Source organism: Paenibacillus elgii NBRC 100335, assembly GCF_004000865.1.
GTDB lineage: Bacteria > Bacillota > Bacilli > Paenibacillales > NBRC-103111 > Paenibacillus_G > Paenibacillus_G elgii.
Genome location: NZ_BIMB01000052.1, coordinates 1 through 51,414 on the forward strand (window position 1 = coordinate 1; position 51,414 = coordinate 51,414).

A 51,414-nucleotide genomic window follows, 5' to 3' on the forward strand; every position below is an offset into this window, starting at 1 on the left:
CGCCATTAGCACAGGTGGTGGGAGTGTTCAAAGAGGAGTTGAGTTGAGTCGAACCAGACCTTTGGGCATCACCTTAAATGGGAGTTTTTATGTCTTTGGCTCTATTGTTTTGTTGTTATCGTTATTTGTGTATGAGTTGCCTTTCGAAAAGTATGGGATCGCAGCCAGATTCGGCTGGCCAAGTGTTCCGGAGCATCTTGCCCGATTTCTAGTAGGGGCTGCTTCGCTAGTCTTGGGTTACGGTTACTTGAAGCTCAAGCGTTGGGGATATTGGCTCATGGTTGCGTATTCCATTTATTTTTTGACCGTAAGCGGTTACTTGTTCGTTCTGTATAAGGATCAGCCTTTTTTAGGAAATATCATTTGGTCGCTGATTGTTATAGTCTATAGCTATTCTAAGCGAAATCATTTTGATAGGAAGCCTCAGCAAATTAGGGCAGGTGGATAACTCGATAGCCGAGCCTGACAGCGCGGCAGGTTTTTCACAGATGTATATACTGGACAGAGACAATAACGTCTCTTTCCACATAAAAAACTCCCCCGGATGATCCGAAAGAGTTTGATACATCGATTTTGCAATTCACGATGCTTACACTCCAAAATAAATCTTGGCAGCGGCGACGTCGGCATCATATTGAGCCGTAATCCGATCCAGTTCAAACTGATCGAAGGCATGATTCCAATCGTATGTCAGCAATTTGTCCAATTCCGCTTTGTACGAATCGAACGTTTTGTAATGTACCAGATTCAATCGCGGCTCGCCGTATCCCATACCTTTAAAATATACAGTCGCCGTTGCGATATCAGCGTAGTATTGTTTATAGTGTTCGTCGAGCTCCCATTGATCATAGGCGTGGTTTAAATCAATCGTCAGCTGCTTGTCCAACGCAGTTTTGTATGTTGCAAACGAATTATAGCTGTGCAAATTGACCAAAGGATGAGCAGAAGCGGCGGACGTAACGGCAACAAGAGACGCGGCAACAACAGTCGACAACAGCAGCGATTTAAAAGTTTTCACTAGGAATTCCCTCCATTAAATGTATATTTCTGCTACAATGCAATCATAAAGCACAGAGGAGGTTTATTACAATACATTTACCAAAAATTAACATTTTATGCAGCTTAGCAAAAGCTTGCTCGGAATGAGTGAATATTGGATCATTATGGAAAATAAAGCCTGTCTTCAAAAGACCGCCTCTTAAAAATAAGATTGTTCTCGGCATGTTATGCGGCATAGCCACATTATCCATGCTTTTGCCCAGCCCGATAAGCAATGACCTGGATGGCGATTTAAGAAATATTCCGTTAATTATTTCGTTATTCTACGCAAAACAACGGAACAGGACTCGGGTTAATGGTAACCTGTAAAATCATCAAAGCATTCGATGGGAAAATAGATTTTAAAAGTGAGAAAGGCAAAGGAACCGAGGTAAGTATCTTAATGCCGATGATTACGAATTGTTGAACGCTTCCCTGCAAGAATAGCCCGATTGAGTCATGTTCATAAAAAGACCAGTCAGTTATATTATAAAAAAGACATATGGGCAGCCGTTGAGGAACAAAAAGTTTCTTACCTAGACCTTGGTCCGGGAAAAATACAGTCTTCGGGCGAGTTTATTAATATACTTTCTCCTTTATCCTTTAATTAAGGAGGTAAATAGTAATAAATAAGCAACTAGAGAAAATTAAGGGAGAGAAGGAAATTGAAAAAAGTATGGCGTTTCATCGTGTATGTGTGCGTTTTCGTGCTGAGCGTGGGAGGAAGCGGAGCGGTTGGTTTCGCCTCTACGATGCAGGAGGCTATGTCGATTTACGATAAGCCGGTCCCTGCTTCTATACAAAGTCTCCAAGCTCCTGCCTATGATTCCAAAAAGCCGACTGTGGCCGTTATTTTGGCGAACGAAGTGACCGAGGTATTCGATTTTCTGGTTCCATATGAGATGTTCTCCATGACAGAATCGTACAATGTTTTTGCGGCAGCCCCCGACAAAAACATCAAGTCGTTAACGGGCGGCCTTGATGTTGTGCCGCACTATACTTTTGATGAGTTGGACCGCTTGACGGGGAAAGGCCCGGATATTATCGTGATTCCTTTCATGCCGATTCTGGATGAGGCGAAGTACAAGCCTGTCCGCGAATGGATAAGAAAACATTCAAGCACAGAAACGACCCTCTTGTCTATCTGCAATGGAGCGGAAAATTTGGCGGATACCGGCCTGCTGAACGGGAAATCTGCGGCAACGCATTGGGGAGATATCGACAGGTTGGAAAAGCAATATGCCGAGGTTCGTTGGAAAAGAGATCAGCGTTATGTGCCTGAAGGCAACCTGGTCTCCTCCGCCGGCCTGACTTCAGGGATGGATGCTACGCTATACGTCATATCCCGGCAGCTCGGGGAGCCGGCAGCGGCGAAAGTGGCGAAGAAAATGAAATACCCTTCCTACGATTTTGTGGGGCATCCGCAAATGGAGCCTTTCACGGCAGGACTTAGCGACATCGTCTATATTTTGAACAATGCGTTTCAATGGAGCAAGAAAAAGAACGGGGTCCTTCTGTATAACGGCGCTGACGAACTAGCGTTATCCTCGGCTTTTGACACGTATGGAGCTTCCGGTACGACGACGACGTTGACGATTTCAAGCAAACGCGAACCGGTTGTAACCCGGCACGGTCTGAATCTGATCGCCCGATATCAAATAGCGGATGCGCCGAAACTCGACAAAATGATTTTTGTAGGGTCGGACGTTAAAACGCGCGCTGCGGACGATATCCGAAACTGGAATGAGAATGGCGGCAAAGCTGCGCAGTTGTTCCTGCATAGCGATGCGCCGGAGCGGTTCGCGATGGAGCCTGCTTTTGAAGATTTGGCGAAGCAGGAGGATATCGGAACGGCGAAATTTGCTGCCAAGCGGCTGGAATATCGTGCCACAAGCGGGCTTAAGCTTGAAGGAGCGACATTTTCGTATGAAGCGTTCGGGATACCGGTCGGTGTCGGCTTGTTGTCTCTGATCGTGGCTTTCGCATTGGACCGGCGTTTCATAAGGAGAAAGACCAGTTCCGCTTTATAAGGAATGATATTATCCCCTTACGGCTGACAGTGAAAAAAGAGTTCATCTTATGATGGACTCAATACTGTGGGCTAAGGGGATTTTTTATGACACATATGCCATCGCATCAGCGGGGAACACAATGTTAATGCTTTGATTAGAAAAACCGATAAATATAACAAGTATGGAGCATTGCTTGGAGCTTAGGCGATCCGGTGCTGTATTATAACATGACTACGACCATTACCTAGATGAAGAGGCGAATATGCGAAATCATTTTTTGGCTGACACTCTATCTGCGCTCTTATCCCCATTCCGAAAAAAGAGCAACATCCCTCAGATTCCTTGCGTGGACGATCTGGAAGAGGTACAAACCTTTCATTTCTTCAAGCTCGTAAGTGTTTCTTTTGACGAGAATGATTTTACTGAAAAGTCCAGGGATGCTGGGAGCTTCTGGATCGACACGAAAGGCCGGTATCGTGCCGAATATACCGAAGGGCCAGAGCGAGGGAACATTTGGATCTGGGATGGGCATTTCCTGCAAAGGTACTATGGCAATAGCAATAAATTGTTTGTCGAGCATCATGATCCCGCTCCGACCCCATATGCGTTGCTCGATCGTAAATCGTTAGAATGGACCGTGCAGAATATACAGAACAATATCATGGCGCCGACCCATGAGCCAAGAACTTACGAATCGATCACAAAAAGCAGTTATGTGAAGGTTAGACTAAACGAAAGTCAAACGCTGATTGAATCCATGCGGCAATATAGCAAGGAGACATTAATCTCGGAATATGACGTGATAGAAGAGGAGCACGTTTTAAGACCCAATTCCGAGGTGTTTCAAATTCAATTATCCCGCAAGCCTAAAATTGTGTATGGCTAGAACCCGCCAAAAGCGCGCAAAAAGCAGCCCTTTTGGCGTTTTTTAATGCTCTTTATTCGGCATCAGCGGAATTACGCACGAGTTCGATTTCGACATTTTACGCACGAGATAAAGCGACTTTTTTGCAGGATAATCAAAATCGCCATTTCGCCCAGCTTATTATGATATATATAAAGCCGTACTATAAAAATTTACTTCAACCGGAGGTAGATTAAACGATGAAACGTTCTTCTCTTCTATTAAGCGCAATTATCGCAGGATCAGCCTTGTTCAGTGCCCAAGGGGCGGCAATCGCGTCAACAGAGGTTCCTACCAATGTTTCGCAGGAAAATATGGAAGTCATGGGGTGCAAACCGAAGAAAGTTGAAGTCAGAAAAACTTACAAGACCCAAACTGAAATTCCAATGCATTATGAGTATGATCGAGGCGGTTATTCGGGCACAATTGATCTTTTCGCAGTTATAAATAACGCGGATGGCACTTATACTGCTGTGTATATTGGAATGGTAATTTGTTAGCTGGATAATTTGCAAAGCAGTTGAGAAATAACTTCTCAGCTGCTTTATTTTTTTGCTTAAAGATTCGTTCAATTTATGTCCAGAAGTGTGTGTAAATTTACATTAAATAGAAAATGAGATTGTCCGATATAAATAGGATAAAGTTTTTTGGCAACTACCAGAGAGGAAGTAAGTTGACAATGAGAAAAAGAAGCTTGTTTATCGTGCCGTTGTTCATTGTACTGATATCAAGCGGATGTATGTCAAGTGCACCAAGTCATCCCGCTTCAACAGAAAACGCGAACCATACCGCAAAACCGGAACAACCGGCAGCCAAATTACCCGAGAAGGAAAAGTTGGACGAATTCGTTAAGAAAATTCAGCCGGAAGGTCTGCAATCAAACAAGATAATCCATGACGATATCGATGGCGATGGGAAGCAAGAATATATTATTACTTTCGGAGACTATGAGCGAATCTTGATTGCCAGATTTGACGGGGCGTTTCAATTATTAGGCGAACCCAAAGAATCGATAGGGATCGTCCATCACTATTCTGATGTTGAAATTATGAATCTGGAGCCCGATAAAAAATTCATTGTTCTGCATTCCGTCGGTGGGCATATGGATCAAGGGTCGGGCTTTTCTATTTTTCAAGTAAACGGGAATACCGTTAAAGAAATAATCAGCAACTTTCCTAATGCGACAGGACGCGGGACTCGGGAGCTGAAAGATTATGATGCCGATGGTATTTTCGAGAGTGTGAGCTATCATTACTTGAATGATGTGCAGAGGCATATCGTGGTTTCGTATACTAAATATGACGGATCCGGGGCGGAAAAACAAGATCTCAAGTATGGGAATGACAATAAGCGTTTTGTATATCCGAAACAACCGCAAGACGTGATCAAAAACTTCGTTGAAAACTTCTATTTTAAAGAGTGGTTAACCGAAGAATTGAAGCAACTTGTCGAAGACCAGACGCTCATTGATTTTAATATGAGAAATTACGTGAGCTTTTCGGGAATGGAGGATTATGGACTGGATCTCGACATCAAGGAGATTTCCTCCGATGAAGAGTCGGTTAAAACCTTTACGGTTCAATCGATGTACGAAAAGCCGACAAAGCCGAAATTGATCTTCACTCTAAATAAGGTTTCAAATCAATGGAAAATCAAAAAAGTTGAACAGGAACCGGCGATCGAACAATCCCAGATATGGATCAATGGCAAAAAAGTCGACGCCAAACCGATCCTAAAAGGTAAAAACATCTATATCCCTATGCAGACCACGTTCCCCGAACTGGGCCTCAATCCGCAATTGAATGCGGAGTATCAAGCATTAAGAGTGAACACGGCTACAAGTGTTGTTTTCTTTAAGGCGGACACGGAAGTTGTATCTAAAACAGATATGAACGTGGATAATTTTGAAGCGGATGATATCTACGAGAATCGAATGAGGAAGTTCAAGGAAAAAGCCGTGTGGATCAAGGACTATCCCATTCAAGTAAATGATAAGGTTTATATTTCCCTTTCATTCATGAAAAGCTTTAAATGTGAATGTTACTATCGATAAAGAAAACAACATCATACTAAGCTCTGAAAAATTTGACGAGGAACAAAATTTGCAGCAGTTATACGCAGCGTGGGAGGAGAAGTTCGGGAAAATAGGAAATTCCTACTCCAATACCTGGTACGTCTATAATTACAAAGATTTTTACGATAAATATTATAGCTTCAAGTTTTGGGATATACCTCAGAATTTATCGTATGCTCTTTTATATTACAAAGATGCGGAAATATCGCCATAGCTTGCTACTTGAGTTTTTGCATGACAAGCTTATCCACGGCATTGTAGAATTTTTCGGTAAAGAAATAGCCCAGACTGATGAGGTAAGTTATGTCCTGCACGACATTTGCCCTCCTTGTATGTTGATTATGGAAGTCCCCAAACTCCAGGATGTGGTATAATTCTACTACAAAAATAAATCCATAAAAAAGGAGTTTGTCGGTGAAATCGGAGGCCAAGATTCGACTGCTACTATTGGTTAGCATTTTACTCATTACCATTTTCCCGCTGATCGTGAATTCCGTGTACCTGTTCGCAGGCGCGAAAAGCGGCACGCATCCCAATTTTATTTATAGCATTCTATGGGAAGGGCTTTCACTGAGCTTGCTATATTTTGTCCTGCATCGGCAGGGACGCAGCTTGAAAGATATAGGTTTTGCATTTCGTAAAACGGATATCTTTCACGGGGTATTGCTTTATCTGGTTTTGTATTTTGTCGTTATTATCGCTGTAACGATTTCCCCTAGTTTTTCGCAGGCTCCCCAAAACGTCGATTTTCTACGAACGAAAATGACCTTAAGCTATTTTGCATTTATCGTTATCAATCCTTTTTTCGAAGAATTAATTGTTCGAGCTTATACGATGACTGAGCTGAGCTTCTTGATCAAAAAAGAAGAAATAACCGTTTTGGTCAGTACGATCATTCAGACTTCGTACCATCTGTACCAAGGCTTAATCCCCGCGCTGTATACCGGAATCGTATTTTTTGTGTTTTCAATTTATTTTGCGAAAACGAGGAAGGTCGTTCCTGTTATCATGGTACACTTGCTCTTGGATCTGACGGCAATCTCCCAACTGGGGAAATCGTAACACTGCGAGCATAAACGAAACTGAAAGAGAGAGCTAATTTCGGATGATTTATGAGGAGGAAGTTTGTTGATCAACTTAGATTCAGCGTCGGAGAATGTATCTAACGGATCGCCTCCAGCTCCAAGGCCATGGGTCCGGTTCTGGGCAAGAAGCTTCGATGTTTATACATTTAGCATTGCAGTCGGTATCCTATGGGGTCTTATTGATGCAGAAAGTCTGGATCATGTAAACAATACGTTGCTATCGGTACTGTTAACCTTTAGTTGGTTGTTTGTAGAAGGGGCCTGTGTAGCCATCTTTGGGACGACGTTGGGGAAATGGTTATTGAAGATTACCATTTTAAATCATCAAGGACAGAAATTAACGCCGGCTCAAGCGTTTCAGCGCAGCAGGTTGGTTTGGTGGAGAGGGACAGGGCTTGGTATAGGAATACCCAAATTAATAGCGTGCATTATTGGCCATTCTCGACTGGTAAGAGAAGGAATAACAACGTGGGATCGAGATATGGGCAATACGATCGTTCACGGCCAAATTAGCTGGTGGAGAGGCCTGATTGTCGGAATCGCGCTGATATTGACGTTTGCAATTAGCGTATATGGTTATTTCCTTTGAAAGAATAGAACAGGAGAAGAGAGAACATGAACAATGTGGAGATCCAAGATGAATTCTGGGGAATGATCGTCAAAGACCGGGATATTGATTTATATACATGCCGGAAGCTATTGAAAGGGGAGGAGATTGAGGTTGCCTTCATGCCGGATGAAGACGATCTGCATGAAGTCATAGAGTATGCAAAAGAGATTTTTGCTCATTTAGAAGAGAACGATATGGCGTTTCGAGAGTATGCCGCCGATGAAGTGCTAAATCATTGTCGTGAATACATAGTGGAAGGCGCAGTTATTACGAAGGAAGAGCTGGCGAATCGAATGTGGATCGAGTCTTTTTCCGTCGGTTCAGGGAAAAGCTTTGACTTGAGCTATAACGACGACGGTATTTGCGGCAATCATATTATCATGGTGTTTGTAGACGAGCAAGGCGAGCCTTGCGGTGTAGATATTGCAGGATAGAAGAGCGAGCCCCTTTCTTAAGGAATGGGGCTCAATCAATGAAAGTACCCGATGACCTGGCTCAAAAGCATATACTCAAGAAGAACAACAACGAGACACGATAAAATGTACATCCGCAATTTGAAGGTGCCCCATTTGTCCTGCCAGTACTTCCCCCTAAAAAATGAGATAAAATCAGGAGTAAACGAAAACTTGACCGACTCGTCAAAATCTTCCGGATCGGAAAAAATCAGTTTATAAATGAAACGATATACCGGGAAATTAATAATCACCAAAGCAATAATGAATATGCCATTCCAGTCCATACAACCCCTCCGTTCCTTACTGTTATATACGAGTAAAAGAAGGGGAGGGTTACGGTCTTCTCCGAGATGCCGTGTCTGGATTTCCGTAAAAAGGTGACAGGTTTCTACAAATTTCCAACGGGGTTTTAGGTATAATAGAATTGGTTACCAAAGATTTCGCTCGTCCTTAAATTCATTTATGGGGAGTGATACGGTTTGACGAATGCATTTTATCGGGATCAAGTTGCTGTTTTGATGTATCATCATGTTCATGCAACGGATGAGGGAGGAATTACGATTACCCCCCAATTATTCAAAGAGCAGATCAGTCATTTGCAGAAGCTAGGGTACCATTTTATTAGTCTGCATCAATTCAAACATTATTTGAACGGCAGCCATATTCCACACAATGCGGTACTGCTCACATTTGATGATGGCTATGAGAGCGTTTATGAGAACGTGTATCCATTTTTAAAGCAGCAGCATATTCCGATGGTGAACTTCATCATGACGGAAACCTTACCTGAAGTACCGCACCTGCCTCCGACGATGACCGCACAGCAATTATCCGTCATGAGCAAAGAAACGGATTTGGTTGAGAACCAGAGCCATACAGATGCCTTACATCACAAAACCAACAACGATGACCCTGATGGAGACGCGTACTTCACTTCCAAGCTTCCTGCTTCGAATGGAACGATCGAAACCGACGAACAATATCATATTCGCATTGTAGAAGACGCAAAAAGAAGCAAAGAGCAATTGCGTCCTGTGAACAAACATACGGTGGATGTCGTCGCCTACCCTTTTGGCATATATACCGATACAGCCATTCAATATTATCAAGAAGGCGGGTTTAAATACGGCTTTACTATCGTTGAGGCCATGGCGACTCGTCATGCCGATTCTATGAAAATCCCGCGCATTAACGCAGGCAGTCCTTGGATCACCCCGGGAGATTTGCATGACATCATTCAAAGTAAAATTGTTTCGTAAACGCCGAAAGTGCAAATTTAAACCGTAACCCGCACCAGATAGCGTTCAAACGTGACCGGTAAGCCCTCTTTTACGGCGTTGATTTCGAATATCCGCGTAACTTCGGTGAGGCATTGCTTCATCACCCATTCGTGAATGGAGGGTGCCTGACCGAAGCAGCGCATTCGGATCACATCAACAGGCTCATGGAAGTATTCCATACTTCTTATCGTTTCAATCTCGGCATGTCCCAGGCCGCCTTGTTCAAGGCGCTGCTTGAGATTCTCCAGAACGGGAGTCCCTGTCGAAATCGGTTCGAACAAGTTTGGGAACCATCCCGGGAGTTCCGCCGCTATACCGTCCCCTGGATGTAATCCGAGGATCTTTCCTCCTTTTTTCACCACTCTTCCGACGTCCAGATAAGAAGAGGTCGGCCCTCTGCGATTATACGCAGCATCAAATTCATCCGCCTCGAAGGGGAGTCCGTGTTTCGTATTTCCCGTAAGAAAGGTCACATTGGATAGATTCGCTTCATTCCCTGTTTGGATGAAGTCGTTCGTAATATCCAGACCAGTAATATGTTTCACGATGGGACTCCATTGGAGCGTGAATCCTCCGTGTCCGCATCCGATGTCCAATACTTTCTTGCCCTGAACCGCTTGCGATACTTCTTCTGCAAATAGGGCTTCGGCGTTAGGCTCGGCGATTGTGGAGTGCCACGAAAACGAATACTGCCCTTGTAATCTTCCGAGCTGCGCATACCATTCGATAGAATGAGGACGCAACCATTCTGGGTGATTTCTTGGGTCTACTAAGCTTTCGTTCATAAAGCACCTCCGAATTTTCGTGTGAATCGGTCAATTTAACGGATGAATTTGAAATATAATGAATTTAAAATTAAGATGTGAATAGTTGGAATATGATTGAAAATGGTATAAAATTCGTCGAAAGGGGTATTTCAGTGGACATCGACAGAAGACTGATTCCAAGGAATAAATTCGATTTTGAAACCGTAGAACTCTTGAAAAAGCAGCCACCGGAAAAATTAATACCAGCATTGCCCCAATTATTCGAATGGATTCAAGATATAAACTGGCCTATTGCCAGAGACATCGCGAAGATACTTGCGAGTTGTGGCCGCGATTCGTTAACTGAGATTAAGAAAATACTGCGAACAACAGACGAAGATTGGAAGTTATGGTGTTTAACAGACGTGGTCAGTGAACTGCCGAAGGACCTGATCGTTGATCTGCAGCCTGAGCTTGAAAAAATAGCTTACGCACCTACAAGGGGCGAGAAGGTAAACGAATTGGATGCGGAGGCGCGGCAGATTTTGTCTCTCTTTTCTAATTAAACCCTCTTGAAAAACGCAGCAGCTTAAGCGCCTGTCATTCCGACGGCAAAAACTTTAAAATTCCTATTTTCATAGTACGGCACCAGCTCTTCTTCACAAAAAAATTGCAGATGCAGGTTGTCTTTTTTACAATGCTCTGCGAGTAAACGGAAAATTTCGGACCCAATCCCGTTGCTTCTATAGTCCGTATGGACCCCCAGTCCGCATAAGTAAGCATTGATCATCCCATCGGAAACGATTCTGCCGGTACCAATTAAGCGATTGTCATGGTATGCATAGATGGCGTACCAGCTTTGTCTCATGGCCGTCAGCAGTTGTTCTTTATTTAGCTGCAAATATTGATTCCAATCCAGATTCTCGTATAGTTCGTATATACTGTCTTCTGTCGGTAATTCGGTATCATATCGTATTTCCATAAGATGGTCTCCTTCTTTTTTCAGCTATTTCCTGGCTGGGGTTACAAATCGACGGGATTGTTCATCCAATCTTCGATCGTATCCTTGATTTCATACCTGTTTTTAGAGCGTTTTTCGCGAATCACTTCCCAATGCTCATTGACTTGCACCAGTCTATATTGACCGGAGATTTGACCATCCGGATACCATCCGAGGTCAATGATGAGTTTCCCGCTGCTTGGTAAACCCCAAACCCCATCGACAAGCTGCATCCTTGCGATTTGTAAAATATCTTCGGTGAAATACTCCCAATTATCAATAAAACCGTCCCCACTCTTACAAGGGATTGGCTCAACATCTGAAAATTTATTAAAGCAAATAGCATAGCCCATAGGTATTCTTAATGGCATTAACGACATTTTGTAACCTCAATTCAGATTTGAGTTCGCATCAGGTCTTGATCACTATATACTGCTTATCTTTCAATTCAAACTCATCGCCAAGTTGAAAGGTCTTTAAATCAATGATTTTGTGCAATTTCTCATTTTTTCTTTGCTTTTCCTCACCGTCCCAGCAAGTGTATAATTCAAATTGTTCGTGGTCCGAACCGTATTCTATCATTAGATCAAATAGTTCGCGAATACATTTTACATGCGCTTTGTATTGTTCAGGGAAATTTTCTTTCAGGTTGGGATGTACAGAAAAACCTCCCCAATTCGCTGCAATTTGATACACAAAAGGATTTGTGAAATGCCCCCGTATTTCTCCACTCCATGGCCCTAAATCTTGAATATAAATTCCCGCGGCATCTTCCATCGAATCATATACTTCAATTTCATCTTCTTGGATATGAGAAAGATCGACGATTTGTTCAAGAGGCACGGCACCCTCGGGCAAATGGGAAGACCGGAAATGAATAGCTTTTGTTACTTTCCCGCTACTCTTATCCGCGGTGGACCTTCTTCTTCCTCTTTCCCCTAGAGGCAATTCTTTACTTGATCCGATATAATGATACAAACTCATACCAACAGCCTCATTTCTGCGCAATATGTCTTAGAATGCAAAATTCCGGTCAGCTATTTCCTGGCCGCTGCTGCTCTTTTTACGCTTTCTTTTGTCCAAGGAGGAGCTTTGGGATGATTCATGATTTCCTCGTAGGTCATCCAGTGTACGGCTTCAACCTCGTCGGGACTTTTGCGCTGCGCTGTGCCGCTATCATATTCGCATAGGAAGACCACATTGATCACGTTATACCCATCCTCTGTCACAAAGGATGAACTGTATACAAAAGTAACCGAGTCTTTTATCTCTATGCCAATCTCTTCGTAAAATTCCCGTTTTACCGTCCGTTCCAGGATGTCTAGCGTATTTCCTTCGACTTCGACTTTCCCGCCTACAAGAGATAGAGTACCGCCGGCATGTTCTTCCTTCATACTTCGTGTAATGACAAGCCATTGATCCTCCCTGCAGACCGCACCTTCAACGTTTACAATAAACATGACGTCACGTCCCTTAAAGATGGTATAGTGCTAATTTAGCATGATTTCCCTGACAATGGAACGTTGTTGCCGGAATGGTATAATGCTTCCATAGGCTGAGATACGGGATGGCGCAAAATAAGTTATAATGAACCCATGGAAAAGGGGGCTCTGTGATGACGATTAAATCCATTTTGCAAAAAATAGATGAAATTAGGGCGAAAAAAATAACGCTCCCACCCTCGCAAAACGCAATAGCTTTCAATCCCACGCTCAATGCCGATGAAATTGCTTTGTTCGAGAAAACATGGAAGATTGAACTTCCTGATGGCTTCAAATCTTTTTTATCCGAAATAGGGAACGGCGGGTTTGGTCCCGGCCATGGACTCATTCCGCTAGGCACGGAATCGATCCTAGACCCGAGGATCCCCGTAGGGGATCGTGACACGATGGATACTGAAAAAGATTTCGCGTATGGATCGGCCTGGAACTATGAGCCGTTAAGACGCGCAATGGAGGAGGGGGCTGCGGATCAAGACCAGTTGATGGAATACTACTTTTCGGTCGACCGGATATCCGGAGCGATCCGAGTGTGCGATTGGGGCGGCGGCGGTCTGGGACTACTTGTTGTAAAAGGCCGTGAGCATGGAAAAGTATGGTGCGACTACCGAGGTGACTTTGGTGGCATATTCCCTGAGACGTTCTCGGGCGAGGATTCCGGCCATATGTCCTTTTTGCAATGGTATGAGGCTTGGTTGGACGAAATCGTTTCGGAGGTGCCGCTGGAAGAGCGCCGGTTCTGGTAGGGGTAGGTCATGAATCTGCAATATCATACTATACGCTAATGAAAGGTAAGATGTATCATTCATGGGAACACGCCTTAGGAGGTCTTCTCATGAATATTACATCTTTTCTTATATATTGTGTTATTGTCACATTCACGCCCGGGCCTACGAATATTGCGATATTGTCTATGGCGCATCATGTTAAGATGAAAGAGGTTTTTCGATACGTTTGGGGAGTGACTGCCGTCTTCGGTGTGTTGCTTTCGGCTTCAGTGTTGTTAAACAGTGCGCTTGCAGCGGTGATGCCCCAAATTTTGGCTTTTATGCAGATTGTGGGCTGCATATATATGCTCTATCTTGCGTATCAAGTGTACAAAATGGATATATCGGGGGATTCCGCCCAACAAGCGGCTACCTTTTTGAACGGATTCCTCATGCAGTTTGTCAATCCTAAGGTCTGGCTGTTTACGATGACGGTCATTCCGAGCTATGTAATGCCCTATTACAAATCATCGTTCGTCTTATCGATATTCGTTCTGGTTATAACCATCGTTGCCTTTTTGGCATTAGCCACGTGGGCCATCTTCGGTATGGTTTTCAAGAGCTTTTTGCAGAAGCATCTCAAGGTGACCAACATCGTACTAGCGCTATTATTAGTTTATTCGGCTATCGAGGTATCGGGTATCGTGGAGTTCGTGAAGAGGTGAGTGGATATGGACAAATTTGTATATAAAAAATCAGCAGGAGTTACAGCATTATCCGCAAGTTTTAGCGATTTTGAATACAAAAAGCATAGCCATGAAGAATATGCTCTGGGAGTCACCTTGCGCGGGGTTCAGCAGTATAACCTGGATGGGAGCTTTCAGTCCTCCTATCGCAACGGGGTGATGCTTTTTAATCCGGAGCAGGTCCATGACGGAAGGGCGCAGGATAAGACGGGGATTGATTATGTCATCGTTTATATCCATCCCAAGCTTTTTTTGGAGATGCTGGAAAAAAAGGATGTCATGATGTTCTCTTCTCCCATCGTTTATAATCGCAGGCTTCAGCAAGGCATATTACATCTGGTTCATGCGATATTCAGCAATAAGGCCGAATCGCTGTGCAGCGAGCTGCTTCTGGCGCTTGCAGATAACTTTGCTCAAACGGAAATGAGCTATGTGTTCAAAAAAAATAATGCGCTTATGAAGAAAGCGAAGGAAATGATCTACTTCAGTCTGGACCATGTGCTGAGACTCGATGACATCTGCAAAGAGTTGGATATGTCCAAATTTCAGTTTATCCGGGCATTTAAAGCGGACTCCGGCATTTCCCCGTATCAATTTTTCTTAAACTGCAAAGTCGAGCATGCCAAGCAGCTCATCGAAAAAAACAAGGATATCTACGCGGCGGTAACGGAATGCGGATTTGTTGATTTATCGCATTTGAACAGGCATTTTAAAAGCGTATATGGAATAACGGCATTCGAGTATAGGTCAGGCATAAGCTGATTGTTCATGCGATGGAATACAAAAAAGAACCTCCTCATTCTATTAGGAAGTTCTTTATATAAATAATTTAGTTTATCACACTTTGGAAAATAAAGACATGATACGTCTTGCGGCTTCTTGGTACCCGCCGGCACTACGTAAGGAATCCCCGATCCGCTTAGCATGTTCTTTATAAGTAGATTCGTTCAACATTTGCAACAAACCGGACTTCAAAGCTGCAGGCGTAAGCTGACTCCGATCTAAAATAATGCCGCCCCCTAACTCTTCTACCCGCTTCGCAACAATAGGTTGATCCGAGCTTAGTGGAATCATGACAAGCGGTACATCATAGTATAAAGCTTCGCTTGTACTGTTCATCCCGGCATGGGTAATAAAAGCATCGGCTTGCTGGAGTACTTCCAATTGGGGAATATACGGCTCAATGATGAAATTAGGAGGAATGTCACCCAGCGAGTCCAGATTCGTGTCTTTGCCGCAAGATAACACGAATTGAGCCGGGACATCTCGAAAGGCTTCAAAGCACAGCTTGTAAAAATCCACATCTTTGGTCAAAATGCTGCCCATGGAAATGTATACGACTTCGTCATATTGAGATCGAAGCTGTTCGAGCGGAAAGGAAGGAGCGTCAAGCCGTGGTGTAATCGAAGGTCCGGTAAAGATATAGCTATCGTCAAGCTTATCGGCATCGGGCTGGAAATCGCGGCTTGTAAATACAACCTTTAACTGACCATACTGGTGGGTAATATCTTCAATGGCAGGTAAAGCTACGTTATATTCCCTAGCGATGCTTTCTGCAGTCTTCGTTACTCTTTCAGAAAGAGCTTCCACATCCAAATCTCCTGCATCAAACACTTCTACAATCTTGCTTAGCGGCTCAGTGAAGGCCAAGTTTGTCACGGAGCAGATCGTCGGGATCCCCAGTTTTTCCCCTAGAATAGCGCCTCCCCAACCGAACAAGGAATCAAAAATCAAATAGTCGAACGAATCGTTCTCGGTCTGCCTTAAAATTTCAGGAATGTGGAGTTCAATAATGCCGCGCAGCATAAAATCGGTGAATTGAAGCGGGTGCTTCACTTCGGTTGGATGAAAACCAAGCTCACGAAATAATTGTTCGTCCAGTTGATAGGCCCGGAATTGTGCGCCGGTCTGGGCAAGCCTAGTTCGATACGCTTCCGAGCACATATAGACGACTTCTTCGCCGTTGTCGACCAGCTGCTTCACCAATCCTAGGGTAGGATTAACGTGACCTTCCGCTGGAATCGTTACATACAGTACGCGTGCCACGCAGTACACCTCCAATATAATTCTAAATTAGGGATACAATACCATTTTATTATAGATGAGGGCAAACTCGGGAATCAAGCAACGTTGAAATTCTGTCAATTTTCCTTCGGAGTAGCGGTAACGTCTTGGTTTTGTTAACATTTTTCGCACCGATTTCTTTTTTTTGTCAAAGGATTAGGATAATAGCCTTTGTTCGGATCGAGGAAACGGAGGATTTGAGTGGTCATACATACAACCCAGGTGCTCAATGAAAAAGCGGTACTTGCCGCTTTAGAGCAATCGCTTGCGATGATTGAATTTAATGTTCAGGGAGAAGTACTGTGGGCAAATGAAAATTTTGCTCATGCCATGGAGTACTCTTTATCTGAATTAGTCGGGGTACACCATCGGCGATTTTGTACCGAATATTTTGCTAGTAGTCCCGATTATGCGTTATTGTGGAATAACTTTAGAAGCGGCAAGATCTTTCAGGAGAAAATCATACGGGTAACGAAGAACGGAAGAATGCTTAACCTTGAAGCAACGTATATGCCTATTTTAGATGAACATGGTCAAGTGGTAGCCGTCTTAAAGGTGGCAACCGACATAACTGAACGTGAAGTGGCCAAAGCCCAATTAACAAGCGAGCTGCAAAACATGTCCGAGGAATTGCTCGCCCGTACAGAGGGAGGCATAACACGCAATCAACAGGTGGCTTCGGCCATTACTCGCTTGATGGAAGAGAATGAGAAGAATCTGTCTTATCTCCATGATTTAGAACAGCAAAATACAGCCGTTCGCCACATTGTGCAGACAATTAGGGAATTTGCATCGCAAACGAATTTGCTCGCCTTAAATGCGGCTATCGAAGCGGCACATGCCGGGGAGTATGGGCGCGGCTTTAATGTTGTAGCTTCCGAAGTGCGAAAGTTAGCCAAGAGCGTACAAGAAGCCGCGCAAGAGATTCAAGCTACCGTTGAGGGGATTGCCAAGCATGTCGATCGAGTCAACGATGGAACGAAAGCCTCGCAAAAAACAATTGTCGATAGTCAACGTCAAATTCAGCAAGCCGTAGAAGAATTCGCAGGTATCGGCGAAGCCGTTGGCAAGCTGGATGTTCAAGCTAAAACGTTGAGGCAACTATCGTAACAGGGAATGACATTGTCCACTTCCATTAATGATATTCTTTACCTTGATATATGACGAATCCTACAGGCTTGTGGGTGAAATGAATAACAGGATATTTATCCCTGTTGTCTTCTGTGGGATAGGCATGATTATGATCGATGTATTCGCCTTGCAATTCAATCTCTTGTCCCTCCGTAATGCCAGTTATCGGCTCTGCTAATCCCAAATTATCGCCATAGCGGATAGCGACAAAAGTATCCGAGTTCTTATCAACTAGAGAAGCATCGGCCCCTTTAATGCTAATTAGCTCATTGATCTTTACATCAAAATGCTGGTGCATCGCTCCGCTTCGTTCCCGATCAGGATATACTTTTACAATTGTAGCCTTAACATGTACAACTGGAGCATGAAGGGACAATGGATGGAGTTGATGACCATACGAGTCATTGGTGATCGTATGGCCGAAATGAGGGTGCTTCAACAGGTTATTGTGATGACGATTGAGCAGATATTGACTTGACATATTTTGAACCTCCTTATAAATGGTTATGAAGGTATTTTAACCAAGTTTAACTTAATAATTCATATTAGCCGTAGACCCTAGAATGAGTATGCACACTCCACATCTGTCGAGATGTCAATAGAGTTGGAATCTCGGATACCAATAAAAGCAACAAGAATTCCAATGATGTATGTCCTGGTTATTTGTATGTTAATATTTGAGTATGACAGAATAGACAGGAGAGTATCATCGAATGAATGAGCAGCAGTTAAAAGAATATCTCATTACTTTGGCGCAGGAATACGGCTCGAAATGGAACGAATACGAGGACCGTGTTCGAGAACAAAGCGAGGCTGAAACAGCGGCTATGCCTAAGTTTGCCGATGCGGAAGAACAGTTTGCATGGTTCAAAGAGAACAAGCCGACGGATTGGCACGAAGAATTGAGTAAATGGGTGGGGCCCCTGTTTGATCGCTACTGTACGGACAAAAAAAGGGTGTACGGTGGAAAAAATGTTCGCAGCTTCGGGTTTCCCGCCAAGTTTAACGGTATTGGCAGCCCTGTCGAAACGAGTGTCGATTTAAAGAACCAAAACCGGGCCGAGGTTTATTTCAAAACGGAAACTTCCTTTCAGGACGAATATTTATTCGTATTGCTGCGCAAGGCTGGTCAGTGGAAGATTGACAGCTACAAAGGGCGCAGATTCGGCGATACGAAGTGGGATAACAGAATTCTTTGACGCCGTCATAAAGAGGGGAATTTTATGATATTAGTGAGTTCTTGTTTAGCAGGATTGGAAGTAAGGTATAACGGTACTCATTGTTTAAATGAAAAAATAAATAAATTAGTAGAGGAAAATAAGGCGGTAACGATTTGTCCCGAATTGCTTGGTGGCTTATCAACTCCGAGAGAACCTGCCGAAATAGTAGGGGGAGATGGAGATGATGTACTGGATGGAAACGCCAAAGTGATTGAGAAGTCTGGTAAAGATGTAACGGACTTTTATATTAAGGGAGCGTATGCTGCCTTAGAGAAAGCTAAAGAAATAAATGCGACAATAGTCGTTCTCAAAGAGAACAGTCCCTCTTGTGGTAGTTCTATGATTTACAATGGTCAATTTGTTGGTCATAAAGTGGTTGGTAATGGAGTAACTTCAGCTTTACTTAAACGAAACGGATTACAAGTAATTTCAGAGGAACAATTTATGGAGAGTATTTAATAACTTCCGAATAAAAAGGGAACCCAATGTTGTTCGATTCTGGGCTTCCCTTTTTTCTGTATAAAAATCAACAATGATGTTTAACGAAGCCGTGCTTGAAAATCTTGAGCATGCATTCTATCGGCGCTCTTTATACCGTTTAATTGACTGTATCTTTTTCAAGTCACAACGCACTCTATATGTCTCGAACCGTCAAGAGGGATGGCATCGCGGCTACGGCTCATTCCTCGATAATTTACTATTCCATATATCCAAAAGTGTATGAGAATTTACATTAAATAGAATATGAAGGTATCCGATATATATTAAGATAATCGGTTTATAGAAAGCCAGGAGTAGTTATCCCAAAATGGAGATATACCGTATGAGTATATTGTTGAGGGTTGATTGAGAATCCGGTGGTCAGCCGATTGAGCTTGGCGATGGAAAGATTACTGGCTTTAGCTACATAAACACAAGCCCGGCAGATTATTTTGCCAAATCCTATAATGTGGACCATTCGATTCAGATACGGGGTAAGATATATAACTATGACTTACATTTCCAATGGAATGATTTAATTGATCCTAATTTTATGTATACAACTGATCAAGTGAAAGCTGCTTTAGCTGAAAAAATTCCCTTCGCTGACCCTAAGCCATATATCATTCGCATAGATGGGATGTAAAAGGAACATATGAAAAAAATCCCCCTTCCGGTTGGAAATCGTGGCTCCCAAAAATAAGTTATTGGCCGTTTGATTAGTACTTCTGAAGAGAGTGGTGGAAAGATGCCTGGTAGATCATTAATTGCTGTCGTGCTATCGTTATGTGCAATTTGTTTCTTATCTTTAATCATAGGGTGTAGTCATCCTTCAAGTAATGTTCAAATCGCTGGCACCAAGACTTCTAGAGAGCCAAAAGATGAAGCAGTAACAAAACTAGCTGCAACTCTCGAACACCCTCTTGTATCACCTTCCGGAAAATATCAATTGGAAGTTTTGGAAGGATATAATGGTGTAGTGCATTTTTATAGATTCAATATTTCAAAAATTGGAGAGAATGGAACCGACCCTACGGTTATTTTTTGTTCTAAAGATACTTTTAGAAAGAGAGATAGAGTGTTCTTTCTATGGGATAATGAAGATAGAGATTGGGTGTATAGCGGAGATGTTGGAACCTACTATTGGACGAAAACAGATGATGAAACTTGGATTAAATCCAAGGATATCACCAAAAACAAAGTAGAAATGCCTGAAAACTTAAAAATTTTACTTAGCAGGTCGACAAGCCCAAGATAACTACTGCCCAAAAACGGTATGCTCTGTTTCCGATTCACGAGAAACTAGTTACGCGCCATTGTTAAAACTCTAGAATCTAAGGAATGTCTTTAATTTTGAAAGTATATTATCAGAATGAAAATCAGATTTTATTCGAATGAATGTTGAAATTGGAGGATTTATGGATTGTTTTCTCTGGATTATGCAAAGTTATTGTCTGCCAGATGGGCTGAATTGACCAATACAATAGATGAGTGTGATTTCTAATGTAACACGGATTTCATCGAGATGAGAAATTTAGTTTATTTTTTAACTTACGAGAGAAAAGCAAAAGAAATAGAGGTCCTTATGAGGAATTATTTATTAGTTAGTTTTGCTGTTTGTATTATTGTTGCCGGATGTCAAAGTATAAATGACAATAATATCACGGTTGAGAACAGCAATTCAAAAACCTCCATCCACAAAGCTACTACACCAACACCTCAAGAATCGATTGATAACAAACCATCGGAGAGCCTACTAACGAATCAAGAAAACAAATCTGTCGATTCGCTAGATCAGAAAACTGAGCGGCGGAATGTTCAAAATCCTTCAGATGTAAAACATAAAGCTGATATGAATCAAGAAAAACAGGTGGTCACAAAGCTAACTCCATATCAAGTTTTAACGAAAATTCGTGAAATTGAGAAATTTTCAGGAGGTACTTTCCAAGGGAATGGGAAGGAAAATATCTATTCATTTTTAATACCAGACCCAAATAAAGAGGATGAAAATATAATCTATAATAGGCTATATGATATTTCGAATGGGAATGTATCCATTTATGGTAAGAAAGATTTTGAAGTATACTACAATCTCTTTGACGAATCTACTTATACACATCTGAAAGTGAATCCAGTTATCATTCAAGTCGATAAGAATCATCAAAATGAAATGAATAAAATCGAGCAAAAACTGTATTCTTCTGATGATTCAAATAACGCCAAGTGGTCGCCAAATTATCAATATGTTGCCTATTATTTAGGGAACTCTGATGGAGGAGAGGCTTACTTATGGAAAGTAGGAGATAACACCCCTACTAAAATAAACAAAACAGAACGTGATAGATATTTTTTTAAATGGTCGCCTGATTCTCGCTATCTTGTTCTTGATACCGGTACAAGTCGACACCGTGGAGGTCAAATCTACAATGTCTCTACGCGTAAAATAAGTGATAGTTTTGGGTATATTCACAAAGTATATTTTTCTGAAAACTCTAGCTGGATTGCCTACTCGAATTCAAGCGAATTTAGATCCAAAGAAAAAGCTGGATATGAAGATGATCAAACAGAAGAGATATGGTTGATGGATTTGAATAATTTTGAGGAGCGGTTTCTTATTAGAACAGACGATCACACGGATTATTCTCCAGCGAAGTGGACGAATGATTCGGAACTAATTTATTTAAAGCGTGATTATAGGACGGGCACAAAAGAGGAGCTTGAAATAACTATTCCATAATTACAGTAACGTCTTGGTTTGTTTTTCTTTTTGCTATTGCTTTGCACAATCAATTATTGATATCTCATAAATTCCTTGTTAGTCCTTAAGGCATTTTGAAATTACCGGGAGGATTCGGAGCCATGGAGCAGTGGGAGTATAGAACTCTTAAGTTTTTCACAAAAGGTTTCTTTACTGGGGGCACATTGGATATAAAAGAATTTGATAAGGAACTTAATGTTATGGGATCAAATGGATGGGAACTTATATCTTGCTTTGATACAAATCAGCATCAAGGATCTTCAAAAGAAGTCATTTGTGTATTCAAAAGAAAGAAATAGGCGAGTAATAAGCATTTTGAAATAATCTACTTTATTCGAGCCGCGATAAGGAGCATTTAAGTTGAACACAACAAATAAATTTATCGACGGCGCAATAATTCTTATAATTATGTCCGTACTACACCCAATTAATAAATATCTCTTACCAATAATATAATTACTCCGAAACAACCCAATTCTCTATTTAGGAATCTCAATTTTGCATGAATTTTAGTTTCAAAAAAAAATACTATTTTATGATGAGGAACGCAGTCGGATATAAAGTACATAATCACTCGATCCTGTACGATTTTGAGATAGAGCAAACAGCCTATGTACTTGAGCATTATCAATGGGATTAAAAGATAAAAAATTGGGGTGAGTGTCATGAGTAAGGATAAAAAATAAAGTGGTTTAAGGTATATCAAAATCTGGGAGGGTGCGAGTACAATGAACAATGCTCTTAAGTATGTACTGGCGGTGTCAGTATTGTTTAGTGGGTTGAGCTTTATAAGCTTGAAAGCAACGGCGAAAATCGACTTGATGTCAAATAGGCAATTGGTTGTCCTGGCGGAGACAAAATTGCTGGATGATTATAAAAATCCGAGTTCAGTGGTCGGCTCAATTTCCGGTATGCAGATGCTGGAAATTGCCTGTGGTACAAATGATTCAACTTGTGTAGCAAACGCAGGAGGCAGAGAATATATACTTGTTAAAACCCGGATGGGGAACAAATGGATCGACGATGACGATAAAATTACGGCCGGCGATTATCGGGAAACGGAACGGGACATTACCATTATTGAAGAAATGAAGTTATATGACCAACCCAATGTCGGCGTTTATTCCAATGCCGAACCACCTCAAGAAATGCTTTCGCCGCAAAAAGTCCATGTAACCGCAATGTATCGTTATTTATACAAAGGGGGTCATACCGGAAGGGCAATGCTTGAGGCACCGATATGGTTTCGAATTTCTACAAAGCAGGGGCAGAAATGGATTGTTGACCCGTTTATTCCAGAAGACGTGAAGAATAATGAGAGGGCAAGTGACAGGATCATTAAACTGACTGGGAACGAACTGCTTTACGATTATCCCTACGAAGTAGCAGGAAAAGGAGTAAGAGCGAATCCAGGTATAGTTCAAGTGGTTGCGCAGTCTTCTTTCGTTATAAAAGTTCAAGGTTATGAATGGTTCAAGATTCAACTACAGGATGGCACGTTCAAATGGGTTAAAACCTATCCGCGATCAGAGAATGAAAGTGGGCCGTTGAAGGAGTTCGACTTATCCAACGAAAAGATCACGCTGAGAACCGCCACGCGTTATTTCGACATCGATGGTGACGCAAGCCTTAGTCTGCAAAACTGGCTGCAGCCGGGAACCTATGTAGCTGATAAAGTAAACAACGGCTTGGCACGTATACTAACCCCATTCGGCTGGAAAGTCGTCAACCTTGATAGAGCACCGCTTGAACGGCCTAAGGGCATTACTGAAACACAAGAAACCGTAAAGTTAACCCCAGATACAAAAACTTACTATTTTCCGTTGACAGGAGAAATCTGCCATAAGGTAGGTACTTTTAAAGATCAGCAAGCTCTATCTTTTGAAAAGTGGGTTTCCCCTGAGGGGGTCAATTGGTACCATATTTCAACTTTCAGCGGCATCGTGTGGGTGCCGGAAAAACCTTTATCGGAATGAACATAATGAAGCATTGAAAAGAAAATCGAGCCGCCTCATCAAAATTTGGGCATCACGCTACGGAGTATTGTGGATTTACTAAGCCACGGTTTGCTACGGCTTCAGTAGAAGATACTGAAGTCGTAGATCCAGACACATTTGAAAAGCTGTAAAAATATCGTTTTCATAGGGGAATAATGAATCATTTAAATAGGCATATTTGGATAGAAGCAGAGCAATGGGCGATTAGTGAGTGGAATGAACAAGATTGCAAGTGATGTAATCGTTGTATTTCAGGATCGGAGTAAGTGGATTGCAAGTTTTTTTACATACAAGAACATTCAAACGTTACGGGAAAAAAATATGTCAACTGGTGAATGCATAAATGGTGCCTACTATTGGTCAAGTGATATGGTACTGATTGATTTCATTAGCCGAAAAAGAGTAGAAGAAGAAGTAGAGTATCTTCTTAAAGAAGATAAGATTGCAAGAGAGATTGCTCAGATACTTATTAAGTGTAATGAAGAAACTTTACCTCATATCCGTGAAATTCTTTTAGGCGATGCCTATGATTGGAAGTATTCTTGTCTAGCTTTTGTTGTAGAAGCTTTGCCTAAAGAAACGGATATTGAGAGATTGGCATTTAATCCATCTCAAGATGAAGAAGCTTTATTTGAAATAAATAATGAAGCAAGAAACATATTAAATAGTATCGAATATAATTTTCTAAACTAAGGTAGAATTCGAAATAAGGAGTAATACAATGAGCATAGAAGAAGATCTTAAGCAAGTGAAGAGTAAAAGTGATTTCGTGGAATTCATTTATCAAATGCTAAACGAGCTAAAGCATAATCCAAATGAATGGGAAAATATCACTTTAGAAAATTTTCTAGATGCTATTGCAAGATATATTGAGGACACCAACGATGACTCATCAGCTGTAGGTGAAGATAGCGAGCAACTTTGGGCTACAATCGCATTTCTAAATTATGTTGGCAGTAGATACGAATAAGCATTAATGCTGTTAAAAGGATGACTAAAAATTGAATAATTATAATGGTAATCCAATAGTTCTGGCTAAGGTGAAGTGGTTTCCTCCTGACATTAAAAATAGGGCTTGCTGCCCGAGAGGAAGAACCTGCAAACCACGACAATTGTGAAGTGATTGTTCAAATTAAATTTCTTATCGATGATGCGCCGCATCATGTTTTTTACTATCTGGAAATAAATTTGTTTTCTTTGATAAGTCAGCTGAGGGGGAGTACTTACTCCTGATGAAATGTGACTTTTAGAGGGACATTTCGTTGATCATTTGTTAATAAAAGTAATTTCACCTCTATATCCACATCCTATGAAATCTCAATTTTATTCACATTCATTCTCCCTATCCGCCAATGTTCTAACATCCAAAGGCTCTGAGGGGCGTTTACTACAGTATATACAACTCACATCACCACAAGGTGCTTTCAACCATGTATTACAATAAGCACAAAAATCATGATCATACTCATCATAGTAAATAATTGCATTACCACAAGTATCACAGTGTCTATTCGGAATAATGATTCCACCAATATGAAAAAAATCATTTATTATTACTTGGCGATTCTTTTTGTTCACTCTTATTTTCATCCGTTTACCACACTCTTTTCCGATAAAACTTCGATTTTGTTTGTACTTCATTATTTTTGTATGTATTTAACCGGATACACCAGCTACCAGATTATTATACAAGGCTTGATAGGCTCTGACTGCCATATTTGCTTCATCGGCCATGATTGTAATGGAATCATCGGGATACGTAATGATAATTCGGATGATAAATTCATAATAATTCTCGTCCAAGTAGTAGATTTGGTAAATCACTTTTTCTTTACTGTAGTGCTCATTAATCACTTGTGCATCTTTAAATTCCGCATTAATAATATCAGGTACAGGTACAAAAGAACGAGAGTAAGGAGTTTTCTTGAAACCATATAAAATTAAAATATTCTCCATTTAGTTCCCTCCAAGATGTTTGTTGTCCTTTATATATTAAAACGAATACATACTCCTTTTGCCCGATAAAAGATTCATTTCATTCAAAATAATAACTACTAAAATTATCATCAAAACATTTTTCAGTTTCACATTTAATATTGTACCAAGTGCCGCCAATACTTTGATTTTCTTCTACGAGCAATCTGGTGCGACAGCGGATGCAGTTACTCGTAACATTTCTATCAAATAGATACCCTTTAAGAAACGCTTCTGCATGTTCTATTTCCTTGATTTCCAGATCAAGTGCGTTGTCACTAATATCAAACTCTTTCATATCACCTCTGCTGGCGGATATTGATCGCGGAAATGCGCCAAAACCTCCGACCAACTCATGATGATGGATACTAATTTGTCCCCCTCCTCGTTCGAATAGTTTTATAATAGGTTCGTATATATCATGATATTTAATAGCAATCGCGTTGCCTTTATCAATTAGACAGCACCACTCAAGATAGTTGAAGCATATTACTTTAAAAATCGTCAAGTTAATTTCCTTGAGATTTGGACAAATTGTAAGCAAATTATCATAATCAAGAAAAGGTTCCTTATGAATTAATCTCGACATTCCCATTAAAATACTAACGCCCTCTATGTTTACAAATTGCAACAAAACTCCAACTCTACGATAATATTCAGCGATGAGTGTAGCATCAGCCGTATACTCGCCTTTAGATCTAATATCTCTGTATCTCTTATGTGATATATTTAAATAATGTTTTGTATCAATACTATTTATTCGTTTTACGGCTCTTGAATAAGAGTTTTTCATATTAAATCCCCTGACTCCGTTTAACAAATATTTTCCCATGATTTCGTTTCTTAAAGAATTGTTACAGTAGCAATATCTCTTCCTGCCCAAAGCTTAAAACTGAATCCTGTTTCAAGTAAGTGCCATGGTGCTTCATCTACAATAAAAGCTACATCAGCCTCTGTATTCCATGTGTCATCAATTAATTTATTTACTTTTACCAAAACAGTCCATGTTTCTCCATAAAATTTATTATTCCCAACTTTTCCAAAATTGACAACTATGTCTCTTAGCCACTCGTTCACTGGGAAGCAACTGGGATCTTTATCCCATTCAATAATGGCTTTACAAGATTGTCTCTCCATTGAGTACCTCCTACATCAGTTCTTCATGGATAGCCAATGAAAGACTCGGTTTATTCCCTTTTGCCTTTAATCATTATCGTAAACAATTTGTGTTCGATAATCTGCCGTGCAAAATGATGATATAATTTTAGTTTTGAGTAGTTTCTTTTATAAGGAATTTCATAGTCATCTAGTAATCGATAATAACTTCTTTATTAACGTATGAAGTGTTTACGTAAACAAATAGTTCTTCGAATGTACAACTCTCCAATGTTTCAATATGTTGCTTCAAAATATAAATACTCTTTTTGAAACTCATCTTGCGTTTCTTCCTCAATCATAAAAATATCCCCCTCTGTCGAATGAAAGAATTGTTTTATTAAGAACTTATCTTTTGCAATGTAATGAACAGAATAAAATCACCTTACAATCTCCAAGGTGCTATAAAGTTGTTGTAATCTTGGAACTACAACATCATGAAAATGATTGACTTCTTTAGTACTTATATAAAGCACCATACCGTCACACTCATCCTCATGTTCTTCGGTATAATCTAAAAAGTAAGTAAATTCCTCAAACTTGCTATTCGGATTGACTATGACACACTTGAACCACCAATTAGTGTCAGTTAAGGCTTTTATAATCTCTTCCTTTGATAAAACTTTATACCACAATATTCTTTTTAGAGAAACTGGCTTCTCATGTGGGAAAAGCCATGCTAAATTTTCATGCTTTAGTCTTTCCTGAATGAAAAGTTGTGTACTTAATTCTTCATCTTTTAAACCGTATTTCATGTAATAGTCATAAAGGAATTCCTTTAACTGTTCCTTTAATTCAAGATTTAACATATTAATGTCACTGTTTCTGAATGTCGTTAGCAATTGGTCCTTCAGATTATCAATATCAATACATTCCTGCACCTGATCCCTTTTATAATAAAAATTAAATAATATCTCTTTAACTTTTCTTTGTACTTCCCCATCTTTATCATAAAGGAAGTCATTATAAAATCCCGTTATAAATTCCTCGGAAAATTCATTCTTAAGCGGCTCTTTGTCTTTATCATAGTCAAAATAAGCAAAAAGCACTTCTTTGTCAGAATCAGTAAATGCTTGAATTATTTCTGCCAAGGAATCAAAACAACTAGGACCAAAACCTAGTTCATATGCATGTTCGAACCTAAAAGGATAAGTGTTAAGTAGTAGTTTCAATATTTCATCGCTCCTCAACCCATTGTGTTCGGCCAGATTCAATTCGTCCGTAATTTAATGACGAGTAATAAGTGCATCAAATAATCATTATAATAATCGAAAAACAGCCGCAACCATAATTTATACGAACCTTACATTGATTCCACCAACAACCGCCCTTCTCATAACAGCAATACGCCCTTAAAATATTTGTTTTATCTCCATACTATTTTGATATATATCTTGCCAACATAACTTTCATATCGTCATCCAACTCATTTACTAATACATTATAAAGATCGTCATCAATTGCATACTTTTTCCTGTATTTAATCATTACACGTTGGATCTCTTTCTCATCTAGCGCAGAAAGATTGCCGCCCCTCACTTTTTTCCAACCATGTTCCTTCATAAAGCGAATAGTCACTTCAGTTTCTAACGCCTCAGCTTCTTTTGACGTGCATAACCCCGCATCAAATTTATCAATTAAAAATTCATATTTATGTATTTTTGTCCATTCTGCTGCTTTTCTTCTCTTATGCTCATCTATTCTTCTTGTTAAATATGGTGTTTGACCAATATAAAAATATCCATCTTCCAATTGAAGTAATAAATGTATCTTTGACCTACTTCTTCAGGATGCATACGATACCTCTAAATGAAAGAATTTAATGTCCTTATAAAATTGTTGTTTTATTTTGCACGCAAGTTAATAAGGAGCTGATTTAAAAATATCATCTCCTCATCATCGATAAAATTTAGTTTTTTATTACTTTCTCTCCGATTTTTCAAGTGCTTCTTGTGGAGAAGCTCCAGCATATACAATGGCCGCGATCCCTTGAAAATACTCATCTAAACAGAGATAGTTTCTAATCAAATGGTGCTTAATTGTATCCTCTGAAGGAGCAAATTCTTCAATCCAGATGAGCGAAGTCCTGCTTCGCACCTCTCCTCTTTCCCAGTGCAATTCGAATGTAACAGCAGACAGCCCATAGTTAGCCAGATGGAGAAATTGACTTATTGCTTCCTTCTTTTCTTCAGGTATCGCAATTGGTACTTTGAAATAAAAATCAATCCGCTGTGGGTGTCGAAGATCAAAAAATCCTTCATATGTTCCATGTGTACAGCTAATCGGCTGAGCAGCTAGAAGAGTCCCATTTCTATGTTCGTTATATTTCCAATTATCAGCAACTAGATATTTTTTTAATTCATCACTTAAAACTGACAATACGATCATCTCCCTTATGAATCCATTTTTATGATCAATCACACGATAATGTAGAATCCTTGGTGAATTTTAACTATATCATAACAAACTAAAATAATAGTGGCTACTAATCCCAAGCATACACAATATCGATAGGTGACAAAGCTTGAGTATAATAATAGCCGTTAATGTTCGTATTAGTTATACAAAAAAAGAACCTCCTCTTCAGGAAGTTCTCCATATAAATAATTCAGTTTATTAACTTCAATCCTCCCAATGCATCCTTATCACGCACTCCACATGTCTCGATCTTTCAAGAGGGATGGCATCGCGGCAGCCACTCATTCCTCGAAAATTTGCTGTTCCGATATATCCAAAAGTATGTGATATCGCAGCTCCTCGGCTTCCACATGATTGCTTACGTCCTTTATTAAAAAGTCAGGCATTCATTTAATGAAGCGTGAGTAATCCCTATCATATGCTAATTTTGTCTCTTCGTATGTCGGAATATCTAATAGTTCCACTTTTTCAATATTCGTGTGCAAAAAATCGTGAGCAAGTATCTTTACGCTTTTCTCAATCTCTTGTATATCCCAAGCTTTGGATAACTTTGACCACATATAAATGTAAACGGGTTTGTGACCTTTAGCGTTTATTGGAGCAAAATGACCAACTTGACGAGTAAGATCCTCTTTATCCCTGGGATATATGTAACTATAACCGATCTTTTTAGTTCCTTTTAAGAATTCTTCAATTTCATCATAGAATTCTTTATCTTCAATTTTATCAAGTTCGTTGTTTAATGAATATAGGAGACAAGGTTCTGTCATAAGATCAAAATATCCTAAAAAATTATTTCTTTCTTTATCCGAATACAGTGATATTTCATCATTACAGCTTTTATTACATAATCCGTAAACTCCATACCAAAATAACCAATGCCGAACATGGACATATATCGTATTCATAATATCCATCAACCTTTCTATTGCAAAAAATAAACTCCGTTAAACTACTGCCTCATGTTTATTCAAGTCCAGTATCCCATATAACATTTCGTAAAAACAATCTTGAGAATTAAATTTCACATGCGACTTCTTTAGCCGCGTTGGACAATACGTGGAGAACAGGAACAGTTTATCATTCCTCGAAAATTTGCTATTCCCATATATCCAAAAGTGTGTGAGAATTTACATTAAATAGAATATGGTAGCGTCCGATATATATTAAGATAAGGAATCGGTTATAGAAAGCCAGGAGTAGTTATCCAAAAGGGAGATATGCAGTATGAGTATATTGTTGAGGATAGAACGAGAATCCGGTGCCCGGCCGATTGAGCTTGGCGATGGACAGATTACTGGCTATAGCTATATTAACACAAGCCCGGCAGATTTTTTTGCCAAAGCCTATAACGCGGACCACTCGATTCAGATACGGGGTGAGATCCCACTTCGACTGCTTCCTCCTGTGGAACAAGATGCGGATAACTCCAATACGCTTTATACATGGGCGCTTACCGAGTATAGGCCGGACAATGATTATTATCGAAGCGTTACCGTACAAATCGTGAGACACGAAAAGACGATTCGAGAGGTCAAATTTACACACGCATACGTTCACGTTTATCAAGAACAGGTTAATGGCTTAAAAGGGGTATTAGAGTTTGAACTTGTCGTAAGACAGAGACGGGATCAATTGGATAACATTCAGTTTGGTTTTACAGAAAAGAAGCAGCTTAGTTTTACAAAAGAAAAAGGAAAACCTGTAACAATCTTGTCTAGGGCACCGAAGCCTAGTGATTTTGCAATTAGAAGAGACTTAAACCAAATCGCTTGGTATGAAAAGATAATAGCCGATGGGAGCTTAGGAGACCAGCAATGGGCACAAAGTATGCTGGATTCAGGAGCGTATTTTATTGACATTAATTACTATGTGCCAGGGGTGTATCTTACTTTTAAAGACTTGGAAGCCAGAGGGATAAACATGGGGCTAGTTAGAGATATAAATGCACCGGGAATCAACACACTGCTAAATCCGGAGCAAAGCTCAGGTGCTAAGGCTGCTGCGAAGAAAACCTATGTTACTGCCAAGCAACTTGAGGAACTTGGATGGCACAATGTTAATGATGATATGGTAAATGGCCTGAATAATACTTTAGAAAAATATGATATAACTAGTACTGAGAGGATAAGACATTTTATAGCACAGTGCATGCAAGAATCCGGGTTGGGGGAGTATACCAGAGAATTAGCTCCTAAAAATAGCGATCCTGAGGAACATTTCAATAAAAAATATGACGGCCGCACAGAGCTCGGAAATAAAAATAAAGGAGATGGGGCCAAATTCAGAGGTTCCGGATATATACAAATCACGGGCAGGGATGTATACCAAAAATTTGCAGATTTTATGGACGATCCCAAAATCGTGGACGAAGGTTATTCTTATGTTGAAAAAAAATACCCTTGGGAAGCTGCCGGATACTTTTGGGGTAAATATAAAAACTTAAACCCTCTTGTAGATAAAGGGGCTTCGGTGTTGGAAATTTCAAAAAAAGTAAATGGTTTCAACAAAACTACAGGATTACCGAACCATCATGAAGAAAGAGAAAAGTATTATAAGCTCTGTAAGGAAGTTATTAAATAGCCGGGAATAAACAAAAAAGGAGGAATTCAGAAGTTGAAGAAAAACAATTTGCCGACCTTGTTTATACTTTTTGCTTTATTCTTAACAGCATGCAGTATTAGCGATGCCGCTAACATTAATGCCAAGAACATGTTATCGATGAAAGATACGCAACAAATGGGGGATTTAGTCGGAAAAAGCGACAAAGCTTATGAAATCACTAAAGCAAGCTTTACAGATAAAGGCATCCGGATCGAATATCCCCAAATAATAAATATGAAGGATAGTAATAAGCAAAGAACCATAAATGAAATCATAGCAGATGGTGCCTACGGTTTTTTGAAAAACTATTCACTGGAAACCGAAGAGTTTAGCATGGAAATCCAGTATGAAATCAAATGGAAAACCGACTATTTTCTCAGTATCCAATATTCTGGGATAAGCTTCGATAAAGGTACCGCTCATCCCGTTAATAATTTTTATACAACCAATATCGATATTAATAAAGAAAAAAAACTAAAGCTAGCGGATCTTGTCAACATCGACGAAGGTTTTGTGAAGAAATTCATAGGTGGAAAGTTTAAGGAAACAATGCCCGAGCACAACTATATACTTAATATCTTTACAACTAAGGAATGGCTAACAATGCTTAATAAAGCCGATTCGAACGAAACAGAAATATGTAGTTACTTCACAGACAATGCACTGGGTATTAGCGTTGGCGTTTCTCATGCCATAGGTGATCATGCGGAATTTGAAATAAAGTATGAAGATATACTAGAAAATATAAAGAACGAGAATGAATTGTGGAAATTATTCCTGAATAAAGTGAGTGGAGATTCGAGCAAGAAAGTCTGGGAGAAATGAGAAAGTCCCGTTATGCAATGGAACCTTGGTTCTTATTTCAAAGGGCTGGGAAATCCAATTAGTAGTAGAGATTTTTTCAAACTTTGCTTCAAAATCATATTTGTCTATAAGGGATTATAAGCCATCGAAGGTTCGAAATTAAACTCTAGCTAATTCCGAGCAATCCTCGTCCAAATAAGGAGCAAGAAGAATGGGTGGCAAAATAGTTATTTCAGTTTTTTTGTTTTTTATGATGGCATGGGGATTTTTCGCTGTTTTCAGACCTGAATTTAATCTGAAATATAACTTGGGGAATATTTTCAAAGGCGTAGAACATACCAAGTTTTTGCTTTTGAACAGTAGACTATCAGGAGCAGCTACATTTTTGTTAAGTGTATATTTACTTTATCTGATTTGGTCTGGTTAAGTTAATTCAGATTCCATACCGCAAAATTATGGAATTTACCACCGATTATGGTTTTATTTACAATTTGTTTGGTTGCTCTAGGATGGGGAGTAGCCAGTATAGCTAAACCCAAATTTGTATGGAAAAGGTCCTTTATGATTTCAAGGAAAGTAAGAGAACCAAATGAAGCTGATATAATACTTACAAGAATATCCGGAGTTTTTATCATTATAGTAATGATTTGTTTTTATGTGTATGCGAACAGCAAGATAACATAGCTCTTAGAGTGCCAGGTGTTCTGACTCAAAAGAAAACTGACCTCGAAATTGCAAATGACGAAAATTAGCCTTGTTTTCGGAAAGCAGGCCTTGTTTGAAGACCATAATTTTTCTAATCATCTTTTTTGGCACTTCTTTTTTTTATGGGCTTGTTGCTGTACTAAATCCACTGTGGGCATGGAAGCATGGATTTCGTACTAGCAAGGTACGTAAACCCAGTAATGCAGATTTGCTTATGACCAAAGTTATAGGAGTATTTCTAATCCTATTAATGATTGTTATACTGGTCGTCGTCATAACGAATTTAAAATTTTTATAGATTTGCAATCTTAAGAAACGCTCACTTCGTCTTCAAGCTTTGCAGTTTCTTTTCGGGAAGTATGCCATCAAAAAAGTTTTGATGCAAATTAAGAATGGCTGTTAGAAATGGCTGAAAGAATCGTCCTTACCTTCTTCACACTACCTTTAATGGCTTGGGGAGTGTTCAGTTTACTGAATCCAGAACTTGCATTAAAGTACACCTTAGGTATGTTGCACAAACATGTAAAGCCCAATCGATACTTTATTTATAATATTAAAATTTCGGGAGTAGCCTACATTATAGGAGGTATATGTATTCTGTTTTTTGTTTGGACAGGTAGATTGGGAGCTTGATAGAAAGGGATGGGCAGATCTGTTAATTGCATCGATGCTCTCCTTATTTGGGAATGAAAAATTGAGCAAAAATAGGCAGACTCTCCATGCTGACATTTGGAAAACTACTGCATCAAGTAGTTTGTTTTTGTTTATAGATCACTATGATGTGACATTGCACTAGAGGAACAAATAAAACACGAATTCATTGGGGAGAAGAGCTCTAAAATAGTATCAAGTTCGGATTTCGTTGGATAGATAATAATTATGATCGGAGAATATATCAATCATGGGACTTGACTATCGATTCATCTTAATAACGCAGGAGAGTTATGGGGACAAATTGTTTGAGTATGTTAGAAAGAATGGATCTTTGGATTACGGTGGCTGTGCTAGTCTCCATTTTGAAATGGATTCATTTATTTTTAAGTATCTTGAGGGTGGTTATGACTGGAGGCCACATTATGACAAAGCAGAAATAGAAAGATTCATAGAACCTAATGGTAAGGCAAGTATAGGCTGCATCTATATTTCAATTAAGAAATTGGATGGACCGAATGATGATATTGAGGTGTCTTTTACTGCTGCTACTTCAGATATGAGTCGCCTTTTTGAAGATTCAATATCAATTTCCAAATGGTTTACGGATTTAAGTATGGAAATAAATTCGATAATTACATACTTGGACTTAGAGGATGATGGAGCAAGAATAATATATTTTAAAGGCCTACCTGTTCGCTTAGACCTTAAAGGGGATTCTCATTTGGGTAATTTAAGTAGCAGCTTTTTTGATATTGTCAAGGAGTTTTCTATTCGATATGAGCACTTTCGAGAATAATATTTGAATGATTCAGAGTTTTTCATTTTGATTCGTTGTATCATTTTTCTGAAACATATTAAGTCATGACTCACGGAAAGGTTTCGGATCAAGAACCACATTTTTAAAGGGGCGATGGTCATCGGGATAGAAGATGCTATTTGGGGGATTTTTGTTGCTGATGGAACAGGGAAGTTTCCAAACTTTTTTCCAATTGCTGTTTATACATCAAAAGAAAAAGCAATTGAAGAAATCTATTGTTTACCAAAGGATTTGAATTATCAATTGCTAAAATTACCTGTAAATCGTAACTTTGCTTATTACCATAAGAAGAGTGGGAAACTAGTTGGAATGGATGCTATCTATCATGAACATTATCACTTCAAAGAAGACAGTGACGAATAATGAGATAAAAAATGACCATAAAACACGGATTTCATGAGGAGTGAATAACTATTATCACTGAAACTGTTGCAGATATAGTATGGTTCGGAGTTGGGACACAACAAAGGACAAAGCGGCAATTATAATGTTTAATCCAGCAAGAGTGAACCCTGTGCCGTTTAGGCTTGGATCAACCTTGAGTAACATCGTAATGCATCTCGAGAAAGAGAATATCGGCTCATTTGAAGTGGTAAATCTTTATCCTTACACTTCAGATAAAAAAGATTTGCTGCCAGAAGATAAACGTAAATTCGATGAAAATAATTACAAACATATTGAAGAAGCAGTGAACAGTTCTGAGATTGTGGTGTTGTTTTGGGGAAATGATAATATAGTAAGTAGAAACCCTAGGTTTGTTGAATTATTAATGCGGAACACAGAAAAGCTTAGATGCTTTAGAGTGACTTCTAAGAATTGTCCCGATTACATATACGGACTTAGTTTAAAACATTCTTTGCAGAAATGTACAATTAGCGAAAATGGAGATATAACAATAAAAAACTGATTTCATATGAAGGAAGTGGTACCAAATGGAAGTTTATGTTGTAATAAGAGAAAGAGTACATAATAAATTTATGGATAGTTATCGACGGTATTTATGAGTCAGAACATTCTGCTACTAACCGTGTTACTGAGCTTGAAAAAGAAGGATATACATAAAGCTTTGATTTGTACACTGTGAAGAAATAACGATAAAGCGGAGATTTTATAAAGAGGGTTGGAGATTCTCATGGCTCGAAAGAGATTCAATTCAGTCATGGACAACTTCAGTTGAAACTTACCAAGATGTGATGGCATTGCTAATGGAAATAGAACAGAACGAAAATTTCAATGAAGTGGAAATGATTGTTCTGGAGTTTAATGCAAAAATTGAGGTAGCACGTTATTATCTGGGCTGGGAGAAGCGTCTAGGAAAGAAATTTGTTATTACTATTCAAGATAACGAAGTTGATGATTTATTCGTTTTCGAAATGACACAGTAAAGTGTCGATAAAATACTAGTTTTAAAGTGAAGGCGTGGCCCCTCGGACTACTAGGCTTGAACTTTTTGCCCGCGGAAGGGAAGACTCACTATTGAAAAATACGATATGTTTTGTTTTTTGCTTAGGGAGTAATATTGTATCAGGTTTCATTTTTTTTAACTTGCTTCCTACTTTTTATGTGATGACGATAGAAGTTTTTACTGCTAATCCATTAAACTTAGGTAATCTGTATATGACCATTTACCCCTTATCATTTTTAGTCTCGTTTAGCTGTTGGAATGCATACCAAAAAGGAAAATTTAAGCAAGCTTATATACTTGCAGCCCTTCCTATTTTTTGGCTCACACCTATTTTTTTGTTTATCTTTGTTTATGCAATTTTTGATTCAATCTTTTAAATTTATGACTGAATAAAATAAATGGGGTGTATTGTTTATGAGCGAATTTAGTGAAAGCTATCATTTGAAAACGAAAAACCAAGAAGATGTTGTTGAATTACTAAAAAAAGCAGAGAAAAAAGGTTATGTTTTTGAGGAAGCCAATGGGTGGGTCACATTTGTTTGCAATGGAAACCAATTTCAAGTTGATGAAGGGATTGTTTCACACAATCCGGGAGTCTTACTGCACTATATCTATGCTGGAGATCACTGTTGGGAGCTGAAGATATTTAAAAAGAATGAACTAGTATTTGATTATAAATGTGAGTGGACTGATGAAATACATATTGAAAAGAATATATACGATATCAATGTCATAAAAGAATTGATTTTAGATCCAGAAGTCTCACTTGATGATATCGAAGCTATTTTTATAAATGAAGATGAAGATGCAATTTTTGGTGAGATCCCTCCTGCACATCAATTTTCTGACTTAATTGGCTTAGTAAATGTAGAGTGGGTTTCTTTTGATTACCTAGAGGGTCGTGAATTGGAGAATGGCATATTTACTGTAAATAATACTTGAATATAATAAAAGGTCAATTTCATTGGAGGATTGTAAATGGGTGAAGTTAAAATAGGAATTGCAAAAGAAAATGCTTTTCATGAACCAACAGTCTACTATTTGTGGGAATGTCCCGAGTATATCAAAAATGAAGTTTGGGGTGAATTGCTCCAACTTGAAGACAATACAAATGACATAAAAATGTTTCATGGTACTTGGTTGGTAAAGTTAAAAGAAGTGTGTGAAAAACACAATGTAAAGATCAATTTAGTACAATGAAATGAAATGTCAGTTTCATGAGGGATGGAGTGATGTTTCTTGTTTGATCTGAATTGTTTTGTTCAGGTTTGTTATACTGAACTTTACGTTTATGTCGATTGCGTCAGAGAAAAAATACAAAATTAGCTCTTATGATGTCGGCTTTATTTTCTCTCAGGGATATGATGAGCACGATTATTTTTTGAAAATAAATTAACAAATGACCTTGAACAATATACATCAGAACTTAAGAGCGTAACTGAAATGAATCAGGACTAATCATCCTTTTAATCGCTAAAAGTTTCAGTAGAAAATTTTTATTGTCTATAGGATTAAATGAAACTCATGAAGAGTGATTTAATCACCGCAGCAGACATCTTCGGATATGTACTAAGACTAATGGTTCAGTTGATATTTCGCATAAAATAACGGTTTTATAAGTAGGAGGTATTTTTATGAAAAGAGATATGGAATTAGTAATAAGAATTTTGAAAGTTATAGAGGAATATCATACATCGCGTTCGTTATCATTAAGTTTGGAAGATGAAGGTTATGAAGATATGATTGTTCAATATCATTTAAGGATCATGGCTGAAGCTAGTTTAATTGTTATTGATGACGTTTCGACATTCGCTGGTGGACAATATTATATTAATGGTATGACATGGCTTGGACATGATTTTTTAGATTCTGCTAGAAATGAAAAGGTTCTAATAGCCGCAAAAGAAAAAGCCGAATCCAAGGGTTTTGATTTTAAGAGTTTACCTATCGATGTTATCAAAGAACTTCTTACTGAAGGCGCAAAGAATTTATTGGAATGTAATGAAATAAAACGATGAATTCATAGGGAGAAAATATGAGAGTAGTTCTAAAGCAAATCTCAGTAAGAGCATATGAAATTGTTGAATGTCCAGAGTTTATTAAAAATGAACTTTTCAGTGGAGTTATTCAATTGGGAAATCCTAACGTTGAACCAGAATTTATTCATCCAACTTGGTTAAGTAAGATTACTGAATTATGTGAAGAAAATAATGTTGAACTAATATTTCAATAAAATATCGTATCGTTTTCAATGGGAGGTTATTATTTATGAGCGAATGTCCCAAATGTAAATCCCGTGAATTTTCTAAAGGAATTCAAATTGGGCATGCTGCTGTACACCCAGAGAATTTTCATGTGTTCAGTCCTGCTTCTGAGTTAATCCATGTATTCTGCTTAAATTGTGGATTTATTTTAGAAAGCTATATCAAACACCCTAAGAAATTTAGACCGAAAGAACAATAGGCATAACGAAATTGGCCCTTGTAGAAGTTGGTGATTTATGAAGAAAATTGGATTAGCTGGAGTGTTGATCTGCTTATATTGTTTTCTAAACCCAGAGGTTTTTTCCCATTGGACTATGGTTTCTTCAAAGAGCATTTTTAACGCCATAAGCAGCATTTTTGTTATGGGATAGCAGATGAAATGTGACTTTTTAAAGGGCGGACATTTCGTTGATCTTTTATCCATTAATTTTTTTGAAGATCATTCCAGCAACAAACATATACAAATCTATCCCAAGTAAAATCACAAGGCCCACGAGAAAATTTAAACTAATATCGGAGTGAAAAAGCAATCCAAGTAAAGGAAACAAGCTTAGTATAACGATATGTGAAAGTATTATATTCCGTTTCGATCCCCAACTAATTTCATTCTTTACATCAGCGTAGAGAGTCCCGACCAAAAGTGCTACAAATGAATACAGTGCAAAGTTCCAATCCCCTTTTCCGTTATCCAAAAATGAGAATGCAAAATACCAAAAAGGGCCAAGTATGATTAGCTTAAGAAAAAACAATAGGATTCTTTGCTTAGCAATGTGCATCTTCTCACCTCGCGCAATAAAACAATGATAATGTACATTCAAGATAATAATACCAACAATATCCAAGATAGTATATTAAAAATAGAAAGAAGATGAACCTCCTCTTCAGGGTGTTCTGAGTCTGTAAAATCTTTAGTGTAAACTCATCATTGCCTTATATGTCAAGGGGGTCAGTACCCGGGAGATTCAAGATCACATGGAGCATGTCTACGGTATCGAAGTTTCTCCGACGCTCATTTCCAATGTGACCAATAAAATTGTCCCGACACACCTTTGCAGTTGTTTTCCTGGATGCGATTCATTTCAAGGTCAAGCAGGACGGGGCCATCGTGAACAAAGCAGCCTACATGGTCATTGGCATCGATCTGGACGGCAATAAAGACGTGCTGGGCATCTGGATCGGGGAGAATGAGTCCTCGAAGTTCTGGCTGAGCGTCTTAAGCGACCTCAAAACCCGCGGCGTACAAGACATTCTCATCACCAAATCTGTCAGTAAGTATATGATAGCATGAAAAAACCTCCCGATTGGAGGTGAATGAGTTATTTATTTTCATAACGTACTAAGCCGTAGTTCATAAAAATACTGCACAATTGGATGCTTTAACTTCATCTTCTCGGTCATGTTTAAAATTCGCTTTTTTCCAACTCGTCTATCCACCAAAGCAAGAATATTCAATAGGATGTCATTGCTCTCTAAGCTTTCCTCTATAGAAATGGATAAAAACTTAGTAGCTACAACGACAAAATTTGATTTACTTAATGTTGACTGTGCTGACAAAAGCTCTTTTGCATATTCTGATATTTTTCTACTTCTTGCAATTACTTTTAGACGATCCTCTGGAACGATCCCCTTGGTATCTTTTCTGACCGCTTCAATTTCTTCATTGTTGATAGGAATTTGGATATCTGAATCATTCTTAATATCCAGCTCCGTCAGATACCATCTGATTAAGGTAGTTTTATCACTCATATTGAATACGTTCTTTTTATCTACCGCAATATAACAAAGTCCTGCTTTATCAGGTGAATAACGGTAGCCGGTTGCACGGTATTCGACCCTTCCATTTAACGCAGGACAGAGAAAACTCTCCAGATGTTGCTTCAATTTGCTCCAGGCCATGTAATCCTCCTATGTTCTATAAATACCTATTAAGGCAGTCGTTCTATTATCCATAATACAATAACCAACATCGATCATACTAAATACAAGTAACCTTGCGTTTCTTAATTTTCTTCCACCGCTATGGGGAGAGGTCAACACTTGCTATCAACGTTGTTACCATTCAACACTTTATACTGGTGTCTTAAATAAATTCAACTTTTTTCATTTTAACTATTAACTCTTTAGGGTAAGCAACCATTAATTATTGATTGGAAGTCATAAAAATCAGACAGTAGAACATCGTTCTCATCTAATTCGACTTCTAATATTACGTATCTTTCTTGAGTTTGAGGTTTGGATAGAAACACCCAAATCGGATATTCTCCATTGTATTTTTGTAATCTCATCTCCATCTGCTCCATCATCCACTTGTATGCTTCGATGTGTGTAGATGGTATATACTTTTGATTACCTTCAAAGTAACCAATTTCCTTCGCATAGTCCCAAGCTTCTTCCTTTTGTCTAGTCCAAAATATACCCATCTCGTCCACCTACTTCATGTCCTACAAGAGAATTGTTTTAATTTGAATCGCTACTTTCATTTAAATGATCATTAGCTATCCATGAAAGAAAGGATGAATCTGATCCCCCCATTGCAACAACTTCGTTTTTAAATAGCATTACACCAAAACCGTGCTCTTCATCCCACGAGCAATCAAATTCAAACCCAATATAAGCAATGCCATCCTTGATTACATCTAAGATATGAACTCTTGCTAAACTGATTAAGGGCTTTAGATCATTAACACAAGTTAAATCTGGCATAAATTCATCATCTTCATCATCGCAATATTTTGCTTGAAAACCACTATATTCTTCAAATAACTCTTGTAGTATTACATTCTTAATTTCTTCTTGATTAGATACAATAAAATCATACGTATCTCTTAATTCGCTGAGTAGAGGTGAATTTATGTCTCCCCCAAAATTTACTTCATAAACATCGTCTGAGTCTGAAGTAAATTCATTCCAAACGGGTAGATTTATCATCCCTTTATATCCAAATTCATCTAATGTGAGATCTAATATTTGCTTTGTCATCAGTGTCAACTACCTTCAAAATGTTTTTTTTAATCAGATAAAAGTATTATTTCATCTGTATTCACTCAGGAACATCAATGTACTCCGACACTCTAGATTGAAGAATTTCAATAAGATCTTCATTCATGTACTGATAATCATCAGGAATATCTAAACAGATTAATTTCTTATTCAAGAGTTCATCATTAAATTTATCCCTCAACCTGCGCACATGCTTCTTCTCCATTACAAAGATAATAGCTGCCCATCCAACATGACCGCTTGTAACTTTAATTCGTGCACTATATTCTGTTCCAGCAGATTTAACGACATAACCGTTGATTCCATAAAATATCTTTTCTGCAGTCAAACTACGCCACTTGTTTCTGCTACAAACAAAAAGTAACTTAATCTTCTTCACCATCCATACTTCTTATGAAATATTTGATTTATCGGCTAGCAATATAAGCAAAATCAATTGTCGGCATGACTTCTAATTTACTCACTATCTACCCAATTAAACTCTATACTTTCGCAATTTAATCTCTTTCTTATCCATGCCTCAACTTCTCTTTTCGAGTAAAGATTAATTGAAGAGGTATATACTACCTCTGATTTTTTCCTAATCTCAACTTCGAATAGAAATTCATCATATGATGGGGAATAAATACGATTTACAGTAATGGTATAAAGAATGTTATTTACAACAACCTGAGAAGTCCATTCATCCATTCCAGCACCTCATATCACATTGAAATTGTTGTTTTATTGTCTCTCTGAACTCTTAACGAACTTTATCATCAATACACCATCTTGCAGCTCAGCAGAATAACAATTTTCGTTTAAATTTTCAGTTGAAAATTGATATTCGAGAATTGCATCTGCCATTTCTTGAGTGAGTCTCCCTTTAAAATACGGTATATTCAACTTAGTTCCAACTTGAAAATCTTCATCACAACAATTAATATCAATGTGTTCTATTATCGTTTTAACTGAATCGCTTAAATCAGCCCATTTTAAATTACATTTATTATTCACTACTTTCATCTCCCTTAAAATTATCTTTTTATCGTAATTCAATTAGATAAACAATAAAACTATTCCCTAAGTCACGCACCTGATAAGTTTTGTTATCAACTTCAATTACCTCTCCAATAGAATATCTCCGTTTTGGAAGGTTTAGATTATAATCTCCTGTTACAGCGACCATTTCATCCCAACTTCTTAATTATTTCTAAGAAAAAAACTAGCTATTATTTGTTAAACCCATTTGCCAGTTGGTTTCTCTGTTATTGTTTTGCCAATCTTAATCTCATTATAGGATATTTTCTCTTTTCGCATAGTCTTAATAATTGCATCGCGTGAAGCTTCAAATGAACCTGCACCAGTCCCTCTTAAAATTCTCTCTTCACCTTTTACTGTAGCGTGAAATTCGCAGTTTAGAATTAATGTTCGTATTAGTTATGCAAAAAAAGAACCTCCTTTTCAGGAAGTTCTCCATATAAATAATTCAGTTAATTAATTTCAATTCTCCCGATACATCCTTACCACGCACTCCACATGCGCCGTCTGCGGGAACATATCCACCGGCTGAATCCAGTCCAGTCGGTAGCCTTGCTCGAGCAGCATCTGGCAGTCCTTCGCCAGGGTGGACGGATTGCACGACACGTAGACGAGTCGTGCCGGCTTCGCCTCGGCGAGCGCGAGCAGCAGCGGGCGCTCGCAGCCGGTGCGCGGTGGGTCGACCACGACGACGTCGGGGCGGATACCGCGCTGCACCCATTCGGGCAGCAGTTGCTCGGCGCGTCCGACGAAGAAGCGGGCGTTCGCCGCGCCGCTCGCCCGGGCATTGTCCCGAGCGTCGACGACCGCCTCGGGGATAAGCTCGATGCCGCGCACCTCGCGGGCGTGCGGGGCGAGCCAGAGCCCGATCGTGCCGGTGCCGCAATAGGCGTCGACGACGAGCTCTTCGCCGGTCAGCGCGGCGGCTTCGCGGACGGCGTCGTACAGCTTCACCGTTTGCTCGGGGTTCAACTGGAAGAAGGCGCGGGGGGAGAGGGTGAAGCGGACGTCGCCGAGCGTCTCGTCCAGCCGCTCCTTGCCCCACAGCACCGTCGTTTTCGCACCGAAAATGAGCGGAGAAGCATCTCGATTCAAATTTTGCGCGATGGTCGTCACCTGCGGCAGCTCGTCGCGGATGCGGCGGACGAGCCGCTCGCGGTCCGGAATGCGGTCCGCCGCGGTGATGAGCGTGAGCTGAACCTCGCCGGATTGCCGGCCGACCCGGGCTACGATGGTGCGGACGACGCCTTGGCGGGTCCGTTCGTTGTAGACGGGGATGTCCAGCTCGCCAAGCAGCTTGGCGACCGTCTCCGTGACCCGGTTGATCGCCGGATCGTGTATCGCGCAGCCGGTAATGTCGACGAGCTTATGCGTGCCGGGGGAGTACAAGCCCGCAACGACCTGCTCGCCTGCGCGGCCGAGCTGCAGCTGCGCCTTGTTGCGGTAGCTCCAAGGGTTGTCCATGCCGAGAATCGGCCGGATCGGGGCCGACTCCATGCCCGCGTACCGTCGGAACGCTTCCCGTACCAGCTCCTCCTTGGCATGCAACTGAGCCTCGTACGTCATGTGCTGAAGCTGACAGCCGCCGCAGCTGTCGTAGACGGGACAGGGCGGCTTTTGACGGTGTGGCGAAGCTTTTTCCACTTCCACCAGCTTGGCCGTGATATAGCTCGGCTCGACCTTCGTCACTGTCGCTTTGACGACTTCCTCCGGCAGCGTTCCGTCGATGAACACCGCTTTGCGCTTGTAATAGCCGACGCCTTCGCCGTTAATGCCGATCCGCTTGATCGTGACCACGATCCGGTCGCCGGCTCTCAGATCCTCTGCCGACGCGGGCCGGCTTGCCGCGGGCTTCTTCCCGCCAGACTTGTGCGCGGCTTCCGGTCTTTTTCCCTGCGGACGCGAAGACTCGCGGTTCTTTTTCCATTCAGTGCTCATGCCGTTCTCTCCGTTTCTTGTCGAATCGCTGTTCTTACTATACCATGACCGGGTCGGATTGGCGAAACGGGCGCCATACATAAGATTAGGCATCCCCGTCGGCCGGATGGTATACTCTAGCTGTAGCTTTTTCCAAGAACGCCCCCAAAGGAGCTGAAGATGTTGCCGATGGCGGAAACGATGATCAAAGCGGACGGATTAGTTAAACGGTACGGGGATTTTACGGCCGTAAAAGGCGTCCATTTCGAAGTTTATCAAGGCGAGGTATTCGGGCTGCTCGGTCCGAACGGCGCAGGTAAAACGACTACGATGGAAATGATCGAGGGGCTCCGACAGCCGGATGACGGGCATGCGGTTGTGGCCGGCTTCGATACCCGGACGCAGCTGAATCGGGTCAAGCAGGTAATCGGCGTCCAGCTGCAATCCACCTCGCTGTTCGATCTGCTGAAAGTGCACGAGATCGTCCGCATGTACGCCAGCTTTTATCCGAGCTCCGTCCCGATCGAGCCGCTGCTGGAAGATATGATTTTGCAGGAAAAACGCAACGACCGCGTCAAAAACCTCTCCGGCGGGCAAAAACAGCGTCTGGCGATTGCGCTGGCGCTCGTGAACGATCCGCAGGTGGTCTTTTTGGACGAGCCGACGACGGGGCTGGACCCGCAGGCCAGGCGGATGCTGTGGGATATCGTGTTAAGGCTCAAGGAACGCGGCAAAACGATCGTGCTCAGCACGCATTACATGGAAGAAGCGCACACTTTGTGCGACCGTATCTGCTTAATGGACAGCGGGCAGGTGATCGCGCTTGATACGCCCCGGAATCTGGTCCGCAATCTGCAATCCGACAGCGCCATCGAATTCAGACTCGAAGGTGCCGACAGTTGGAGCGGGGAGCGGCAGGAGGCTATGACGGAAGCGCTGCAGGAAGTAAGCGAGGTGAAGCAGGTGGATCAGCGCAAAGATATTTTCGTGCTGTATACCGACCATCTGCAAACCTCCCTCGTCGATCTGATCGGCCGGGCGGAAGGGCAGGGATGGCGCGTGCAGGAGCTGCAGACCCGGACGGCCACGCTGGAGGACGTCTTCATCCACATGACGGGAAGGAGCTTGAGGGAAGCATGAACGCTTACATTCATCTGACGCTTGCCCAGCTGCGGCTGTTTGTCCGCAACCGGCAGGTGCTGTTCTGGACGCTGCTTTTTCCGATCTTCTTCATGGTCATGCTGGGCTCGTTCCTCGGCAAGGGCAATCCGGTCTCCGTCTCCGGGGCCATCGTCGATGAGGACCGGACGGCCGCCTCCGAAGCGCTGGTGAAGGCGCTGCAGGACAACCCGATTCTGCGCTTGAACGCAGCTTCCGCATTAAATCCCGAGCTGGAGACGCTGAAACGCGGCGATTACCAGCTTGTGCTCGTCATTCCAAAGGGCTACGAAGAACAAACGAAGCCGGGGAGCACGGGGGCGGCCGCAGCGATCAAAGTGTATTACGACGAAACGAATGCCGCGACCTCGCAAATCGGGCTGCAGGTACTGGCTCCGGTCGTCGACGGAATCGACAAGAAGCTATCAGGCTACACGCCGAAAATTACGATCCGGCCGGAAGGCGTGCAGTCGCTGAAGCTCAGTTATATCGACTTCCTGGTGCCGGGCATCGTCGCCATGATGATTATGTCTAACAACCTGAACGGGGTGGCGGGGCAGATCGCTTCGTGGCGGGAGCGGGGCATCCTGCGGCGGATGCAGAGCACGACGCTGAAAGCGTCGACGTTTATCGCGTCGCAGATTACGGCGCGGCTGCTGCTGAACGGCTTGCAGGCCGTCATCGTGCTGATCGTCGGCTCGGTCTTTTTCGGCACACAGGTGAACGGCTCTTGGCTGCTGCTGCTCAGCTTCATCGTGCTCGGGACGCTGGCGTTTATGTCGATTGGCTTTATCATTGCCGGTCTGGCCAAAACGCCGGAGAGCGCCGGGCCGATCGCCGGCTTCATTTCATTCCCGATGCTGTTCCTGGGGGGCGTCTTCTTCCCGATCAAGAACATGCCCGAGTTCCTTCAGCCGATCGTCAAGCTGCTGCCGATCTCCCATTTGACGACAGCGCTACGTCAGGTGATGAACGTAGGAGCGGGGTTTTCCGTCGTTTGGACGGAAGCGGCGCTGCTCGGCGGCTGGCTGCTCGTCGCGTTTATCATCGCAAGCTTTACGTTTCGCTGGGAGTAAGACAGGGCTTCGGTCCAGTTTGCAACATGATCAGACGACACCGGCCCTTCCGCTCGAAAATTCCACATTTTTTTCTTAAAAATGGGAAATACTATGCTCATCATGCTGCATATATAGAGAAAAGGAGAATTTTAACCTTTTGTTTATATTCTCCTAATGTTGTCTTAATGTTTACCCGGTAACATGAAGACAATAATATTCGATGCGAAGGGACGATTTTTAGATCATGATTTTGTACCAATTGGCCAAGAGACTGGCGGAGCGCAATCGACTGCAGCACAACATCGAGCGTTCCGAGGGCAATATCGAAGCATTGGTAACGCAAAAGGAGCAGGTGGAGGAGCAACTGTTGACTCAGGCCAACATGTGGAAGGAAGAGGGGCAGGACGAATTTATGCTTGCTGCGCTGGCCCCCGAGCCGGACAGCCTGCCTGTCAACGAATCTTTGTATTAGCTTTGGGAAAATGGGACGTCACGTTCCATTTTCTTTTTTTGTGTTCAGTTTCGTTTCGCGGTAGAATAGGGATACTGTTCAATACGAAAATGGAAAAGTAAAGAGGTAGGTACGAAATTCTCATGAAAAATATTGTCTTATCGACGTTAAACGCCAAATATATTCACACTTCGCTCGCACTTCGGTATTTGAAGGCGTTCAGCCAGCACGATTTTCCCGGTATCCAGATTGCCGAATACACGATCAAGGACCCGGCGATGAATATCGTGTCCGACATTTACCAGCGCAAGCCCGAAGTCGTCGGCTTCTCTTGCTATATCTGGAACATCGAAGAAACGATCGTCGTAGTCAGCATGCTCAAGAAGATCATGCCCGAGCTGATCGTCGTTTTAGGCGGTCCGGAGGTGTCCTACGATACGGAGTATTGGATGAACCGGCTGCCGGAAGTTAACTTCATCGTCGTCGGAGAAGGGGAGGAGACGCTCCATCACCTGCTGACCGAGCTTGAGGGAGACCGCGCCTTGTACAGCGTCTTCGGCCTCGCTTACCGCAACAAAGAAGGACGGGTCGTCATCAACCCGCCGCGGCCGAAGCTGGCCTTGGACGATATTCCGACGCCGCATCGTTTTGCGGAAGATGTCCCAAGCCTCGCGAACCGGGTCGTCTATTTCGAGACAAGCCGGGGCTGTCCGTTCAGCTGTCAATTTTGTCTGTCTTCTATTGAAGTAGGCGTGCGTTATTTCGATATAGAGCGGACTAAGAGCGACCTGCTCTATCTGATCCATTCCGGCGCGAAGCTGATCAAGTTCGTGGACCGGACGTTCAATATTAAGCGTGATTATGCCATGGATATGTTCGAATTTCTGATCCAAAACCATAACGGCTGCGTGTTCCAGTTCGAGATTACGGCGGACATTATGCGGCCGGAAGTGCTCGATTATTTGGCAGAGAATGCGCCGGTCGGCATATTCCGCTTCGAGATCGGGGTTCAGTCGACGAACGATTTGACCAACAGCCTCGTCAAACGTCGCCAAAACTTCGCTAAGCTGACTCGTACGGTGACGAAGGTGAAGGAAAGCGGAAAAATCGACCAGCATCTCGACTTGATCGCCGGGCTGCCCGAGGAAGATTACAACAGCTTCCGCAAAACGTTCAACGATGTATTTGCCCTCGGTCCCGAAGAATTGCAGCTTGGCTTCCTGAAAATGCTCCGCGGCACCGGGATGCGCCACGACGCAGATAAATACGGCTACCTCTACATGGATCACGCGCCGTATGAAATTCTCGGCAACAAGATTTTACCGTTCTCGGACTTGGTTCGGATCAAGCGGGTAGAGGATGTGCTGGAAAAATACTGGAACGCCCATCGGATGGACCATACGGTCCGGTATTTGATTGAGCGCGAATTTACATCGGCCTTCGACTTCTTCCAAGAGTTCGGCGATTATTGGGAGGAGCGGGGCTGGCAAAAAATCGGGCATCAGCTTGAGGATTTGTTCACCCGGCTGCATGCGTTCCTGAAGCATCGCGGCACAGCCAAGCTCGACATCATCGAAGGCTTGATGAAGCTGGATTATTTCCTGAACCACAAGTACAAGCCGCGCAAAATTTGGTGGGATTTCACCTTGGACAAGCCTCAGCAGTCCGATTATTTGCGGCTGCTTGCCGAGCAGCCCGAAGCGGTTTCCGGTTCATTCGCCGCGCTGGGCATCGGGGAGAAGGAACTGCATAAGCATGTCATGATCGAAAAGCTGCCGTTCCGGCTGGACCGTTATTTACAGAGCGGAGAGCTGGACCGGACAAGCGAGCAACTGCTCATCGTGTACTTCCCGCCGGACGCTGCGGCCAAGCCGCAGCCGTTTACGCTGGCCCTGGAGCCGACGAGCGCCTGAGCGCATAGGCCATAACGCAAGAACACCCCGTCTTCACGAACAAGACGAGGTGTTCTTTTGTTTTAGGGCCGCGGAGGTCTACGGCAGGTAGCTGCGCAGGACCGTCATGCTGCCCTCAAGCGAATAGCTGCCAAGGTTGGCCGGCAGCAGGTAACATTCGCCAGGTTTCACATTCAGCTCGCCGTCGGCCCAACGGATCGATCCCGTGCCTTCGCAGATGATGTGGATCACGAAGCTTTCCGGCGACGTTTGCAGCGGCCATTGGCCTTCGACGCGGCCTTTTTCCGTCACGAAGAACGGGGAGCGGGCCAAGGTCAACCATTCGCCGGAGGCGTTCAGGTTCGTTTTCATATACGTAGCGCCCGAATTTTCGTAGGCGATGACATTCAAGGAATCTTCAATGTGCAGCTCACGCGGCTTGCCGTCCAGACCGAGACGGTCGTAATCGTACAGACGATAGGTGCTGTCCGAATTTTGTTGAATTTCGGCGACCAGCACGCCAGCTCCAAGCGCATGCACGGTGCCTGCAGGAATATAGAACGAATCGCCCGCTTCGGCGGTAACTTCGTTCAAGCAGTCCAGAATGCGGTTCTGCTCGATAGCTTCAGCCAACTGCTCGCGGGTAACGCCGTCTTTCAAACCGTAAATGATTTTGGCGCCCGGCTTGGCGTCCAGAATGTACCACATTTCGGTTTTGCCCAACTCGCCTTGCGGCAGACGCTCGTAATGATCGTTCGGGTGCACCTGCACGGACAGGTCGTCCTGGCAATCCAGCAGCTTGATCAGCAGCGGGAACCGGCCGTTTTTCTCCGAAAAGCCCTTTCTGCCAAAAAACTCACTCCCGTACTGCTCGCGGATTTGATCGAGTCCCATGCCGGCCAACTCGCCGTTCGCGACGGTTGTCGTTCCGTTCGGGTGATCGCCGATCATCCATCCTTCGCCGATCTTACCCTCCGGCAGTTCGAGTCCGAACTGTTCGAGCGCACGTCCGCCCCATACTCTTTCTTTAAATTCAGGCTTGCATTGCAACGGATACGGCTTCATTACTCTCCACTTCCTTATCCTTGTCGGCCGGGTTTACTGAAGCAAACCGGGCCTTTTCATTTTTTTTCTATTTTGCATTATATCAATCCGCCCCGCGTTTTGCTATAGCTAAAAGCACTGAAAGCGGGGGCACGAGCACTATCTCTTCTCAATGGCGATAAGATAAGGCGGGTGATTGATCTGATTCATAAAACGGTACTGCAGCGTTTGAAAATGCTTTTGAGGTAAAGCGGCGGCCCAGCGTTCGACCTCGGCCGCTTCCTCCAAGCCACCCGAATGCCCTGTGTACAGCACGATCGTAATAATGCCGCCGCGGCGGATAAGCCGAGCAGAAGCTTCCAAGGCGGTTAGCGTCGATGCCGGTTCGGTCACGGTTTCGTGATCGGCTCCGGGCAAGTAACCAAGGTTAAACATGACGGCCCCGATGCGGCCGTGGTTTTCTTCGGGGATGGCATCCAGCATCGCTTCATGGCTGCGCAGGTGAAGCCGGACGTCGCGGCCGGGACACTCCTGTTCAAGGCGAGATGCCGTACGGTCCAGCGCCTGCTGCTGGATGTCGAAGGCGTGTACGATCCCGGAAGGCCCGACAAGCCGGGCCAGAAACGCCGTATCGACTCCGCCGCCGGCCGTACCGTCGACAACGGTTTCTCCCGGCTGCACCCGTTCTTCTATTAATTTATGCGCAAAGCTGAGTATGGAAATAAAGCCCAAAGGAGCGATTCCTCCTGTTACAGATAATGAAAAATGGCTAAGCTGCTATCGTTCTTCTACCGGACGGATATGAAAAGTATGGATGAGAGATGCCTAATTTCGGATGTCCTATCCCATAGAGGAACAGTAATGCGTTATAAGCCGTAGTTTGAATGAAATGTGGCCAATAAAGGAACTATGGTGCCTTAATACGACAAAAATAAGATGCGCAGCCCAAATTCGACACGAATAACTCATTAGAGTTCCTCTATTGGTTTAGGTCGCTTCAGCCAAGGTGCTATAACGCCCCGGAGATGTCTTATTCGCCAAGGACCAAGATCCGAAGTGCCGAGTAGCTATGTAAGCTCTTGAAGCATGTCCGAACCCGGCTTCGCCGAGCTCTAATTGCTTGCCCGTCCCGGCGGCGCCAGATCTCCAGCGCCCGCCGGGCTGGGCGGCGTCTGAAATCCCGGCTTCGCCACGGCCGAGCCCGACGCCTCCGGCTCCGAGCTCGCCTTCGGCGGCTCGATCGGCCCCGCCGGCGGCGTCACCGCCTT

General features: G+C 41.8%; 67 protein-coding genes and 2 pseudogenes. 41 read left to right on the forward strand and 28 right to left on the reverse strand.

Annotated elements, in window-relative coordinates; all coding sequences use genetic code 11:
* Window positions 1–448 (forward strand): hypothetical protein (locus PEL01S_RS27520; protein WP_255320170.1); only part of this gene is annotated, 448 nt, incomplete at its 5' end.
* 141 nt (window positions 449–589) lie between these two features.
* Here PEL01S_RS27520 and PEL01S_RS27525 read toward each other — a convergent pair.
* Complete coding sequence (locus PEL01S_RS27525) at window positions 590–1,018, reverse strand: hypothetical protein (RefSeq protein WP_127462524.1); 429 nt, start codon at window positions 1,016–1,018, stop codon at window positions 590–592.
* 312 nt (window positions 1,019–1,330) lie between these two features.
* On the opposite strand from PEL01S_RS27525, the pseudogene PEL01S_RS27530 reads away from it, so the two are divergent.
* Together PEL01S_RS27530 and PEL01S_RS27535 are read left to right on the forward strand one after the other, a co-directional pair.
* Window positions 1,331–1,465, forward strand: a pseudogene (locus tag PEL01S_RS27530) (ATP-binding protein); the annotation flags it as partial.
* A 238-nt stretch (window positions 1,466–1,703) separates the two neighbouring features.
* Window positions 1,704–3,068 carry a DJ-1/PfpI family protein gene (locus PEL01S_RS27535; RefSeq protein WP_127462526.1) on the forward strand — a complete coding sequence of 455 codons (1,365 nt, stop codon included), beginning with the start codon at window positions 1,704–1,706 and terminating at the stop codon, window positions 3,066–3,068.
* A gap of 283 nt (window positions 3,069–3,351) precedes the next feature.
* On the opposite strand, the gene PEL01S_RS27540 is transcribed toward PEL01S_RS27535, so the two are convergent.
* The gene (locus tag PEL01S_RS27540) at window positions 3,352–3,633 is read right to left on the reverse strand and encodes a hypothetical protein (protein ID WP_127462527.1); all 282 of its coding nucleotides are present in this window, start codon (window positions 3,631–3,633) and stop codon (window positions 3,352–3,354) included.
* A 521-nt stretch (window positions 3,634–4,154) separates the two neighbouring features.
* On the opposite strand from PEL01S_RS27540, the gene PEL01S_RS27545 reads away from it, so the two are divergent.
* The 5 genes from PEL01S_RS27545 (at window position 4,155) to PEL01S_RS27565 (ending at window position 8,157) form a co-directional block, all read left to right on the forward strand.
* Complete coding sequence (locus PEL01S_RS27545) at window positions 4,155–4,454, forward strand: hypothetical protein (protein ID WP_127462528.1); 300 nt, start codon at window positions 4,155–4,157, stop codon at window positions 4,452–4,454.
* A 179-nt stretch (window positions 4,455–4,633) separates the two neighbouring features.
* A complete protein-coding gene (locus PEL01S_RS27550; protein ID WP_127462529.1) occupies window positions 4,634–6,007 on the forward strand; it encodes a stalk domain-containing protein in 1,374 nt (457 codons plus the stop codon).
* 435 nt (window positions 6,008–6,442) lie between these two features.
* Window positions 6,443–7,090 (forward strand): CPBP family intramembrane glutamic endopeptidase, encoded by a 648-nt coding sequence (locus tag PEL01S_RS27555; protein ID WP_127462530.1) that lies wholly within the window; start codon window positions 6,443–6,445, stop codon window positions 7,088–7,090.
* 66 nt (window positions 7,091–7,156) lie between these two features.
* Complete coding sequence (locus PEL01S_RS27560; RefSeq protein WP_163767815.1) at window positions 7,157–7,702, forward strand: RDD family protein; 546 nt, start codon at window positions 7,157–7,159, stop codon at window positions 7,700–7,702.
* Between the two features lie 26 nt (window positions 7,703–7,728).
* On the forward strand, window positions 7,729–8,157 hold the full coding sequence (locus PEL01S_RS27565) for a DUF2262 domain-containing protein (RefSeq protein ID WP_127462532.1): 429 nt from the start codon (window positions 7,729–7,731) through the stop codon (window positions 8,155–8,157).
* Window positions 8,158–8,192: 35 nt separating this feature from the next.
* On the opposite strand, the gene PEL01S_RS27570 is transcribed toward PEL01S_RS27565, so the two are convergent.
* A complete protein-coding gene (locus tag PEL01S_RS27570) occupies window positions 8,193–8,462 on the reverse strand; it encodes a hypothetical protein (protein ID WP_063187026.1) in 270 nt (89 codons plus the stop codon).
* A gap of 195 nt (window positions 8,463–8,657) precedes the next feature.
* Between PEL01S_RS27570 and PEL01S_RS27575 the strand changes: the two genes are divergently transcribed.
* Entirely contained in the window at window positions 8,658–9,437 is a 780-nt protein-coding gene (locus PEL01S_RS27575; protein ID WP_127462533.1) for a polysaccharide deacetylase family protein, read from the forward strand.
* A gap of 17 nt (window positions 9,438–9,454) precedes the next feature.
* Here the strand turns inward: PEL01S_RS27575 and PEL01S_RS27580 are convergent, their stop codons facing one another.
* Window positions 9,455–10,243: a class I SAM-dependent methyltransferase gene (locus PEL01S_RS27580; protein ID WP_127462534.1), complete on the reverse strand. Its 789-nt coding sequence runs from the start codon at window positions 10,241–10,243 to the stop codon at window positions 9,455–9,457.
* Window positions 10,244–10,377: 134 nt separating this feature from the next.
* Here PEL01S_RS27580 and PEL01S_RS27585 point away from each other — a divergent pair, with 134 nt between their 5' ends.
* Window positions 10,378–10,770: a DUF5071 domain-containing protein gene (locus tag PEL01S_RS27585; protein ID WP_029191972.1), complete on the forward strand. Its 393-nt coding sequence runs from the start codon at window positions 10,378–10,380 to the stop codon at window positions 10,768–10,770.
* Window positions 10,771–10,793: 23 nt separating this feature from the next.
* On the opposite strand, the gene PEL01S_RS27590 is transcribed toward PEL01S_RS27585, so the two are convergent.
* The 4 genes from PEL01S_RS27590 to PEL01S_RS27605 are packed head-to-tail and all read right to left on the reverse strand — an operon-like array spanning window position 10,794 to window position 12,664.
* A complete protein-coding gene (locus PEL01S_RS27590; RefSeq protein WP_127462536.1) occupies window positions 10,794–11,186 on the reverse strand; it encodes a GNAT family N-acetyltransferase in 393 nt (130 codons plus the stop codon).
* A 41-nt stretch (window positions 11,187–11,227) separates the two neighbouring features.
* Window positions 11,228–11,584, reverse strand: coding sequence for a hypothetical protein (locus PEL01S_RS27595; RefSeq protein ID WP_029191971.1), 357 nt, complete (start codon window positions 11,582–11,584; stop codon window positions 11,228–11,230).
* A 31-nt stretch (window positions 11,585–11,615) separates the two neighbouring features.
* On the reverse strand, window positions 11,616–12,188 hold the full coding sequence (locus PEL01S_RS27600; protein WP_127462537.1) for a hypothetical protein: 573 nt from the start codon (window positions 12,186–12,188) through the stop codon (window positions 11,616–11,618).
* Window positions 12,189–12,241: 53 nt separating this feature from the next.
* The gene (locus PEL01S_RS27605) at window positions 12,242–12,664 is read right to left on the reverse strand and encodes an NUDIX hydrolase (protein WP_127462538.1); all 423 of its coding nucleotides are present in this window, start codon (window positions 12,662–12,664) and stop codon (window positions 12,242–12,244) included.
* A gap of 155 nt (window positions 12,665–12,819) precedes the next feature.
* Here PEL01S_RS27605 and PEL01S_RS27610 point away from each other — a divergent pair, with 155 nt between their 5' ends.
* The 3 genes from PEL01S_RS27610 (at window position 12,820) to PEL01S_RS27620 (ending at window position 14,918) form a co-directional block, all read left to right on the forward strand.
* Window positions 12,820–13,449 (forward strand): SMI1/KNR4 family protein, encoded by a 630-nt coding sequence (locus PEL01S_RS27610; protein WP_127462539.1) that lies wholly within the window; start codon window positions 12,820–12,822, stop codon window positions 13,447–13,449.
* Window positions 13,450–13,538: 89 nt separating this feature from the next.
* Window positions 13,539–14,135, forward strand: a complete 597-nt coding sequence (locus PEL01S_RS27615) for a LysE family translocator (RefSeq protein WP_127462540.1) — start codon at window positions 13,539–13,541, stop codon at window positions 14,133–14,135.
* Window positions 14,136–14,141: 6 nt separating this feature from the next.
* Window positions 14,142–14,918, forward strand: a complete 777-nt coding sequence (locus PEL01S_RS27620) for a helix-turn-helix transcriptional regulator (RefSeq protein ID WP_127462541.1) — start codon at window positions 14,142–14,144, stop codon at window positions 14,916–14,918.
* Window positions 14,919–14,993: 75 nt separating this feature from the next.
* On the opposite strand, the gene PEL01S_RS27625 is transcribed toward PEL01S_RS27620, so the two are convergent.
* Entirely contained in the window at window positions 14,994–16,202 is a 1,209-nt protein-coding gene (locus tag PEL01S_RS27625; protein WP_127462542.1) for a macrolide family glycosyltransferase, read from the reverse strand.
* Between the two features lie 219 nt (window positions 16,203–16,421).
* On the opposite strand from PEL01S_RS27625, the gene PEL01S_RS35555 reads away from it, so the two are divergent.
* Entirely contained in the window at window positions 16,422–17,330 is a 909-nt protein-coding gene (locus PEL01S_RS35555; protein ID WP_371860729.1) for a methyl-accepting chemotaxis protein, read from the forward strand.
* Window positions 17,331–17,355: 25 nt separating this feature from the next.
* Here PEL01S_RS35555 and PEL01S_RS27635 read toward each other — a convergent pair whose 3' ends face one another.
* Window positions 17,356–17,832, reverse strand: a complete 477-nt coding sequence (locus tag PEL01S_RS27635) for a hypothetical protein (protein ID WP_174807021.1) — start codon at window positions 17,830–17,832, stop codon at window positions 17,356–17,358.
* A 232-nt stretch (window positions 17,833–18,064) separates the two neighbouring features.
* Between PEL01S_RS27635 and PEL01S_RS27640 the strand changes: the two genes are divergently transcribed.
* The 8 genes from PEL01S_RS27640 (at window position 18,065) to PEL01S_RS27680 (ending at window position 24,776) form a co-directional block, all read left to right on the forward strand.
* Entirely contained in the window at window positions 18,065–18,550 is a 486-nt protein-coding gene (locus PEL01S_RS27640) for an NTF2 fold immunity protein (RefSeq protein ID WP_063187046.1), read from the forward strand.
* Window positions 18,551–18,574: 24 nt separating this feature from the next.
* Entirely contained in the window at window positions 18,575–19,030 is a 456-nt protein-coding gene (locus PEL01S_RS27645; RefSeq protein ID WP_127462543.1) for a 2-thiouracil desulfurase family protein, read from the forward strand.
* A 769-nt stretch (window positions 19,031–19,799) separates the two neighbouring features.
* Complete coding sequence (locus PEL01S_RS27650) at window positions 19,800–20,309, forward strand: hypothetical protein (protein ID WP_127462544.1); 510 nt, start codon at window positions 19,800–19,802, stop codon at window positions 20,307–20,309.
* 267 nt (window positions 20,310–20,576) lie between these two features.
* Window positions 20,577–21,788, forward strand: coding sequence for a hypothetical protein (locus PEL01S_RS27660; RefSeq protein ID WP_127462545.1), 1,212 nt, complete (start codon window positions 20,577–20,579; stop codon window positions 21,786–21,788).
* 122 nt (window positions 21,789–21,910) lie between these two features.
* Window positions 21,911–22,108: a DUF4177 domain-containing protein gene (locus tag PEL01S_RS27665; protein ID WP_127462546.1), complete on the forward strand. Its 198-nt coding sequence runs from the start codon at window positions 21,911–21,913 to the stop codon at window positions 22,106–22,108.
* 429 nt (window positions 22,109–22,537) lie between these two features.
* Entirely contained in the window at window positions 22,538–23,785 is a 1,248-nt protein-coding gene (locus PEL01S_RS27670; protein WP_127462547.1) for a hypothetical protein, read from the forward strand.
* 237 nt (window positions 23,786–24,022) lie between these two features.
* Window positions 24,023–24,499 carry a DUF5071 domain-containing protein gene (locus PEL01S_RS27675; RefSeq protein WP_174807022.1) on the forward strand — a complete coding sequence of 159 codons (477 nt, stop codon included), beginning with the start codon at window positions 24,023–24,025 and terminating at the stop codon, window positions 24,497–24,499.
* 28 nt (window positions 24,500–24,527) lie between these two features.
* Window positions 24,528–24,776 (forward strand): DUF7660 family protein, encoded by a 249-nt coding sequence (locus PEL01S_RS27680; protein ID WP_127462548.1) that lies wholly within the window; start codon window positions 24,528–24,530, stop codon window positions 24,774–24,776.
* Window positions 24,777–25,129: 353 nt separating this feature from the next.
* Here the strand turns inward: PEL01S_RS27680 and PEL01S_RS27685 are convergent, their stop codons facing one another.
* From PEL01S_RS27685 to PEL01S_RS27720, 8 genes are all read right to left on the reverse strand, one after another.
* Window positions 25,130–25,396, reverse strand: a complete 267-nt coding sequence (locus tag PEL01S_RS27685; protein ID WP_127462549.1) for a hypothetical protein — start codon at window positions 25,394–25,396, stop codon at window positions 25,130–25,132.
* A 66-nt stretch (window positions 25,397–25,462) separates the two neighbouring features.
* The gene (locus PEL01S_RS27690) at window positions 25,463–25,762 is read right to left on the reverse strand and encodes a hypothetical protein (protein WP_127462550.1); all 300 of its coding nucleotides are present in this window, start codon (window positions 25,760–25,762) and stop codon (window positions 25,463–25,465) included.
* 79 nt (window positions 25,763–25,841) lie between these two features.
* Window positions 25,842–26,573: a hypothetical protein gene (locus PEL01S_RS27695; protein ID WP_127462551.1), complete on the reverse strand. Its 732-nt coding sequence runs from the start codon at window positions 26,571–26,573 to the stop codon at window positions 25,842–25,844.
* Between the two features lie 50 nt (window positions 26,574–26,623).
* On the reverse strand, window positions 26,624–26,917 hold the full coding sequence (locus PEL01S_RS27700) for a hypothetical protein (protein WP_127462552.1): 294 nt from the start codon (window positions 26,915–26,917) through the stop codon (window positions 26,624–26,626).
* 398 nt (window positions 26,918–27,315) lie between these two features.
* Window positions 27,316–28,107, reverse strand: coding sequence for a hypothetical protein (locus tag PEL01S_RS27705; protein ID WP_127462553.1), 792 nt, complete (start codon window positions 28,105–28,107; stop codon window positions 27,316–27,318).
* Window positions 28,108–28,312: 205 nt separating this feature from the next.
* The gene (locus PEL01S_RS27710) at window positions 28,313–28,687 is read right to left on the reverse strand and encodes a GIY-YIG nuclease family protein (RefSeq protein ID WP_163767811.1); all 375 of its coding nucleotides are present in this window, start codon (window positions 28,685–28,687) and stop codon (window positions 28,313–28,315) included.
* Between the two features lie 168 nt (window positions 28,688–28,855).
* Window positions 28,856–29,356, reverse strand: a complete 501-nt coding sequence (locus tag PEL01S_RS27715) for a type III secretion system chaperone family protein (RefSeq protein ID WP_163767808.1) — start codon at window positions 29,354–29,356, stop codon at window positions 28,856–28,858.
* Window positions 29,357–29,739: 383 nt separating this feature from the next.
* Entirely contained in the window at window positions 29,740–30,261 is a 522-nt protein-coding gene (locus PEL01S_RS27720; protein ID WP_127462556.1) for a hypothetical protein, read from the reverse strand.
* 319 nt (window positions 30,262–30,580) lie between these two features.
* Here PEL01S_RS27720 and PEL01S_RS27725 point away from each other — a divergent pair, with 319 nt between their 5' ends.
* From PEL01S_RS27725 to PEL01S_RS27785, 15 genes and pseudogenes are all read left to right on the forward strand, one after another.
* Window positions 30,581–31,936, forward strand: a complete 1,356-nt coding sequence (locus tag PEL01S_RS27725; RefSeq protein ID WP_127462557.1) for a glycoside hydrolase family 19 protein — start codon at window positions 30,581–30,583, stop codon at window positions 31,934–31,936.
* A gap of 33 nt (window positions 31,937–31,969) precedes the next feature.
* On the forward strand, window positions 31,970–32,782 hold the full coding sequence (locus tag PEL01S_RS27730; protein ID WP_127462558.1) for a PdaC/SigV domain-containing protein: 813 nt from the start codon (window positions 31,970–31,972) through the stop codon (window positions 32,780–32,782).
* Window positions 32,783–32,972: 190 nt separating this feature from the next.
* On the forward strand, window positions 32,973–33,188 hold the full coding sequence (locus PEL01S_RS27735; RefSeq protein WP_127462559.1) for a hypothetical protein: 216 nt from the start codon (window positions 32,973–32,975) through the stop codon (window positions 33,186–33,188).
* A 47-nt stretch (window positions 33,189–33,235) separates the two neighbouring features.
* Window positions 33,236–33,445 (forward strand): DUF6199 family natural product biosynthesis protein, encoded by a 210-nt coding sequence (locus tag PEL01S_RS35765; RefSeq protein ID WP_371860730.1) that lies wholly within the window; start codon window positions 33,236–33,238, stop codon window positions 33,443–33,445.
* A 94-nt stretch (window positions 33,446–33,539) separates the two neighbouring features.
* Window positions 33,540–33,764 carry a DUF6199 family natural product biosynthesis protein gene (locus tag PEL01S_RS35770; protein ID WP_371860731.1) on the forward strand — a complete coding sequence of 75 codons (225 nt, stop codon included), beginning with the start codon at window positions 33,540–33,542 and terminating at the stop codon, window positions 33,762–33,764.
* Between the two features lie 603 nt (window positions 33,765–34,367).
* A complete protein-coding gene (locus PEL01S_RS27740; RefSeq protein ID WP_127462560.1) occupies window positions 34,368–34,916 on the forward strand; it encodes a hypothetical protein in 549 nt (182 codons plus the stop codon).
* Window positions 34,917–35,030: 114 nt separating this feature from the next.
* The gene (locus PEL01S_RS27745; RefSeq protein WP_127462561.1) at window positions 35,031–35,300 is read left to right on the forward strand and encodes a hypothetical protein; all 270 of its coding nucleotides are present in this window, start codon (window positions 35,031–35,033) and stop codon (window positions 35,298–35,300) included.
* Between the two features lie 79 nt (window positions 35,301–35,379).
* Window positions 35,380–35,844: a DUF1643 domain-containing protein gene (locus PEL01S_RS27750; RefSeq protein WP_127462562.1), complete on the forward strand. Its 465-nt coding sequence runs from the start codon at window positions 35,380–35,382 to the stop codon at window positions 35,842–35,844.
* A 298-nt stretch (window positions 35,845–36,142) separates the two neighbouring features.
* Window positions 36,143–36,322, forward strand: a complete 180-nt coding sequence (locus tag PEL01S_RS27755; protein ID WP_127462563.1) for a hypothetical protein — start codon at window positions 36,143–36,145, stop codon at window positions 36,320–36,322.
* Between the two features lie 434 nt (window positions 36,323–36,756).
* Complete coding sequence (locus PEL01S_RS27760) at window positions 36,757–37,284, forward strand: hypothetical protein (RefSeq protein ID WP_127462564.1); 528 nt, start codon at window positions 36,757–36,759, stop codon at window positions 37,282–37,284.
* A gap of 36 nt (window positions 37,285–37,320) precedes the next feature.
* Window positions 37,321–37,542, forward strand: a complete 222-nt coding sequence (locus PEL01S_RS27765; protein ID WP_127462565.1) for a hypothetical protein — start codon at window positions 37,321–37,323, stop codon at window positions 37,540–37,542.
* 434 nt (window positions 37,543–37,976) lie between these two features.
* Entirely contained in the window at window positions 37,977–38,360 is a 384-nt protein-coding gene (locus tag PEL01S_RS27770) for a DUF2513 domain-containing protein (protein ID WP_127462566.1), read from the forward strand.
* A 17-nt stretch (window positions 38,361–38,377) separates the two neighbouring features.
* Entirely contained in the window at window positions 38,378–38,575 is a 198-nt protein-coding gene (locus PEL01S_RS27775; RefSeq protein ID WP_127462567.1) for a hypothetical protein, read from the forward strand.
* A 35-nt stretch (window positions 38,576–38,610) separates the two neighbouring features.
* Window positions 38,611–38,805, forward strand: coding sequence for a transcription initiation factor TFIIIB (locus tag PEL01S_RS27780; RefSeq protein ID WP_127462568.1), 195 nt, complete (start codon window positions 38,611–38,613; stop codon window positions 38,803–38,805).
* 722 nt (window positions 38,806–39,527) lie between these two features.
* Window positions 39,528–39,861 (forward strand): annotated as a pseudogene (locus PEL01S_RS27785) (transposase); the annotation flags it as partial.
* A gap of 71 nt (window positions 39,862–39,932) precedes the next feature.
* On the opposite strand, the gene PEL01S_RS27790 reads toward PEL01S_RS27785, so the two are convergent.
* The 7 genes from PEL01S_RS27790 to rlmD all read right to left on the reverse strand — a co-directional run bounded on the left by PEL01S_RS27790 (window position 39,933) and on the right by rlmD (window position 44,564).
* Complete coding sequence (locus tag PEL01S_RS27790; protein ID WP_127462569.1) at window positions 39,933–40,502, reverse strand: SF0329 family protein; 570 nt, start codon at window positions 40,500–40,502, stop codon at window positions 39,933–39,935.
* A gap of 224 nt (window positions 40,503–40,726) precedes the next feature.
* The gene (locus PEL01S_RS27795; RefSeq protein WP_164824326.1) at window positions 40,727–41,026 is read right to left on the reverse strand and encodes a DUF3841 domain-containing protein; all 300 of its coding nucleotides are present in this window, start codon (window positions 41,024–41,026) and stop codon (window positions 40,727–40,729) included.
* A 37-nt stretch (window positions 41,027–41,063) separates the two neighbouring features.
* Window positions 41,064–41,585, reverse strand: coding sequence for a DUF6985 domain-containing protein (locus tag PEL01S_RS27800; RefSeq protein WP_127462571.1), 522 nt, complete (start codon window positions 41,583–41,585; stop codon window positions 41,064–41,066).
* Window positions 41,586–41,646: 61 nt separating this feature from the next.
* Window positions 41,647–41,988, reverse strand: coding sequence for a low molecular weight protein tyrosine phosphatase family protein (locus tag PEL01S_RS27805; RefSeq protein ID WP_127462572.1), 342 nt, complete (start codon window positions 41,986–41,988; stop codon window positions 41,647–41,649).
* Window positions 41,989–42,062: 74 nt separating this feature from the next.
* Entirely contained in the window at window positions 42,063–42,296 is a 234-nt protein-coding gene (locus PEL01S_RS27810) for a hypothetical protein (protein ID WP_127462573.1), read from the reverse strand.
* Window positions 42,297–42,329: 33 nt separating this feature from the next.
* Window positions 42,330–42,602, reverse strand: a complete 273-nt coding sequence (locus PEL01S_RS27815; protein ID WP_127462574.1) for a hypothetical protein — start codon at window positions 42,600–42,602, stop codon at window positions 42,330–42,332.
* A gap of 486 nt (window positions 42,603–43,088) precedes the next feature.
* Window positions 43,089–44,564: a 23S rRNA (uracil(1939)-C(5))-methyltransferase RlmD gene (gene rlmD, locus PEL01S_RS27820; RefSeq protein ID WP_127462575.1), complete on the reverse strand. Its 1,476-nt coding sequence runs from the start codon at window positions 44,562–44,564 to the stop codon at window positions 43,089–43,091.
* Window positions 44,565–44,732: 168 nt separating this feature from the next.
* Here rlmD and PEL01S_RS27825 point away from each other — a divergent pair, with 168 nt between their 5' ends.
* The 4 genes from PEL01S_RS27825 to PEL01S_RS27840 all read left to right on the forward strand — a co-directional run bounded on the left by PEL01S_RS27825 (window position 44,733) and on the right by PEL01S_RS27840 (window position 49,123).
* Window positions 44,733–45,683 (forward strand): ABC transporter ATP-binding protein, encoded by a 951-nt coding sequence (locus PEL01S_RS27825; RefSeq protein ID WP_127462580.1) that lies wholly within the window; start codon window positions 44,733–44,735, stop codon window positions 45,681–45,683.
* A complete protein-coding gene (locus PEL01S_RS27830) occupies window positions 45,680–46,777 on the forward strand; it encodes an ABC transporter permease (protein WP_063185690.1) in 1,098 nt (365 codons plus the stop codon). Before PEL01S_RS27825 ends, PEL01S_RS27830 begins: the two co-directional genes overlap by 4 nt.
* A 226-nt stretch (window positions 46,778–47,003) precedes the next feature.
* Entirely contained in the window at window positions 47,004–47,231 is a 228-nt protein-coding gene (locus PEL01S_RS27835; RefSeq protein ID WP_063185692.1) for a hypothetical protein, read from the forward strand.
* Between the two features lie 122 nt (window positions 47,232–47,353).
* The gene (locus PEL01S_RS27840; protein WP_127462576.1) at window positions 47,354–49,123 is read left to right on the forward strand and encodes a B12-binding domain-containing radical SAM protein; all 1,770 of its coding nucleotides are present in this window, start codon (window positions 47,354–47,356) and stop codon (window positions 49,121–49,123) included.
* 78 nt (window positions 49,124–49,201) lie between these two features.
* On the opposite strand, the gene PEL01S_RS27845 is transcribed toward PEL01S_RS27840, so the two are convergent.
* The 3 genes from PEL01S_RS27845 to PEL01S_RS34645 form a co-directional block, all read right to left on the reverse strand.
* Window positions 49,202–50,167, reverse strand: coding sequence for a type I phosphomannose isomerase catalytic subunit (locus tag PEL01S_RS27845; protein ID WP_127462577.1), 966 nt, complete (start codon window positions 50,165–50,167; stop codon window positions 49,202–49,204).
* A 138-nt stretch (window positions 50,168–50,305) separates the two neighbouring features.
* Entirely contained in the window at window positions 50,306–50,878 is a 573-nt protein-coding gene (mnmM, locus tag PEL01S_RS27850; RefSeq protein WP_127462578.1) for a tRNA 5-(aminomethyl)-2-thiouridylate-methyltransferase MnmM, read from the reverse strand.
* Between the two features lie 255 nt (window positions 50,879–51,133).
* Window positions 51,134–51,414, reverse strand: a 281-nt coding sequence (locus PEL01S_RS34645; RefSeq protein ID WP_218032560.1) for a hypothetical protein, incomplete at its 5' end; no start/stop codon positions are given.

Coding starts and splice junctions, on each gene's coding strand:
- PEL01S_RS27540 (WP_127462527.1), bottom strand. CDS start 3,633: ATGATGCTCGACAAACAATTTATTGCTATTGCCATAGTACCTTTGCAG.
- PEL01S_RS27545 (WP_127462528.1), top strand. CDS start 4,155: ATGAAACGTTCTTCTCTTCTATTAAGCGCAATTATCGCAGGATCAGCC.
- PEL01S_RS27550 (WP_127462529.1), top strand. CDS start 4,634: ATGAGAAAAAGAAGCTTGTTTATCGTGCCGTTGTTCATTGTACTGATA.
- PEL01S_RS27565 (WP_127462532.1), top strand. CDS start 7,729: ATGAACAATGTGGAGATCCAAGATGAATTCTGGGGAATGATCGTCAAA.
- PEL01S_RS27570 (WP_063187026.1), bottom strand. CDS start 8,462: ATGGACTGGAATGGCATATTCATTATTGCTTTGGTGATTATTAATTTC.
- PEL01S_RS27580 (WP_127462534.1), bottom strand. CDS start 10,243: ATGAACGAAAGCTTAGTAGACCCAAGAAATCACCCAGAATGGTTGCGT.
- PEL01S_RS27590 (WP_127462536.1), bottom strand. CDS start 11,186: ATGGAAATACGATATGATACCGAATTACCGACAGAAGACAGTATATAC.
- PEL01S_RS27595 (WP_029191971.1), bottom strand. CDS start 11,584: ATGTCGTTAATGCCATTAAGAATACCTATGGGCTATGCTATTTGCTTT.
- PEL01S_RS27600 (WP_127462537.1), bottom strand. CDS start 12,188: ATGAGTTTGTATCATTATATCGGATCAAGTAAAGAATTGCCTCTAGGG.
- PEL01S_RS27605 (WP_127462538.1), bottom strand. CDS start 12,664: ATGTTTATTGTAAACGTTGAAGGTGCGGTCTGCAGGGAGGATCAATGG.
- PEL01S_RS27610 (WP_127462539.1), top strand. CDS start 12,820: ATGACGATTAAATCCATTTTGCAAAAAATAGATGAAATTAGGGCGAAA.
- PEL01S_RS27615 (WP_127462540.1), top strand. CDS start 13,539: ATGAATATTACATCTTTTCTTATATATTGTGTTATTGTCACATTCACG.
- PEL01S_RS27620 (WP_127462541.1), top strand. CDS start 14,142: ATGGACAAATTTGTATATAAAAAATCAGCAGGAGTTACAGCATTATCC.
- PEL01S_RS27635 (WP_174807021.1), bottom strand. CDS start 17,832: ATGTCAAGTCAATATCTGCTCAATCGTCATCACAATAACCTGTTGAAG.
- PEL01S_RS27640 (WP_063187046.1), top strand. CDS start 18,065: ATGAATGAGCAGCAGTTAAAAGAATATCTCATTACTTTGGCGCAGGAA.
- PEL01S_RS27645 (WP_127462543.1), top strand. CDS start 18,575: ATGATATTAGTGAGTTCTTGTTTAGCAGGATTGGAAGTAAGGTATAAC.
- PEL01S_RS27650 (WP_127462544.1), top strand. CDS start 19,800: ATGCCTGGTAGATCATTAATTGCTGTCGTGCTATCGTTATGTGCAATT.
- PEL01S_RS27660 (WP_127462545.1), top strand. CDS start 20,577: ATGAGAAATTTAGTTTATTTTTTAACTTACGAGAGAAAAGCAAAAGAA.
- PEL01S_RS27665 (WP_127462546.1), top strand. CDS start 21,911: ATGGAGCAGTGGGAGTATAGAACTCTTAAGTTTTTCACAAAAGGTTTC.
- PEL01S_RS27670 (WP_127462547.1), top strand. CDS start 22,538: ATGAACAATGCTCTTAAGTATGTACTGGCGGTGTCAGTATTGTTTAGT.
- PEL01S_RS27675 (WP_174807022.1), top strand. CDS start 24,023: ATGAACAAGATTGCAAGTGATGTAATCGTTGTATTTCAGGATCGGAGT.
- PEL01S_RS27680 (WP_127462548.1), top strand. CDS start 24,528: ATGAGCATAGAAGAAGATCTTAAGCAAGTGAAGAGTAAAAGTGATTTC.
- PEL01S_RS27685 (WP_127462549.1), bottom strand. CDS start 25,396: ATGAAAATAAGAGTGAACAAAAAGAATCGCCAAGTAATAATAAATGAT.
- PEL01S_RS27690 (WP_127462550.1), bottom strand. CDS start 25,762: ATGGAGAATATTTTAATTTTATATGGTTTCAAGAAAACTCCTTACTCT.
- PEL01S_RS27695 (WP_127462551.1), bottom strand. CDS start 26,573: ATGAAAAACTCTTATTCAAGAGCCGTAAAACGAATAAATAGTATTGAT.
- PEL01S_RS27700 (WP_127462552.1), bottom strand. CDS start 26,917: ATGGAGAGACAATCTTGTAAAGCCATTATTGAATGGGATAAAGATCCC.
- PEL01S_RS27720 (WP_127462556.1), bottom strand. CDS start 30,261: ATGAATACGATATATGTCCATGTTCGGCATTGGTTATTTTGGTATGGA.
- PEL01S_RS27725 (WP_127462557.1), top strand. CDS start 30,581: ATGAGTATATTGTTGAGGATAGAACGAGAATCCGGTGCCCGGCCGATT.
- PEL01S_RS27735 (WP_127462559.1), top strand. CDS start 32,973: ATGGGTGGCAAAATAGTTATTTCAGTTTTTTTGTTTTTTATGATGGCA.
- PEL01S_RS35765 (WP_371860730.1), top strand. CDS start 33,236: ATGGTTTTATTTACAATTTGTTTGGTTGCTCTAGGATGGGGAGTAGCC.
- PEL01S_RS27740 (WP_127462560.1), top strand. CDS start 34,368: ATGGGACTTGACTATCGATTCATCTTAATAACGCAGGAGAGTTATGGG.
- PEL01S_RS27745 (WP_127462561.1), top strand. CDS start 35,031: ATGGTCATCGGGATAGAAGATGCTATTTGGGGGATTTTTGTTGCTGAT.
- PEL01S_RS27750 (WP_127462562.1), top strand. CDS start 35,380: ATGGTTCGGAGTTGGGACACAACAAAGGACAAAGCGGCAATTATAATG.
- PEL01S_RS27755 (WP_127462563.1), top strand. CDS start 36,143: ATGGAAATAGAACAGAACGAAAATTTCAATGAAGTGGAAATGATTGTT.
- PEL01S_RS27760 (WP_127462564.1), top strand. CDS start 36,757: ATGAGCGAATTTAGTGAAAGCTATCATTTGAAAACGAAAAACCAAGAA.
- PEL01S_RS27765 (WP_127462565.1), top strand. CDS start 37,321: ATGGGTGAAGTTAAAATAGGAATTGCAAAAGAAAATGCTTTTCATGAA.
- PEL01S_RS27770 (WP_127462566.1), top strand. CDS start 37,977: ATGAAAAGAGATATGGAATTAGTAATAAGAATTTTGAAAGTTATAGAG.
- PEL01S_RS27775 (WP_127462567.1), top strand. CDS start 38,378: ATGAGAGTAGTTCTAAAGCAAATCTCAGTAAGAGCATATGAAATTGTT.
- PEL01S_RS27780 (WP_127462568.1), top strand. CDS start 38,611: ATGAGCGAATGTCCCAAATGTAAATCCCGTGAATTTTCTAAAGGAATT.
- PEL01S_RS27790 (WP_127462569.1), bottom strand. CDS start 40,502: ATGGCCTGGAGCAAATTGAAGCAACATCTGGAGAGTTTTCTCTGTCCT.
- PEL01S_RS27795 (WP_164824326.1), bottom strand. CDS start 41,026: ATGGGTATATTTTGGACTAGACAAAAGGAAGAAGCTTGGGACTATGCG.
- PEL01S_RS27800 (WP_127462571.1), bottom strand. CDS start 41,585: ATGACAAAGCAAATATTAGATCTCACATTAGATGAATTTGGATATAAA.
- PEL01S_RS27805 (WP_127462572.1), bottom strand. CDS start 41,988: ATGGTGAAGAAGATTAAGTTACTTTTTGTTTGTAGCAGAAACAAGTGG.
- PEL01S_RS27810 (WP_127462573.1), bottom strand. CDS start 42,296: ATGGATGAATGGACTTCTCAGGTTGTTGTAAATAACATTCTTTATACC.
- rlmD (WP_127462575.1), bottom strand. CDS start 44,564: ATGAGCACTGAATGGAAAAAGAACCGCGAGTCTTCGCGTCCGCAGGGA.
- PEL01S_RS27825 (WP_127462580.1), top strand. CDS start 44,733: ATGGCGGAAACGATGATCAAAGCGGACGGATTAGTTAAACGGTACGGG.
- PEL01S_RS27830 (WP_063185690.1), top strand. CDS start 45,680: ATGAACGCTTACATTCATCTGACGCTTGCCCAGCTGCGGCTGTTTGTC.
- PEL01S_RS27835 (WP_063185692.1), top strand. CDS start 47,004: ATGATTTTGTACCAATTGGCCAAGAGACTGGCGGAGCGCAATCGACTG.
- PEL01S_RS27840 (WP_127462576.1), top strand. CDS start 47,354: ATGAAAAATATTGTCTTATCGACGTTAAACGCCAAATATATTCACACT.
- PEL01S_RS27845 (WP_127462577.1), bottom strand. CDS start 50,167: ATGAAGCCGTATCCGTTGCAATGCAAGCCTGAATTTAAAGAAAGAGTA.